Genomic DNA, 57,331 nt, shown 5'->3' on the forward strand with positions numbered 1-57,331 from the left:
AGTGCATTAAAAGAAAAAGTGGCAACTTTACATAAAGAGAAAATGAGAATACCAGAAGCTCGTGACGGGGTAAAAGAATATTTAGAAGAAGCGAAAGAAATGGGATTAAAAATCGCACTAGCTTCTAGTTCTTCTAGAGAATGGGTTATTCATTTTTTAGAAGAGCTACAAATTCGAGAATATTTTGAAGTAATTAAAACGAGAGAAGATGTTGAGAAGGTAAAACCAGATCCAGCTCTTTATCGAGTTGCAATAGAAGAATTAGGAATTAAGCCGTCTGAAGCTGTTGTATTTGAAGATTCATTAAATGGATTGAGAGCAGCAGTTGCAGCGGGATTAACGTGCGTTGTGGTACCTAATGATGTGACACGGAATTTACCATTTGAAAATCATCATCTTCGAATTGAAAGTATGAGAGAGAAAAGTTTAAAAGAAGTGCTTCAAAGTATAAAAAAAGACCGTATTTCCTAAAAGGAAGCACGGTCTTTCTTTTTGCTTTTTTTGCCTTCAATGACAGTTAAATGAGACTGTTTTCTTTTTCGTTTCAAAGTGGAAGAATTCCCTTTTTTACTTTTGTCATTAGAAGTATTTGACTTAAAGAAAGAATTGCCTAGGGGTGCTACATTTTGTTTCCCATGTTTGCGGTTCGATTGTTTTGCCGCACGCTTATATGAGCTTTGTGAATTTGCAGAACCACTGGAATTTGTAAACATCTTGTATAGCAAGTAAAAGATACCAACAACAAGTAACATGTACCCGATATTTCTTAATACACCCATGGGATTTGTAATAACAGATGAAACAAGGCCGAATATTGCCAATCCGATAATAAGCACAAATATAGCGAAAGTAAACGAACGACCGTTCATAAGGGACACCTCCTAAAAACGTATATTAAAATTAGTATATTAACGATGAGGAAAGGAGTTGAACACCATTTTTAAATAATTATTGTTTGTTCTCTAAACGTAATAATTCTTCAAACGATGCAATTGCTACTTCCACTTGATCATCTGTTGGTTCTTTCGTTGTTAATAGTTGTAGCCATAATCCAGGATATCCAAGTACGCGTAATACGGGAATATCTCGTAATCGATTTGTAAATTGTAATACTTCAAAAGAAATACCAAGTACAACTGGAATTAATAAAATTCGGTTTATAACTCGTGCCCAAAGAGGATCTGTAGGGACTAGGAAATAAACGAACATTCCAATAATGACTGTAAATATAATAAAGCTACTGCCACATCTATAATGGAGACGAGTTTGCTTTTGAACGTTTTCTACAGTCAGAGGAAGGTTATTCTCGTAAGCATTGATTACCTTATGCTCTGCACCGTGATACTGAAATACCCGCTTAATAAGTGGGGTTAAAGAAATAAAGTATATATAGCTCAATAATAGCATGAGCTTAATGACACTTTCGACAATGATTTGCCCAGTATGAGACGGGAAAATCGGTCTTGTTAATTCAGCTAATAGTGCAGGAACTGCTGTGAAAATGACTTTACCGAATATAAAAGATAAAACGCCAACAGCTGCAACTCCTAATACCATCGTTAATTTTGATTGTTCTTCTTTTTTATTTGCAATTTGTTCATCATCTTCTGGGTGGACGTCAAATCGTTCTGAAGCGAAGTTTAAATGCTTTGCTCCATTCGCACTTGCATCCACAATAGCGGCAATCCCTCGTAAAAATGGAATTTTTTTTAGGGTAGATAGTACTTTATTACGAACGCGTGGTAATCGATAAAATTCAATCGATTTATCTTTACGACGAACCGCTGTAACAGTATATTCTCTACCGCCAAACATAACTCCTTCTATGACCGCTTGCCCGCCATATATTTGTTTTGACTCTTCTGCCATGTTAACACCAACCTGTATTTGTTTCTCTCTTATGTAGAAAAAGAGGCAATTGTCATACTGGGTTCTGTCGTTTTGAAATAAGACAATCACCGAGTTTCCTTTATTTTATCGGCAAATACAAGTAGATGACAAGGGAAAATGTTATGAGAGTCGGACATTTCTTATTCTTTTTATAGACAAATTTCGCAGGATTTAAACATGCTTCAAAATAGTTTCGGGCATACTATTGAGCGGAGGTGTCGATGTGAGTCAAGAACAATTAGGAACAAGGAATTTTGTGCAGATTGGTTTGTTTGGTGGAATCTTTTGGGGCGGGGTATGGTATTTCCTTCATATATTTTCATTCACGGAGGCGGGCCCGAATTATTTCCTTTTACCATTTGCGTTTGGAAGTTGGAAAGAGGGTGTATGGGGCAATGTGTTCGGAATAGTGTGTATGGGACTTCTTTCAATTTTGATTGCCTTTTTGTATAAAGCATTTTTTGCAAAGTTTGAAGGGATTATAGCGGGAATTATTTATGGGCTATTTTGGTGGACACTACTGTTTTTGGGGATGGGTTTAATGGCTCCTGTTATTAAAAGTGCGCTCCATTTACCAAAAGAGACAATTGTGACGACAATATGTATTTTTATATTGTATGGTGTGTTTATAGCATATTCTGTTTCTTACGCAGTAAATAGCAATAAAGCAGAACAAGAAGGGTAAGAGAAGACGAACTATTCAAATAAGTAACTCCTATGTTAAAATATTGTATAGATATTTAATATTAAGGAGTTTTAAGAATATGAAAAAGTTACTCCTCGTAAACGGTCCTAACCTAAATCGCCTCGGTGTTCGTGAGGTAAATGTATATGGAAAGGGCACGCTAACGACACTTGAAGCAGATATGAAGCAAGAAGCAGAAACAATGGGAGTGGAGTTAGAATGTTTCCAATCGAATCATGAAGGTGCCATTATCGACATTATTCATGAAGCGGAAGATATATATGAAGGGATCATTTTAAATCCGGGAGCATTTACGCATTATAGCTATGCGATTCGTGATGCCATTGCGAGCATTTCGATTCCTGTTATTGAAGTACATATTTCTAACATTCATCAGCGTGAATCGTTCCGTCATGAATCTGTGACGGCAGCTGTTTGTGCAGGTCAAATTGTAGGATTTGGTTTTTATGGCTATAAGTTAGCGTTATTTGCATTAATGGAGAAATTGAGGGAGGCATAAAGTAATGGAGAAAATTGAAAGATTACGAAGTGCATTTGATGAGGCTGGTATTGACGGTATTTTGTTAACAAATGAACATAGTCGTAGATATATGGCTAACTTCACAGGAACAGCAGGCGTTGTTCTTATTTCAAAAGATCGTGCTCAATTTATTACAGATTTCCGTTACGTCGAGCAGGCAAGTAAACAAGCGGTTGGATATGAGGTTGTACAGCACGCAGGATTGATCATTGATGAAGTGGCAAAGCAAGTGAAAGAGCTTGGAATTCAAAAGCTTGGTTTTGAGCAAGATACTCTTACATATAGTTCTTATTCAGTGCATAAGGAAGCGATTGATGCTGAATTTATCCCGACTTCTGGACTTGTAGAAAAGTTACGCTTGATAAAGACTGATTCAGAGATTAAGATATTAAAGGAAGCTGCACAGATTGCAGATGCTGCCTTTGAGCATATTCTATCATTCATTCGCCCGGGAGTATCTGAAATTGAAGTGTCAAATGAACTTGAATTTTTCATGAGAAAACAAGGAGCAACATCTTCTTCGTTTGATATTATCGTTGCTTCAGGTCTTCGTTCGGCATTACCGCACGGCGTGGCATCTGAAAAAGTGATAGAAACAGGAGATTTCGTTACATTAGACTTCGGCGCTTATTACAAAGGATATTGCTCTGATATTACTCGTACGATTGCAGTCGGTGAACCATCTGATAAATTAAAAGAAATTTATAATATCGTTTTAGAAGCACAACTACGTGGTGTGAACGGTATTAAAGCTGGTTTAACAGGTCGCGAGGCTGATGCGCTAACGCGTGACTACATAACGGAAAAAGGATATGGTGAATACTTTGGACACTCTACTGGTCATGGAATAGGTCTTGAAATCCATGAAGCACCAGGTTTAGCGTTCCGTTCTCATACAGTACTTGAACCAGGTATGGCTGTAACAGTAGAACCAGGTATTTATATTCCAGGTATTGGCGGCGTACGTATTGAAGATGATATCATTGTGACAAGTGAAGGTAATGAAGTAATTACGAAATCACCAAAAGAACTTATTATTTTGTAATACACAGGAGGATTTTTTTACATGATTTCAGTAAACGATTTTCGTACAGGTTTAACAATTTCAGTGGACAATGCCCTTTGGCAAGTACTTGATTTCCAACACGTAAAGCCAGGTAAAGGTGCTGCATTCGTTCGTTCTAAACTACGTAATCTTCGCACAGGTTCTGTTCAAGAGAAAACATTCCGTGCAGGTGAGAAAGTAGAAAAAGCACACATCGAAAACCGTCGTATGCAATACTTATACGCAAGCGGTGAGGCTCACGTATTTATGGATAACGGAACTTATGAGCAAATCGAACTTGGTGAAAAACAAATCGAGCGCGAGCTTAAATTCCTAAAAGAAAACATGGAAGTAGCAATCATGACTTACCAAGGCGAAGTACTTGGTGTTGAACTTCCAAACACAGTTGAATTACAAGTTACAGAAACAGAGCCTGGTATTAAAGGTGATACTGCTTCTAACGTAACAAAACCAGCTACATTAGAAACTGGTCTTGTTGTACAAGTACCAATCTTCATTAACGAAGGCGAAATGCTTATCATCAACACTGGTGAAGGTAAATACGTTTCTCGTGCATAGTAGAAAAGCACTCGTGATAATTCACGAGTGCTTTTTTTATAGGAAATAGGGTAGATAGTAAATAGCTGTTATTATAAAACTGACTAAAACAAGTGAAAGAGTACCCATAATAGATGGAGTCAAAACAATTTGAAATGGTTTTATTTCGCCAGTCTCAACGCCAGTTAATGTTTTACTTATTGCGTGATCTGTAATGTTATTTCTATGGTTACTCATAATAATTAACCACATAATTGCAAATATTGCTAAACTACCAAGGAAAAAGGTCTCTATAAATGACCAACCGACCAATAATGAAAAAAGATAAATAAGAGCTAATTCTACTACAACGGTTAAACTAACTTTCAATGCCTTCATATTTTTCCCCCTCATTCTGTAATTTCAACCAGTTTAAAAAATTTTCACGTGACACGACATGCAGAGAGCAAGGTGACTTTACTTCTTTCTCTAGTGCAGCGTGTTCGTCTGGAAACTTGTTTTCCACATGCAATGAAATATAAGGTAGTTTTTCTTGTGCTTTTAAAGAGCGGATATTATTCGTTTTAGCACCAGCAAATACGTAGGAAAGTTGTAAGTCTAAAAAGGCGATTTTAAAGATTTCTTTTTTAGCAGCCTCGTTATAGCCTTTTCCCCAGTACGGATAGCCGAGCCAACTACCAATGTGAGATTGCTTTTTCTCATTATTAATATGTTTAAGTGTGGTGAGGCCAATTATTTCATTTTCTTCATTCACAATCATTCTCGATAAGGATTTCTTTTGACGCTCTTCTTCTATTGCGAAAAGAAGAAATGTTTTCGTGTCTTCGATATTTTCTACCGTTATCCCCAATGCATTTTTTATATGTGGATCACTTGATAGCTCGAAAATCACATTTGTATAGCATAAATCTAGTGGTAATAAAGTGACGTGCTGCATGGTTTAAACCTCTTTTAAACTAAATGTACCATAATATACCATGAAATAACATGAATATTCAGATTGTAATTCAGACTTTAGAGAAAAATTATGTTTTTACTTCTGAAATAGACAACCTCTGCATATGGTTGTACAAATATATTCTTTTTTAGAATACGAAGTTAGTAACTGTTACGGGAGAAGGTGGAAGAATGAAACAGTGGCTAGCGGCAATGGAAACATCCGTGCTTGTTATGGGGGCACTTCGATTATTTTCAGGTAGTGCGGAGATATTTGCTGCTTTGCTTATGCTTTATGTGAATGATGCGAAGAAAGCGTTGTTTATAAATGGTATGTTGGCGTTTGTTGGACCTACCGTATTAATTTTAACAATGACAATTGGGATAGCGAGTGTAGCAAGTGAAATTTCTTTCTTGAAGCTCTTTTTTCTAGCGCTTGGAATTTGCTGTATTTTTATCGCATTACTGAAATAGTAAGTCGAGTATAGTGGGGAGAAGCCGATGAAAGAGGTATTAGAAGTTTTACCAAAAACGATGAAGTACTTAATTGAAGAATGTAAGCAATACGATGCTTTAGAGGAAATTCGCGTTCGAATTGGAAGGCCGCTAGAGTGTATTGCACACGGAAAGGTGTTTTTTTATGACTATATCACTACTGCAGAGGATGCTATTTACTTATTGAATAAGTTAAGTCAATTCTCAATTTATACGATGGAAGAGGAATTAAAACGTGGGTATGTGACGCTTCGCGGAGGGCATAGAATCGGGTTAGCAGGAAAAGTCATTACAGAAAAAAGCGCAGTGAAAATGATTCGTGATGTCTCTTCCTTTAATATTCGTATTGCTCGTCAAAAAATAGGGATTGCTGAACCGCTTTTGCCATATTTGTATGAAAAAAGGTGGTTAAACACGATGGTAATTGGCCCTCCCCAAACGGGAAAAACGACACTCTTAAGAGATGTAGCACGTTGCATGAGTCAAGGGGTAAGTGCTTCGGAAATTCCTTCCTGTAAAGTGGGGATCGTTGATGAACGGTCAGAAATTGCTGGTTGTGTGAAAGGGATCCCGCAATATGATTTTGGTACCCGAGTCGATGTGTTAGACGCATGTCCAAAGGCAGAAGGAATGATGATGATGATTCGTTCTATGAGTCCTGATATTTTGATCGTAGATGAAATTGGCCGTAAAGAAGATAGTGAAGCAATTATGGAGGCAGTGCATGCAGGTGTCCAGCTTTTTATAAGCGCACACGGATTTTCCTATGAGGATGTTGTGAGACGTCCATCGCTCAAGGCAGTGCTAGAGCTTGGTATATTTGATAGGTTTGTGGAGTTGTCAAAAGCGAGGGGTCCAGGAACGGTTATGCAGGTGAAAGATAAATATGGAAAACCAGTGTTATCAAATAGAAAGGCTGAGGGCGTATGGTGAAAATATTTGGTGCAGTGTTAATCGTTGCGGTCAGCACCTTTTTCGGGTTTTCGTACGCTAAAAGATACAGTGAGAGACCGAGGCAACTTAGGTTATTAAAATCAGCACTTCAATCATTAGAGGCAGAAATTATGTATGGACACACACCTTTATCTGAGGCTGCCGAGCGATTAGTTAAACAAATGCCAAAGCCATTAAATTGGATATTTCAAAGTTTCGCTAAAAAACTAGAAAGTGGAGAACAAACAGTAAGGGAAGCTTGGATAGATAGTTTGAAAGAGAATTGGAAGTTGACGGCTTTTCAACAAACCGAGTATGAAATACTGCAGCAATTTGGTGAAACGCTCGGGCAACATGATCGTGAATCACAACAAAAACATATTCGCTTATGTATTACACATTTGGAGAGAGAAGAAGAGGAAGCGAAAGCTTTACAACTGCAATACGAAAAAATGATTAAGAGCTTAGGGGTACTAGCAGGGCTACTTATTGTAATTTTACTGCTATAGGGGGGAGAAAGGCGATGTCCATTGATGTTGGATTAATATTTCAAATCGCCGGAATCGGCATTGTTTTAGCTTTCATTCATACTGTACTAAAAGAATTGAAGCGTGAGGATATTGCAAATTGGGTTATCCTTGTCGGTTTTGTCGTCATTTTATTTCATGTTGCATTTTTAATTAATACGCTATTCGACAAGATTAAAAGTGTCTTTCTCTTCCAGTAAAGGAGGCGGTTCGAATCGAAATTATACAAATTGTCGGATTAGGCCTCGTTGCTACGTTTTTAGCTGCTGTTTTGAACCAGCATAAATCTAGTATTACATCTTTATTTATTGTGTTCGTAGGTAGCGTGATGTTTCTTATTTTAATCGATCAAATTCATTCTATTTTACAAATGATTGAGAGAGTAGCGAGTGAAGCGAAAGTTAGCAACGTCTACGTGGAAACGTTACTAAAAATTATTGGAATTGCTTATATTGCCGAGTTTGGAGCTCAAATTACAAAAGATGCTGGTCAAGGTGCCATCGCTTCGAAAATTGAACTTGCTGGGAAAATCTTAATTCTCGTTATGGCAATTCCTATTTTGACGGTTGTAATTGAAACTATTCTCGGATTTTTACCGACGGGATAAGGGGGAGTGAATGTTGAGGAGGTTTGGAGCTAAGCTGCTATTTGCTTGCTTCCTTTTCTTTTCTTTACCGGTTGTTGTACAAGCTTCTCCTGTAGAAACAAACGTCGTTGATCAACAATTGGATAAGCTCGGAATTGAAGATGTGAAGCAATTTTGGGACGGGCTTGTTACAAAATATGGTGGCTATTTGCCAGAGAGTCAAAAAGGGAGTTTTATGGAGTTTGTAAAGGGAGAAAAAGAATTCTCTCTAAAAGAGTGGATGATAGGGTTATTAAAATATTTATTTCATGAGCTTGCAGCTAATGGAAAACTGCTTGGCACACTCATTATGCTCACAATCTTTAGTGCATTGTTGCAATCACTGCAATCCGCTTTTTCAAAAAGTAGTGTAAGTAAAATTGCTGATGCTGTTGTATATATGGTACTTATTATTTTTGCTTTAAATAGTTTTTATGTCGTTATGACATATGCAAGAGAAACGATACAAACAATGGTAGATTTCATATTAGCGCTATTGCCAATTTTATTGGCGCTTATAGCGACTGGTGGCGGGGTTGTATCTGTATCTTTCTTTCATCCGATTATCATTTTCTTAATGAATACAAGCGGGCTTCTTATGAATTATATCGTTCTACCGCTTTTATTACTGGCAACGATATTAAGTATTGTAAGTACAATGAGTGATCAATATAAAGTTACAAAATTGTCCAAGCTTCTGCAAAACGTTAGCGTTGGGATTATCGGTATCTTCTTAACGATTTTTTTAGGGGTATTATCTGTACAAGGAACAGCGACAGCCGTTGCTGATGGCATAGCTGTGAAAACTGCTAAATTTGTAACAGGAAACTTCATTCCAGTAGTTGGAAGGATGTTTACGGAAGCGGCAGATACTGTTATTAGCGCATCAGGATTATTGAAAAACACAGTCGGAATTATTGGGCTCGTCATTTTATGCTTAATTGTTGCTTTTCCTGCGATTCAAATTTTCTGTATTGCATTTATTTATAAATTCGCAGCAGCAGTATTACAACCGGTTGGCGGCGGAGCAATTATTCAATGTTTAGACATTATTGGAAGAAGCATCATTTACGTATTTGCTTGCTTAGCTATCGTATCATTTATGTTCTTTTTAAGTATTACAATTATTATTGCTGCGGGGAATATTACACTTATGATGCGGTAGGAGGTGAAGAGTATGCAATTTGTTACAGAGTGGATCAGAAATATTATCGTTTTTTTGCTCTTAGCGACAATGCTTCATCTTATTCTTCCAAATTCGAATTTGCAAAAATACGTTAAATTTGTTGTAAGTCTTTTGTTAGTCGTATTAATTTTAACACCCCTTTTTAAACTATTGCAGACAGATGTAAATGAAGTAATTGCAAATTTTAATGAAGAAAAGTACGTAGCAGAAGGATCTGTAAAAAATTCAATAGATTCGAAGAAAAAAGAAATACAAGCTCTAACACGTGCATATAGTTTAGAAGAGATGGCTACCAAAATGAAAAAAGAAGTAGGAAAAGAGTTTGAGAAAAAGTATGGTATGGCTGTCTCTGAAATACAAATAGTCGCAGCAGAAAATATAGAAGAAGTAAAGTCAGCGAAAGATATTCAATCTGTTGTTGTGACGTTGAAAGAAAAAGAACGTAGTAAAAATGATGCAATCGAAACAGTAAAGCCAATTGAAATTAACACGAAAGAGCCTCCAAAAAAAGTGGAAGAAACGAATGTAGAAATGAAAGATTTCTTTTCAAGCAGGTGGCAACTAGAGGGTAAACAAATCCAAGTTCAAATGGAAGGGAGGACAGGTAGAGTAAATGGACAATAAAGATAAAAATTCGAAGTTCTCATTTTTTCGAAACTTATTGAATGGGGATCAAAAAGAAAGCAACGAGAAGGGTAAAAAGGTAACACCTAAGTTTTTACTTGTCCTACTCATACTTGGAATTTTGCTTATGTTTTCTAGTAGTCTCTTTTCAAGTAAAAAAGAAGAAGTACCTGTATTTAAAGAACAAAAAACTCAAAACCAAGAAAAAGACGTACCAACTTTCGGACAAAAAAGTAATGATAGTATGTCAAATGTAGAAAAATATGAAAAAGCGTATGAACAAGAATTAAAAACTGCTTTAGAAGAAATAGCAGGAGTAAAAGACGTAACGATTAAAGTGAATTTAGATTCATCTGAAGAAAAAATTTTAGAAAAAAATACAGTGAAACGCTCACAAACAACAGGTGAAACAGATAAAACAGGCGGTAAGAGAGAAGTAGAGGACGAGTCTCTTGATGAAAAGACTGTCATTATACGTGAAGGGGATAAAGAAACTCCTGTTGTTTTACGAACAGAGAAGCCGAAAGTACGTGGTGTTCTTGTCGTAGCAAAGGGAGTGGATAATATACAAGTTAAAGCAATGGTAAAAGAAGCTGTGATAAGGCTGCTAGATGTACCGGCCCATCGCGTTTCAGTTTCACCGAAAAATTGATAGGGAGGAAATAAAGTGTTAAAAAAACAAACAGTTTGGTTATTAACGATGTTAAGTTTAGTTGTTGTACTATCTGTGTATTACGTGACAACTCCTGACAAAATGAATACAGCATCGCCAGCAACAGGTGAAAAGATTGGACAAGAAAAACAAGGTACTGATAAAGCAGTAACAAACGAAGCGCCTAAAGAAACTCCGAAAAAAGAAAATACAAGCAAAGAAACAACAAATAAAGAAACAGACAAAAAAGAAAATGCAAAAAAAGAAACAAGTAAAAAAGAGGGCAATGTATCAGTTCAATCAAGTGATGAGAATTTCACAGCTTTACGTATGCAAATGGAAGATCAGCGTAGTGAACAAAAAGCAAAATTACAAGAAGTGATGAGTTCAACAAAAGCTTCAGCAACAGAAAAGAATAAAGCGAAAGAAAATTTTGATGCCATTACGACAATGGAAACGAAGCAAGAATTACTTGAGACAGTAATTAAATCTCAAGGAGGATATCCAGATGCTCTTGTAAGAGCTGATGGTACTGATATTAGAGTAACGGTTAAAGCGGCAAAACATTCACAGAAAGAAGCAAATAAAATTATTCAACTTGTAAGAAGTGAAGGCGGATCAAAAGATGTAGGTGTGAAATTTGATCCACCAGCGAAATAAGTGAAACTTTAATCCGTAGGGATTTCCCTACGGATTATTATCTTTTACTAAGCAAAGGGTATGCAAATAGTAAAAAGAGTATGTAAGTACGTGTGAATAGAAAAAAGCTATCATTTTCGATAGCTTTTTTCTATTGCGTCTTTGTAATTATTTTTACTATGTTCAGCTCGGAATGGAGAAACACGTTGTGAGTAAAAGATTAATGGTTCATGGTACTGATGATTACTTTTTCCGGATTTGACGTGGATGCAAAGAACGCATGCCCAAACGATTACAGCAGGTAAAAAGAGAATGAGCCATATCATATTTCCACACCTCGACACAATATATTTTCTACACTTTGAACATACTATTCTTATATGAAGGAATGATGAACGGTGTGTAAACAAAAAAAAATATTTGGTAAAAATATGTTATTGACTATAGGTGTGGTGAAGAGTGAAGAGGGAATGGCATGTTTGCTGTGTAACGTTTTGAAAAAGTAGTGAATGTTTTTTAAGAAGTGGTCTTGCCAATTTCGTGTGAAACTTGGTATTATTACTAGGTATTAAATTTTTATTGGAATAATATTTTTACAGGAGTTTCGATTTATTATAAAGAAATATAAATTGGAATGTTTAAAAAATTTATCGTAAGATGGAAATAGTAAATATTTCTATTAGTTAATGAAATATATTTTCTAATAGAATACATCGTATTTTTACAGTCAATCTAGTTTTCGTGACGAGAATCTGTAAAAACGGGACAAACAAGAGTATGGGAGTGGATTTTACATGTTTAAAATTCAAGAAGTTCGCGAATTAATTAAATTAATTGATAGCTCTAATATTGATGAATTTGAATACAAAAAAGACGGTACAACAATCAAAATGAAAAAGCGTGGTAATGAAGTTGTTGCTGTGCAAGCACCTGCAGCAAAACAAGCTATGCAACCAGTAGCGCCTGTTGAAGTTGAAACGAAAGTAGCGGCAGCACAAGCAGAAGCGCCAAAACAAGAAGAGAAGAAGGCTGTTCAAAATGAAAACCTACATAAAATCACATCACCGATGGTAGGTACATTCTATTCTTCTTCTTCGCCTGATACACCTCCATATGTAAGTGTTGGGGATAGAGTATCGAAAGATTCTATCGTGTGTATTGTCGAGGCTATGAAGTTATTTAACGAAATTGATGCTGATGTAGAGGGCGAAATTGTTGAAATTCTTGTTAATAACGGACAGCTTGTTGAGTATGGGCAACCGCTATTTCTTGTAAAAGCGTAATAAGGGAGTCTTTGTGATGATAAAAAAAGTATTAATAGCCAATCGTGGGGAAATTGCTGTACGAATTATTCGTGCTTGTAAAGAAATGGATATTGAAACAGTTGCAATTTATTCAGAAGCAGATAAAGAGTCACTTCACGTACAGATTGCAGACGAGGCGTATTGTGTAGGACCAACGATTTCGAAAGAAAGCTATTTAAATTTGACGAACATTATTAGCGTTGCGAAGTTAACAGGCTGCGATGCTATTCATCCGGGATACGGATTTTTAGCAGAGAATGCAGATTTCGCAGAATTATGCCGTGAATGTAACTTGATTTTTATCGGTCCAAGTCCAGAAGCTATTTCAAAGATGGGCACAAAAGACGTTGCTCGTGATACAATGAAAGAAGCAGGGGTTCCGATTGTACCAGGTTCACAAGGGATTATTAAAAATACCGAAGAAGCGATCGAGCTTGCTAATCAAATTGGATATCCAGTTATTATTAAAGCGACTGCAGGTGGCGGCGGAAAAGGTATTCGTGTTGCACGCCATGAAGAAGAGCTTATAAAAGGAATTCAAATTACACAGCAAGAAGCTAGTACCGCTTTTGGGAACCCTGGTGTATACTTAGAAAAGTACGTTGAAGATTTCCGCCATGTTGAGATTCAAATAATGGCAGATACACACGGAAATGCCATTCATTTAGGAGAGCGTGATTGTACAATTCAGCGCCGTTTGCAAAAACTACTAGAAGAAAGTCCATCACCTGCACTTGATGAAGATATTCGCAAGCAGATGGGTGAAGCGGCAGTTAAAGCGGCGGTAGCGGTTGATTATACAGGTGCTGGTACGGTTGAGTTTATTTATGAATATAAAACGAAAACCTTTTATTTCATGGAGATGAATACGAGAATTCAGGTTGAGCATCCGGTTACTGAAATGGTAACGGGAATGGACTTAATTAAAGAGCAAATTCTTGTTGCTTCAGGAGAAAAGTTATCGTTACAGCAAGAAGAAGTACAATTTAATGGTTGGGCAATTGAATGTCGAATTAATGCGGAAAACCCTGCCAAAAAATTTATGCCATCTCCAGGTAAAGTAGAAATGTACTTACCACCAGGAGGATTTGGTATTCGCGTCGATTCAGCTGTATATCCGGGATATTCAATCCCACCTTTCTATGATTCGATGGTTGCTAAATTAATTGTTCACGGAAAAACACGTGAAGAGGCAATTGCAAAAATGAAGCGCGCACTTAGTGAATTTGTCATTGAAGGCGTACATACAACAATCCCGTTCCATTTGCAATTGCTAGATCATCCTGATTTTGTAAAAGGTGAGTTTAATACGAAATTTTTGGAAGAGCATGAACTTGTGACGCAGTGATACATTAAAGGAGGTTTTTTTCATGGCTGAACATATGTTAGATATGGGTCAAGATACAACTCTTGGTAAAGTAGAAATTGCACCAGAAGTAATTGAAGTAATTGCAGGTATTGCAGCTGCTGAAGTAGAAGGTGTAGCGGCAATGCGCGGTAATTTTGCTACAGATGTTGTTGAGAAGTTAGGTAAGAAAAATCATGGTAAAGGTGTAAAGGTTGAATTAGCAAACGAAGATATTATCGTTGACCTTTATGTTGTAATGTATTTTGGTGTAGCAATTCCAGTTGTTGCACAAAAGATTCAAGACAATATTCGCCAAGCACTCTTTACAATGACAGGACTTGAGCCAAAAGAAGTGAATGTTCACATCGTTGGCGTAACATTCGAAACACAAAAAACAGAAATCGAACCAGTGTAAGAATGAAAAGGTGCCTAGTAACATAGGCATCTTTTTTATCGTTTCATTTCTTCACAAATTACAACCCTCTAATTATTATACTATTTCAAAAAATAAGAAATAAACAAGGAAATGTGTCGTTTTTCCAAAAAACGTACATTGTGATAAGATATGGAACTTGAAGTTAATCTTTTTATTATTTTTCAGCCTTGTAACCCGTGTGTGAAACGATAAATTGTGTTATTATCATTGTATTATAAGGTTGGAAAATCAATGAAAACTGTAAGAGTAAGTGAATTGACGGCTTATAAATTATAATAATATAACAAAGTATAAGGAAAGACTTGAAGCATAAAGGAGAGTTACAATGAAACGTAGGACGGCTAGAGAAAGAGCAATGCAAGCATTATACCAAATGGATATTACAGGTGAATTAGAACCGAAAGTAGCAGTGGAAAACACGCTGGATGAAGGCGAAGAAACAAATGAGTTTCTAGAGTCACTTGTAGTAGGTTTTGTAGAAAATAAAGAAGCAATCGATGAAGCGATTCGTCAAAACTTAAAAAAGTGGAAGCTTGAGCGTATTAGTATTGTTGATCGCAGTATTTTACGTGTAGCTGTGTATGAAATGAAGTACATGGAAGAAATTCCACACAACGTAACAATTAACGAAGCAATTGAAATTGCAAAAACATTTGGGGATGAGGAATCTCGTCGTTTTATTAACGGCGTTTTATCTAATATAAAAGATACACTGTAAATTCTTTAAGGGGGAATCTTAAAATGGTAGCAGTAATCATCAAAGGAAATGAAGTTGCGGAGAAAAAACGAGCACAATTAACAGAAGAAGTTGTGAAGTTGAAAGAGCAAGGTATTGTACCAGGATTAGCAGTTATTTTAGTTGGAGAAGATCCAGCATCTCGTTCTTATGTGAAAGGAAAAGAAAAAGGCTGTGAACAAGTAGGGATTTACTCAGAGCTAATTGAACTTCCTGAAACGATTACTGAGGAACGTTTGCTTGCTGAAATCGATCGCTTAAATGGAGATGACCGTATTAATGGCATATTAGTGCAATTACCTTTACCAAAACATATTGAAGAAAAAGCTATCATTGAAAGAATTTCACCAGAAAAGGATGTAGACGGATTTCACCCAATCAGCGTGGGACGTATGATGACGGGACAAGATACATTCCTTCCATGTACACCGCATGGTATTGTAGAATTAGTAAAAGAAACAAATCTTGATATTTCTGGAAAACATGTAGTAGTAATTGGAAGAAGTAATATTGTCGGTAAACCAGTGGGACAATTGTTTTTAAATGAAAATGCCACTGTAACATATTGTCATTCTAAGACGCAAAATATGAAAGAGTTATCGAAGTTAGCTGATATTTTAATCGTAGCTGTTGGACGACCTAAAATGATAACAGCGGATTATATTAAAGAAGGAGCGGTTGTAATTGATGTTGGTGTTAACCGTTTAGAAACAGGAAAACTTTGTGGTGATGTTGACTTTGACAACGTGTTAGATGTTGCGGGTTACATTACACCTGTGCCAAAGGGTGTTGGTCCAATGACAATCACAATGCTTCTTCATAATACTGTTGAATCTGCCAAACGTGCAGGTGTCGTTTGTAAATAATTTGAGTCGGCTATGAGGAGAGAGAAATGGAGAAGCAATATTTAACCGTTACAGCGTTAACACGCTATATAAAAACAAAAATAGAATATGATCCGCATTTGCAGTCTGTTTGGTTAAAAGGTGAAATTTCCAACTTTAAAAATCATAGCCGTGGCCACATGTATTTTACATTGAAAGATGAAAATGCAAGAATCGCAGCGGTTATGTTTGCGGGCCATAATCGTAATATTAAATTCAAACCTGAAAATGGGATGAAGGTACTCGTGAAAGGGAAAATCTCTGTTTACGAGGCGAGTGGTTCTTATCAAATTTATATTCAAGACATGCAGCCTGACGGAGTCGGGAATTTACATTTAGCGTACGAACAGTTAAAAGTTCGTTTAGAAGAAGAAGGACTTTTTTCTCAAGTTTATAAAAAAGCGATTCCTCCTTACGCTAAAACAATAGGTGTGATTACGTCGCCAACAGGAGCAGCGATTCGTGATATTATAACAACGATTAAACGTCGTTATCCAATTGGGAATGTTATTGTATTTCCGGTACTTGTACAAGGGGAGTCAGCGGCTCCCTCGATTGTACAAGCGATTCGTACAGCGAATGAAATGGGAGAGATAGATGTACTAATCGTTGGTCGTGGTGGAGGTTCTATTGAGGAATTATGGGCTTTCAATGAGGAAATGGTTGCAAGAGCAATCTTTAAGAGTGAAATTCCTATTATTTCGGCAGTAGGCCATGAAACGGATTTTACAATCGCAGATTTTGTTGCAGATTTACGCGCGCCAACACCGACTGCAGCAGCTGAGCTGGCAGCACCTAACATTATAGAGTTACAAGAAAAGGTATTACAAAGAACTCTGAGATTGCAAAGAGCAATGAGAGAGTTAGTACATAAAAAAGAAGAAAAACTACAAGTGTTGCAAAAATCGTATGCGTTCCGTTATCCAAGACAAGTATATGAGCAAAAGGAAGAGCAATTAGATAGAGCGCTAGAACAGCTTGTTTTAGCGAAAGAGCGCTATATTGATAAAAAGGTGAATCAGTTAAAGCAACTTTCATTTTATTTAGAGAAGCACCACCCATCTCAAAAAATTATGCAAACGAAGGTAGCTGTTGAAACGTTGCAAAAGCAATTACAACGTGAAATGCAAACGTTACTTCAAACGAAAGAATTTGCCTTTGTAAGAGCTGCTCAAAAACTTGAAGCGTTAAGTCCGCTTAAAGTAATGATGAGAGGGTACGGGCTTGTATATGATGAAGAGAAGCAAGTGTTAAAAAGTGTGAAAGATGTAAGCCTTGGAGATGCTGTTTCAGTTCAATTACAAGATGGAATACTAGATTGTAGCGTATCAGGCATAGAGGAGCGTGAATTGAATAATGGAAAATAAATTAAGCTTTGAAGAGGCAATTTCGCAACTTGAGCATCTTGTTTCTAAGCTAGAACAAGGTGACGTACCTTTAGAAGAAGCGATTTCTTATTTTAAAGAAGGTATGGAATTATCTAAGCTTTGTGATGAGAAGCTGAAGAATGTACAAGAACAAATGGCAGTTATTCTTGGGGAAGATGGAGAGCTTGAACCGTTTACTGCTTTAGGAGATGAAGCATAGTGACGATTGCTTTTGATACTTTTTTGAAAGAAAGTAAAACTTTCGTAGAAGAAAAACTTGTAAGCTATGCAAATGAATTACAATGTCCAAATGTACTTCGTGAAGCGATGGCATATTCTTTGGAAGCGGGTGGAAAACGTCTCCGCCCGTTACTTTTGTTTGCAACATTACAAGCGTTTGGGAAAGAAAGAAATCTTGGAGTAGGTGCAGCTTGTGCTCTTGAAATGATTCATACATATTCATTAGTTCATGATGATTTACCTTGTATGGATGATGATGATTTAAGAAGAGGAAAGCCCACAAATCACAAAGTATTTGGTGAAGCGATGGCAGTTTTAGCAGGAGATGGCTTATTGACGTATGCTTTTCAAGTTATTATGGCATATGAGCAAAAAGAAATTTCTGCCGAAAAAAAAGTAAGACTTGTACTTGAACTTGCAAAAGCAGCAGGACCAGAAGGAATGGTTGGCGGACAAGTGGCAGATATGGAAGCTGAAGGGAAACGCCTTACGATTGATGAATTGGAGTACATCCATAAACATAAGACCGGAAAACTGCTTGAATTTGCTGTACTTGCGGGTGCGATACTTTCTGATGCGACAGAAGAGCAAGAAGAAAAGTTGCTTACGTTTGCCAAATATATCGGTCTAGCTTTCCAAATTCGAGATGATATTTTAGATGTCGAAGGAACTGAAGAAGAGATTGGAAAACCGATTGGTAGCGATCTTTCTAATGAAAAGAGCACATATACAACGTTGTTTACTGTAGATAGAGCAAAGGATATTTTAGAAGAAACAATTGCAGAAGCAAAAGGTGCGATTAGTTCCTTGCAATTACAAGATGAATATTTACTATCTATTTGTGATTTGATTGCAAAACGTAATAACTAATATAACAGCGTTTTCATTTGTTGAGTCATTCATCATTTTATGATATAAATGTAGGAAAAGGTTTTTCTTTTCTTGTTATTGGCAAAAATATATGTAGATTACATTGCCGTTATCACTTCGTGTTAGCGGCTATTTTTTTCATCGCCTAAAGAAATATGGTTTATAATAGGATTAGGGCGCAATAGACTGGTTAATAGCGGGACAAGACGAAAAATAGAAAAGAGAATTTCTTGTTTTGTGTAAATGTTTTTTATAATATTTGACATGTTGACAGATTATGAAATGAAAGTGAGTGATCCATGTGGATCTAACGCAAATTCAAAACCCTAGTTTTTTGAAAGATATGTCTATCAGTGAACTAGAGGGATTGAGTGAGGATATTCGTAAGTTTTTAATTGAAGAGCTCTCTCAAACAGGTGGACATATTGCACCTAATTTAGGTGTAGTAGAACTCACAATTGCTCTGCACAAATTATTTGATAGCCCGCAAGATAAATTTTTATGGGATGTAGGACATCAATCCTATGTACATAAAATTTTAACTGGACGTGCGAAAGAGTTTGGTACATTAAGGCAATATCAAGGTCTATGTGGTTTCCCGAAACGTTGCGAGAGTGAGCACGATGTATGGGAAACTGGTCATAGCTCGACTTCGTTATCGGCTGCAATGGGAATGGCTCTGGCACGTGATTTAAAGAAAACGAAAGAATATGTTATACCAATTATTGGAGATGGTGCTTTAACAGGCGGAATGGCTTTAGAGGCATTGAACCATATTGGACATGAAAAAACAGACATGATTGTTATTTTGAATGATAATGAAATGTCAATTGCACCAAACGTTGGTGCGCTTCATAATGTGCTCGGTCGTTTACGTACCGCAGGAAAATATCACTGGGTAAAAGATGAATTAGAGTATATATTAAAGAAAATCCCAGCAGTTGGCGGGAAAGTGGCTGCGACAGCAGAGAAAATAAAAGATAGTCTTAAATATTTACTAGTATCTGGTGTCTTTTTCGAAGAGTTAGGCTTTACATATTTAGGTCCAGTCGATGGGCATGATTATGAAAAGTTATTCGAAACGTTGCAATATGCAAAGAAAACAAAAGGCCCAGTGCTTGTTCACGTTATTACGAAAAAAGGAAAAGGTTATAAACCGGCTGAGAGTGACGTTATTGGAACTTGGCATGGAACAGGACCTTATAAAATTGAATCAGGTGACTTCGTTAAGCCGAAAGAAGTTGCACCAGCATGGAGTGCTGTCGTTAGTGAAACAGTACTTAAGCTAGCGAGAGCGGATGAGCGTATCGTAGCAATTACACCTGCAATGCCTGTTGGATCAAAACTTGAGAAATTCCAAAAAGAATTCCCAGATCGTATGATTGATGTAGGTATTGCAGAACAGCATGCTACAACAATGGCAGCAGGTATGGCAACGCAAGGAATGAAGCCATTCTTAGCGATTTATTCAACATTTTTACAAAGAGCATATGACCAAGTTGTTCATGATATATGCCGCCAAAATTTAAATGTTTTCATCGGAATAGATCGCTCGGGATTAGTAGGAGCAGATGGTGAAACGCATCAAGGCGTATTTGATATCTCATTCTTACGTCACTTGCCGAATATGGTGCTTATGATGCCGAAAGATGAAAATGAAGGGCAACATTTAGTTTATACGGCGATGCAATATGAAGATGGACCAATCGCATTGCGTTATGCTCGCGGTAATGGACTTGGCGTTCATATGGATAAAGAATTAAAGGCGATTCCAATCGGTACGTGGGAGACGTTAAAAGAGGGGACACAAGCAGCTATTTTAACGTTTGGTACGACAATACCAATGGCAATGGAAGCAGCTGAGCGTCTTGAAAAAGCTGGGGTTTCAGTGAAAGTAGTGAATGCTCGCTTTATTAAACCAATGGATGAAGCATATTTACATGATCTTCTAGGAAAGAATATACCGATTTTAACGATTGAAGAAGCTTGTTTAATCGGTGGTTTTGGAACAGGAGTAGTTGAATTTGCATCTGAAAATGGTTACCATAGTGCATTAGTTGAACGAATGGGTATTCCAGACCGCTTCATAGAGCACGGAAGTGTAACAAAATTATTAGAAGAAATTGGTTTAACGACAGATGCTGTTGTAGACCGTATTCATACAATGATTCCATCAAAACAAAAAAGGGCGTAACAAATGAGCGTAAAAAAAGAAAGAGTAGATGTACTATTAGTAGAGCGAGGACTTATAGAAACGCGTGAGAAAGCAAAGCGCGCCATTATGGCCGGACTCGTATATGCAAATGAGATGAGACTTGATAAGCCAGGAGAGAAAATCTCGCAAGATACTGAGATTACGGTGAAGGGACAAGTTATGCCGTATGTAAGTCGTGGTGGTTATAAACTTGAAAAGGCATTAGAGACATTTCATCTTGATTTACAAGATAAAGTTATGATAGATATTGGTTCATCAACTGGTGGCTTTACAGATTGCGCGCTTCAAAATGGAGCGAAATTATCTTATGCATTAGATGTAGGATACAATCAACTAGCGTGGAAATTACGTCAAGATGAGCGTGTTGTTGTAATGGAACGAACAAACTTCCGTTACGTGACACCAGCAGACTTAGAACGTGGTTTACCTCAATTTGCAAGTATTGATGTTTCATTTATATCATTAAAGCTTATACTGCCAGTTTTAAAAACAATGCTTATGCCTAACGGAGATGTAGCAGCGTTAATTAAACCGCAGTTTGAAGCTGGAAGAGAGCAAGTTGGGAAAAAAGGTATCGTTCGTGATAGAAAAGTACATGAAGCTGTTGTAGAAATGATTGTCGAGTTTGCTTTAAAAGAAGGCTATGATGTGGAAGGTTTAACATTCTCACCAATTACGGGTGGGGATGGTAATATTGAATTTTTAATTCATCTGAAATGGCATGGTGAACGTGAGAATGGCGAAAATCATTCTCCGATTTCTATAGAGCAAGTTGTTACAGAAGCGCATGACGTTCTAAAACAAAAAGGGAAAGGGGAATAACATATGTTGTTCCTCTTTTTGCTGTAATTGTATAATGATTGTAAAAACAATTGTGTACAAGAAACGAATTATAAGTTAACATAAATAAGTGAAGTATACCAATGTTTAAACTATGGTAAGAGATAGTGTGAGGTGCAAATGTATGAATAAAGGTCAGCGCCATATTAAAATCAGGGAAATTATTGCAAACAAAGAAATTGAAACACAAGATGAATTAGTTGATATTTTACGTAATGAGGGATTTAATGTAACGCAAGCAACAGTATCGCGCGATATTAAAGAACTGCACTTAGTGAAGGTGCCATTACATGATGGGCGCTATAAATATAGCTTGCCAGCAGATCAACGATTTAACCCGTTACAAAAATTAAAACGAAATCTAGTGGATTCATTTGTAAAATTAGACACGGCAGGACATATGCTTGTGCTAAAAACATTGCCTGGTAACGCTCATTCACTTGGAGCACTTATTGATCATTTAGAGTGGGATGAGATCATCGGAACCATCTGTGGTGATGATACTTGCTTAATTATTTGCCGTACACCTGACGATACAGGTGTTGTCTCTGATCGTTTCTTAAATATGTTGTAACAAAAAATCTTGTTTGCTTTCCATCGTAAAGTGGAAAGTGAACAAGATATTTTTATTGGTTAAAAATATGAATTTTCAATTGTAATATAATATTTTGTTTGCATAAAGTTAAAAAATAGATGGATTGACCCGTAAAACAAATGTTTGGTACAATGAAGCGGGTTAGAAGAGTATATACATACAAATATATAGCATGATTATTTGAATGAAGAACTGAGAAAATCCTTTAGTAAGGGATTATTTTATAACGAGGTGAATGGGGCATTGTTATCGGAATTATCGATTAGAAACTTTGCTATTATTGAAGCATTAAATATTTCTTTTCAAAAAGGTTTAACGGTTTTAAGCGGTGAAACAGGGGCCGGAAAATCGATTATTATTGATGCAATTAGTTTACTTGTAGGTGGCCGTGGGTCAGCAGAATTTGTTCGATATGGAACAGAAAAGGCTGAGATTGAAGGGCTATTTTATGTTGAAGATGAGAAGCATCCATGTATTGAAAAGGCAGAAGAGTTAGATATAGAAATAGAAGATGGTATGATTATTTTAAAGCGTGATATTGCTGCGAACGGGAAGAGTGTATGTCGTGTAAATGGGAAGCTTGTTACACTTAGCATATTAAAAGAAATTGGGAAAACACTTGTTGATATTCATGGACAGCACGAAACGCAAGATTTAATGAATGAAGAACGACATCTGTTTATGCTTGATCACTTTGATGGGGATCGAATCGTTAAACAATTAGACATATATCAAAACGTATACGCTGACTATGAAAAATTAAAAAAACAATTGAAATCGTTAAGTGAAAATGAGCAACAAATGGCACATCGCTTAGATTTAATTCAATTTCAGCACGAGGAAATTCGCAAGGCGGATTTAAAGATGGATGAAGAAAATGAATTAACTGAGGAACGATTGCAAATTTCTAATTTTGAAAAGATTTATAAAGCGTTAGGTGATGCATATCGTTCTTTAAGTGCCGACGGACAAGGATTAGATAATGTAAGAAGTGCAATGGGGCAAATGGAAAGTATTACACATTTAGATGAAGTGTATCAAGAGAATCATGATTCAATTGCAAATAGCTATTACTTATTAGAAGAGGTTGCCTATCAACTGAGGGAAAAGCTCGATATGATGGAATATGATCCAAATCGTTTAGATGAAATTGAAACACGTTTGAATGAAATTCGTATGCTAAAGAGAAAATATGGAAATAATGTAGAAGAGATTTTAGCGTATGCTGATAAAATTGAACAGGAAATTTTTACGATTGAAAATAAAGACGTTCATATTGAAACGACGAAGAAACAGTTGAAGGAATTAGAAAGTGTTATTATGAAAGAAGCAACGTTGTTAAGTAATATGCGTCATGAGCTTGCAGAACACCTTACAAATGCAATTCATCAGGAATTAAAAGAATTATATATGGAAAAAACGAAATTTGAAGTGAGAATTATGAAGAGAGAAGGAAATGCAGAAGAGCCCCTTGTGGAAGGTGCGCCGGTAAGACTTACGGCGGATGGTTACGATCATGTGGAATTTTATATTTCAACGAACCCAGGAGAGCCGCTAAAACCACTTTCAAAGGTTGCTTCTGGCGGAGAGTTATCTCGTATCATTTTAGCTTTAAAAAGCATTTTTTCTAAGCATCAAGGGGTTGCATCTGTTATTTTTGATGAAGTGGATACGGGTGTAAGTGGCCGGGTCGCACAGGCTATTGCGGAAAAAATTTATCGAGTATCAGTAAACTCGCAAGTACTTTGTATTACGCACTTACCTCAAGTAGCTTCAATGGCAGATTCACATTTATTTATTCGAAAACAAGTAGCGAATGATCGGACAATTACATCAGTTACTGTTTTAACTATGGAGGATAAAGTAACAGAAATAGCTCGAATGATTTCTGGTGTGGAAATCACAGATTTAACGACAGAGCATGCGAAAGAATTACTTACGCAAGCGCATCATTTTAAACAGACAGCAGAGGCTATCCAGTAATGGATAGCTTTTTTTCTCAAATGACGATTTCTTAATTCTTCCGGTTATAAATAAAGCACTGCAAGGAGAGATTAAAAAGTGAAGCCAAGAGGCTGAATGTGGGGTAGGAGCGAGGAGAGTGAACAAGTTGAAATTAGAAAAATTTCGAAAAATAATAGGTCTTTGTCTCCTTGTTTCTTTAGTTTTTATTGGATGTTTTAAACCGCTTCGAACGTTTATTTCATCACCGAAACAACTTGTTGTTTTTGAAGGGCAACAATCAGAAATATCATCATTACCAGTTTTCAAAGCTTCATCCACAAATCGTCATGTATTTACAGTGAGTTCGAATGAACAAAAACAAGGACTTATGGTAAATTCTCATCAAAATGGTGAAGCTGATATGGTATTTCAGCTTGCTGGTTTTCCAGTGAAAAAAGTAAATGTGAAAGTGTTAAAAGATTTTAAAGTGATTCCAGGTGGACAATCAATTGGTGTGAAATTAAATACAAAAGGTGTACTTGTTGTAGGCCATCATTTAATTCAAACTGAAAAAGGTAAAATATCTCCTGGTGAAACAGCAGGTGTACAAATTGGAGATATGATTACTGAAATTAATGGTAAAACAATTGAAAGAATGAGTGATGTAGCACCGTTTATTCATAATAGTGGAGAAACAGGTGAACCGCTTAATCTTGTATTGTTAAGAGATGGAAAATATATTCGTACGAAGCTAACTCCACAAAAAGACAACGGTGAATCGTCTTATCGAATTGGCTTGTATATCCGTGATTCGGCAGCTGGAATTGGAACGATGACATTTGTTCATCCAGATTCTATGAAATATGGGGCACTTGGTCATGTTATTTCTGATAATGATACGAAAAAGCCGATTCAAGTCGAAGATGGACAAATTATGCGCTCGACAGTTACATCAATTGAAAGAGGTAGTCATGGGAATCCAGGGGAGAAATTAGCAAGATTCTCACCAGACCGTGAAGTGATTGGCAATATTACAATTAATAGTCCATATGGTATTTTTGGAAAATTAAATACGAATATGAAAAACGGTATAATGGATAAAGCAATGCCTATCGCATTATCTCATCAAGTAAAAGAAGGACCGGCAAAAATATTAACAGTTATTGATCAAGATAAAGTAGAAGCGTTTGATATTGAAGTTGTTAGTACAGTGCAACAAAAATTCCCAGCCACAAAGGGTATGGTAATAAAAGTAACAGATAAACGTCTATTAGCGAAAACGGGCGGTATCGTACAAGGAATGAGCGGAAGTCCAATTGTACAAAATGGAAAAGTAATTGGTGCTGTTACACATGTATTTGTAAATGATCCAACATCAGGATATGGTGTTCATATTGAATGGATGTTACATCAAGCTGGAATTAATATTTATGATCAAGAGAAAAAAGCGAGCTAATATATATTATTAGCTCGCTTTTTCTGTTGAAAAATTCGTTGAAATTTTGTAAAAGCTCCGCAAGAGGTGTTTTTTGTTGTAAAATAAAAGGAAAGGGTTGAACGTTTCGTTGTATTTCTATGATGGAATGTGTTGCGAAAGGGAATAAATGAACGATAAACATATTTTTTTGTGATTTTATCGGAAAGTAAGAAACTTTAAAAGGGAATTTTCACACAATTGTCGAACAATTCATGTAGCCTAGAAGGATACACATGTCGGAGAATCGATTCGGTAAGGGAGGAAAAGCTGTGGAGAAAATTAAAGTATGTCTTGTGGATGATAATAAAGAACTAGTATCAATGTTAGAGAGCTATGTAGCCGCTCAAGATGATATGGAAGTAATCGGTACTGCTTATAATGGTCAAGAGTGTTTAAACTTATTAACAGATAAGCAACCTGATGTACTCGTTTTAGACATTATTATGCCACACTTAGATGGTTTAGCTGTATTGGAGAAAATGCGACATATTGAAAGGTTAAAACAGCCTAGCGTAATTATGTTGACAGCATTTGGCCAAGAAGATGTGACGAAAAAAGCAGTTGACTTAGGTGCCTCATATTTCATATTAAAACCATTTGATATGGAGAATTTAACGAGTCATATTCGTCAAGTGAGTGGTAAAGCAAACACTATGATTAAGCGTCCACTACCATCATTCCGATCAGCCACAACAGTAGATGGAAAACCGAAAAACTTAGATGCGAGTATTACGAGTATCATTCATGAAATTGGTGTACCCGCTCATATTAAAGGATATATGTATTTACGAGAAGCAATCTCCATGGTATACAATGATATCGAATTATTAGGATCGATTACGAAAGTATTGTATCCAGATATCGCAAAGAAATATAATACAACAGCAAGCCGTGTGGAGCGCGCAATTCGTCACGCAATTGAAGTAGCTTGGAGCCGTGGGAATATTGATTCTATTTCGTCCTTATTCGGTTATACAGTATCCATGTCAAAAGCAAAACCTACGAATTCTGAGTTTATCGCAATGGTTGCGGATAAGCTGAGACTTGAACATAAAGCTAGTTGAGAGTAAAAGTAGTAAGGGATTTAAGCTTTAGTAAAGCTTAATAATTCTTGAAATTGATACTCGATATCAAATTTAAAACCAATGAACTTTTTATTTAAAGACCAATGAATGTTATAATTCGTTGGTCTTTTTATTTTGTTGAGAAAAAGAGATTATTTGATAGTATGGAAAATAAAACCTATTTTTAGTAATATTACATGTAAGTGAGTTTTTTATAAGGCAATAAAATAGATATAGATAGGGAGAAGGGGAATGGAAAATAAAATTTCAACTTGGCTAGGAATAGTAGCAGCTATGGGAGTTCTTGCTATTGCAGTTACATTTGGAATGTTAGAACTTGCAGATAATCCCGTAGATAAAGAAGTGAGTGCTCAAATAGATAAAAAAGAAGACCAAACAATAGTAGGTAGAGAGGTAGATGGGGTCTTTGTTGATGTGTATGTTACTGAAAATTCTACTGAAAGCGAAGTCATTACAGCGATGCATCGCATGACTCATCAAAAAGTGGTGGCAGAACGAAAATCGGGCTCTATCCCAATGATTCAAAGTAATACTAAAAAATTAAAAGAAATTATAAATAAGAGTAGCTTTGCGAAGAAAAATGAACTTTTAGCAATTGCTGATAGATGGGCGAAAAAAGATTTTAGTAAAATTGTAGAAGATCACAATTATTTCTCAGATGCTCAAGAAGATAGCGTTTGTAAAGCAACTAGAGCAATGAATGCGTTAGAAGAGCAACATTATATTTTAACTACATTCGGGGAGGAAAAAGCGAAAGAACTATACGAATCAGGGGATGCTCCGCACGTTCAATAAAAAACAATATAAAGGGCTTCTAGTTTTTTATGATCGTGTTTTTAGGACGCAATGGGGACTTATAAATAAATGGTCTGCTTTCTTTATAACGTGTAACAAAAAAGAAAAGATGTGATTCATTATTAAATGATGAAGGAACGGCATCCGTGATATAATAGAAAATAATAAAAAGTCCTGCAAAAAACAGGACTGTATTATTCTTCGTCTTTATTTTGTTTTTCTAATTCAACTAGTTTTTGAATTAAAATGTGCTGCGGCATATGCATGAGTTGTTCAAGTGGAACACCTAGTGCTTTTGATAAGCGGACTGCAGTATCTGGAGAGATTTGTAATGGTCTCATAGAAGTACCTCCTTTTTCGTATAGTATAGCATAAGATTGGGGGAGTGAGGATGACTCTTATATTTGCACATCGTGGTGCGGCTGGAACGTACCCAGAAAATACAATGATTTCATTTGAAGCAGCTGAGTCTTTTAGAGCGGATGGAATTGAACTTGATGTTCAATTAACGAAAGATGGAAAAGTTGTCGTCATTCACGATGAAACGGTGGACCGGACAACAAATGGAAAAGGTGCGGTTCGGAATTATGTATATGAGGACTTATGCAAGTTAGATGCAAGTTATAAATTTGGTGATAAAGTAGGTTTTTGTAAAATACCACTTTTAGAAGAGGTATTAGAATGGCTTGAACAAACGAGTTTGCTACTTAATATTGAACTTAAAAATAATAAAATTCCATACAGAGGTTTAGAGGAAGAAGTTATAACGCTTGTACGGAAATTTAGTCTAGAGGATCGTGTTATATTTTCTTCGTTTAATCACTACAGTATGAAACGGTGCCATATGATGGCTCCTGATATTCAAACAGCAATTTTATATCGCGAAGGTTTGCATAGTCCGTGGGCATACGCGAAAAAAATGGGGGCTACAGCAGTACATCCGAATTATCGTTATCTTCAAGATGCTATTGCCGAACTAACGATGGAAAGTGGTGTAGAAGTTCGCCCTTATACAATTAATGAAGAAACGCTTATGCGTAAATATTTTGATATGAATATATCGGCGATTATTACTGATTACCCTGAAACGGCAAGAACGTTATTGCCAATAAAAAAATGAGACCGCGTGTAACGGTCTCATTTTTTTATTTATAAATAGTGGGGCATTCCTATCTTCTAAAGCGAGCTTGTACTTTATTTCGTTTGCGATCTCGGTGCAAGACGAAGCCACCAAAGATATAAAACCCGAGCGCGAAGCAGAGAGCGCCGATTAAAAATTGTAACCACAGTATGGAAATTGGTGGAAATAGAATCCCGAATACAGTATCTCTCATTAACTTTATACCAAACACAGCTAATGAAATAGGGATGAGTGCTAATAGTAGAGCAACGTAACGCTGCATACATAACGCTCCTTTTCAGATTATTTCGTATATTTTAATGATGTTATACGGAAAGGGGGTTTGTCAAGAGGGTGCTGAACGAGTAAGATAAGGGTGTGAAAAAATTTGCAGAGTTACTTCGAGAGGAAGTGTAATATATGAAACAAAAAGTATTAATTGTTGGTGCAGGTGAAGGCGGGAGCGCGCTGCTGAATCTGTTACAAAGTTCGAATATATTTCAAATTATAGGGATTATTGATATAAATCCGTTGGCAAAAGGACTACAAATTGCTAAGGAATACGGGATTGCAATTGGAGAAAGTGTAACTCCATTTCTTTCTATGCATATCGATGTAATATTTGATATGACAGGTGAAGATGATGTACATAAAGTTTTATCAGAAAAAAAGAAAAAAGACACTCTTCTTATACCAGGTGATATTGCAAAAATTGTTACAGGATTAGCGCATGAGAAGGAAGGGCTAATTGGGCGGTTAGAGGAACAGACGCAACAAGGAGAATTAATTTTAAATTCTACACATGACGGCATGATTGTAATTGATCGAGAGGGACAAGTTCGTCTTTTTAATAAAAGTGCAGAGCGTATTATCGGATATAAAAAAGAAGAGGCGATAGGAAAGTATATTTTAGAAGTCATTCCAACTAGTAAATTACTTCGCATTATACGTACGAAACAAATAGAAGTAAATTATGAACTGACATTAGAGAATGGAAAGAAAATTATTACAACGCGTATTCCAATATTAAAAGAAGGAGGAGAGGTACAAGGGGCATTTGCAATTTTTAAAGATATAACAGAAGTTGTAGATCTTGCGGAAGAAGTTACAGACTTAAAAGAAATTCAAACACTATTAGAGGCAATTATTAACTCATCTGAAGAAGCGATTTCGGTTGTGGATGAAAAAGGAAGAGGTTTAGTCATTAACCCAGCATATACGAAATTAACGGGTTTAACAGAAGAAGATATTATTGGGAAGCCTGCTACAACTGATATTGTAGAAGGCGAAAGTATGCATATGAAAGTACTTCGAACGCGTCGTGCGGTGCGCGGAATACATATGAAGATTGGGCAAAAAAAGCGAGATGTAATTGTAAACGTAGCACCAGTTATTGTGGATGGAATATTGAAAGGAAGCGTCGGTGTTATCCGTGACGTGTCGGAAATTCAAAAATTAACAAATGAATTGAATAGAGCAAGGCAAATTATTCGTACATTAGAAGCAAAATATTCATTTGATGATATTGTCGGAAATTCAGATGAAACAACGGCAGCTATCGAACAGGCGAAGCTAGGAGCGAATACACCAGCAACAGTACTGTTACGCGGGGAATCTGGGACTGGTAAAGAATTGTTTGCACATGCAATCCATAATGGAAGTAATCGAAAATACAATAAGTTCGTCCGTGTAAACTGTGCGGCCATTTCGGAGACGTTGTTAGAAAGTGAATTATTTGGTTATGAGGAAGGGGCGTTTTCTGGAGCGAAAAGAGGCGGGAAACGTGGGTTCTTTGAGGAAGCGAATAACGGTAGTATTTTTTTAGATGAAATAGGGGAGTTGTCTGCAAATACACAAGCGAAACTCCTTCGTGTATTGCAGGAAAAAGAAATTGTAAAAGTTGGTGGAACGAAAGCGATACCTATTAATGTTCGAGTAATTGCAGCGACACATGTGAATTTAGAAAAGGCTATTCTAGAAGGGAAGTTTAGGGAGGATTTATATTATCGATTAAATAAAATTCCAATTCAAATTCCATCTCTTCGTCAACGTAAAGGAGATATACCGACAATTGCGGACAGATTGATTCAAAAAATTAATCAAGATTACGGTCGTAATGTAGAAGGGCTCACTGATTCAGCCGTTTTATATTTACAATCATACGAATGGCCAGGAAATGTGAGGGAACTTGAAAATATTTTGGGGAGAGCTATTATCTTTATGAATTATAACGAGACCTATATTGATGTACACCATTTACCGCCATTACATAACGAAGAGCAGGTGGAGTCAAAGCAATCTCATTTATTACCTGAATTAGAAGAAAAGCCACTTGAACATTTAGTGACAGAGTTTGAAGGGAATATTATTTATGAATATTTGGAGAGATTTGATGGGAATAAAACACAAACTGCAAAAGCGTTAGGAATTTCCGTTCGAAATTTATATTACAAGCTAGAAAAGTATGACCATGCAAAAAATAGCATGCAATAAATTGCGTACCGTGCAATTTATTGCATGGTATACAAAAAGCGACAAAATAAGACAGAATCTTTCGTTATTTTCCAAAGCATTGATTTTACTGCATTTTGAATGCGTTTTCATTATTGGTAAGACCACTTTTAAAAGTTGGCACGGTATTTGCTTTATAAATAGACGAGGGACGACGGAAAGGGTTGATTACAAAATATGAAGTTAGAATACTTAATTGATCAAGCAGCAGGAAAGCCTAAAAAAACTGTGGCTGTAGCAGTAGCTGAAGATCATGAAGTAATTGAAGCTGTAGCGAAAGCAATTAAATTACAGCTAGCTCAATTTCGTCTATATGGAAATCAAGAAAAAATAATGGGGATGCTACAAGAACATGGTTTACAAACTTCAGAACATGTTGAAGTGATTGCAGCAATGTCTAGTGCTGAAGCTGCAGAACTTTCTGTTAAAGCTGTGAGAAATGGTGAAGCAGATGTGCTTATGAAGGGGAACATCCCAACAGCGAATATTTTGAAGGCTGTGTTAAACAAAGAGTGGGGCCTACGTAAAGGTAGCGTACTTTCACATGTAGCAGCATTTGAAGTTCAAAATTACGACCGTCTTATTTTCGTTACAGATGCAGCGATGAACATCGCACCTGACGTAACACAAAAAGCTGCTATTATACAAAATACTGTAGAAGTTGCCCAGGCAATAGGAATCGACTTGCCCAAAGTGGCACCAATCGCAGCAGTAGAAGTTGTGAATCCAGCGATGCAGGCGACAATTGATGCAGCGATGTTAACACAAATGAATCGCCGTGGACAAATTAAAGATTGTATCGTTGATGGACCACTTGCTTTAGATAATGCAGTATCACAAATTGCAGCAGAGCATAAAGGCATAGTAAGTGATGTAGCAGGTAAGGCAGATATTTTACTCGTCCCAACGATTGAAGCTGGAAATGTGCTATATAAATCACTCGTATACTTTGCGGATGCAAAAGTAGGAGCAATGATTGCTGGCGCAAAAGCACCGATTGTTTTAACATCTCGTGCTGATTCAGCAGAAACAAAAGTATATTCATTAGCATTGGCAGTTGCGACTGCTTCAAAATAAACCAAAAAGGGTAAAACATTAGGGGGAAACGACAATGACATTAGAAATCTTCGAATACTTAGAAAAATATGATTATGAGCAAGTAGTATTTTGTCAAGATAAAGAATCTGGTTTAAAAGCAATTATTGCAATTCATGATACAACACTTGGACCGGCTCTTGGTGGAACAAGAATGTGGACATATGATTCTGAAGAAGCGGCGATTGAAGATGCATTGCGTCTTGCAAAAGGGATGACATACAAAAACGCAGCAGCTGGTTTAAACTTAGGTGGTGCGAAAACAGTAATTATCGGTGATCCTCGTAAAGATAAGAGCGAAGCAATGTTCCGTGCACTAGGACGTTATATCCAAGGACTAAACGGACGTTACATTACAGCTGAAGATGTTGGTACAACAGTAGATGATATGGATATTATCCATGAAGAAACTGACTTTGTAACAGGTATCTCACCATCATTCGGTTCTTCTGGTAACCCATCTCCAGTAACTGCATACGGTGTTTACCGTGGTATGAAAGCAGCTGCAAAAGAAGCTTTCGGTACTGACAATTTAGAAGGAAAAGTAATTGCTGTTCAAGGCGTTGGTAACGTAGCATATCACCTATGCAAACATTTACACGCTGAAGGAGCAAAATTAATCGTTACAGATATTAATAAAGAAGCTGTACAACGTGCTGTAGAAGAATTCGGTGCATCAGCAGTTGAACCAAATGAAATTTACGGTGTTGAATGCGATATTTACGCACCATGTGCATTAGGCGCAACAGTTAATGATGAAACTATTCCACAACTTAAAGCAAAAGTAATCGCAGGTTCTGCAAATAACCAATTAAAAGAAAATCGTCACGGTGACATCATTCATGAAATGGGTATTGTATACGCACCAGATTATGTAATTAATGCAGGTGGCGTAATTAACGTAGCAGACGAATTATATGGATACAATAGAGAACGTGCACTAAAACGTGTTGAGTCTATTTATGACACAATTGCAAAAGTAATCGAAATTTCAAAACGCGATGGCATAGCAACTTATGTAGCGGCAGATCGTCTAGCTGAAGAGCGCATTGCAAGCTTGAAAAATTCTCGTAGCACTTACTTACGCAACGGTCACGATATTATTAGCCGTCGCTAATCATTCATATATAACTTTTACAAAAGGCGTGGTTACCTCTTATGAGGTTTCCACTTCCTTTTGAATTTATTAGTGGAGGTAGCAACATTGTCTGTAAATCGAATTCTTGTTATTAACCCAGGTAGTACATCCACAAAAATTGGTGTTTTTGATAATGAAAGACCCGTTTTAGAAGAAACGATTCGTCATGACGTAGAACAGATTGGGAAATACAAGCGAATTATCGACCAATATGAGTTTCGAAAAGAAACGATTTTAGAAGTTCTACATTCTCATGGTATTAACATTTCAAAATTAAACGCTGTTTGTGGACGTGGTGGATTACTTCGTCCAATCGAAGGCGGTACGTATACAGTAAACGATGCAATGTTAGAAGATTTAAAAAATGGGTTTAGCGGTCATCACGCTTCAAACCTTGGAGGCATTTTAGCATATGAAATTGCTTCTGGATTAAACATTCCTGCATTTATTGTGGATCCTGTCGTTGTAGATGAGATGGAGCCAGTTGCTCGTATAAGTGGTATTGCTGGTATGGAACGTAAAAGTATCTTCCATGCATTAAATCAAAAAGCAGTTGCTCGTAAAGTAGCCGAACAGTTAAACCACAAATATGAGGATTTAAATTTATTAGTTACACATATGGGCGGTGGTATTACAGTTGGTGCTCATAAAAAAGGAAGAGTAATCGATGTGAATAACGGTTTAAACGGAGAAGGACCATTTAGTCCAGAGCGTGCTGGTACAGTACCAGTAGGGCAACTAGTAGAAATGTGTTTCTCTGGTGAGTATTACCGAGATGAAATGATTAAAAAGCTTGTCGGACAAGGTGGACTTGTAAGTTTAATCGGTACAAATGATGCGATTAAAGTAGAGAAAATGGTTGAAAAAGGTGATCCTGAAGCAACTCTTATTTATAAAGCAATGGCATATCAAGTTGCAAAAGAGATTGGCGGAGCTAGCGCTGTACTTCACGGGAAAATCGATGCAATCGTATTAACTGGTGGACTGGCATACAGTAAAATTCTTGTCGATGAAATAAAAGAGCGAGTGGACTGGATTGCAGATGTTATCGTACATCCAGGCGAAGATGAGTTAGAAGCGTTAGCAGAAGGAGCACTTCGTGTATTACGTGAAGAAGAAGCTCCAAAAGAATATGTTGTACGTGAAAAAGAAACGGTAGCTAGGGGTTGAGATAATGGCAAAAGAATATGATTTAGTCATCGTTGGCGGCGGTACTGGTGGATATGTTGCTGCAATTCGTGCATCACAACTAGGGTTAAAAACTGCACTAGTCGAAAAAGAAAATCTTGGTGGTACTTGTTTACACAAAGGATGTATCCCTAGTAAAGCTCTTTTACGTAGTGCGGAAGTATATGCAACTGCTAAAAAAAGCGAAGAGTTCGGAGTTATTGCAAGCAATGTAGAACTAAACTTTGCGAAAGTACAAGAGCGTAAAGAGAAGATTGTAACGCAGCTTCATAAAGGCGTTCAACACTTAATGAAACAAGGTAAAATTGATGTGTTTGAAGGTATTGGCCGTATTCTTGGCCCATCTATTTTCTCTCCGATGCCAGGGACAATTTCAGTTGAACTTGCAAGTGGAGAAGAGAATGAAATGTTAATTCCAAAAAATGTACTTATTGCAACAGGTTCTCGTCCAAATTCATTACCAGGTTTAGAATTAGACGGAGAGTACGTAATGTCTTCAGATCATGCCCTAAAAATGGAAACGCTTCCTAGTTCGATTATTATCGTTGGTGGCGGTGTAATCGGTATTGAGTGGGCATCTATGCTTGCTGACTTCGGTGTAGAAGTTACAGTATTAGAGTATGCAAAAACAATATTACCACTAGAAGATCAAGACGTTTCAAAAGAAATGCAACGTCTATTCAAGAAAAAAGGTATTAAAGTGGTAACTGGTGCAAAAGTATTACCAGAAACATTGGTAAAAGATAATGGAGTAACAATCCAAGCTGAACACAACGGTGAAAATAAAGAATTTAAAGCAGAAAAAATGCTTGTATCTGTAGGAAGACAAGCGAATACGCAAAATATTGGCTTAGAGAACACAGATATCGTTGTGGAAAAAGGATACATTCAAACAAATGAGTTTTATCAAACGAAAGAATCGCATATTTACGCAATTGGAGATGTAATCGGTGGCCTGCAACTTGCTCACGTTGCTTCTCATGAAGGAATTGCTGCAGTAGAACATATTGCAGGGAAAGAAGTTACACCAATTGATTACTCTATGGTATCAAAATGCGTATATAGCAGTCCAGAAGTTGCTTCTGTCGGTTTAACAGAACAAGAAGCGAAAGAAAAAGGCTATAAGTTAAAAGTAGGTAAGTTCTCATTCCGCGCAATCGGAAAAGCACTTGTATACGGAGAATCAGATGGTTTCGTAAAACTTGTAGTTGATGAAGAGACAAATGACATTCTTGGTGTTCATATGATTGGACCACATGTAACAGATATGATTTCTGAAGCGGGTCTTGCAAGAGTACTTGATGCAACACCTTGGGAAGTAGCACATACAATTCATCCGCATCCATCATTATCTGAGGCGATTGGTGAAGCAGCACTTGCTGTAGATGGAAGAGCGTTACACGCATAAAAATGTGGATTTAGGAGGTTATGAAAAATGGCAGAAGTAAAAGAAAAGCGCCATGAAGAGCTTGGCTTAAGTGATGAGCAAGTATTAGAAATGTTCCGTACGATGTTACTTGCACGTAAAATTGACGAACGTATGTGGTTATTAAACCGCGCTGGTAAAATTCCATTCGTAATTTCTTGTCAAGGACAAGAGGCTGCACAAGTTGGAGCGGCGTTCGCTCTTGATAGAGAGAAAGATTATGCATTACCATACTACCGTGATATGGGTGTTGTACTAGCATTTGGTATGACAGCTAAAGAGCTTATGTTGTCTGCTTTTGCGAAAGCTGGAGATCCAAACTCTGGTGGTCGTCAAATGCCTGGTCACTTCGGTCAAAAGAAAAATCGTATTGTTACAGGTTCATCTCCAGTAACAACACAAGTACCACATGCAGTTGGTATTGCACTAGCTGGAAAAATGGAGAAGAAAGATTTAGTAACGTTCGTTACATTTGGAGAAGGTTCTTCAAACCAAGGTGACTTCCATGAAGGGGCAAACTTTGCTGGTGTACACAAACTACCTGTTATTTTTATGTGTGAAAATAACAAATATGCAATCTCTATTCCAGTTGAAAAACAATTAGCATGTAAAAACGTATCAGATCGTGCGATTGGTTACGGTATGCCTGGATATACAATAGACGGAAACGATCCACTTGCAGTATATAAAGCTGTAAAAGAAGCAGCAGATCGCGGTCGTCGTGGTGAAGGACCAACTTTAATTGAAACAGTATCATATCGTTTAACAGCACATTCTAGTGACGATGATGATCGTGTTTATCGTGATAAAGAAGAAGTAGAAGAAGCAAAGAAAAAAGATTCAATTATAACATTCGCAGCTTATTTAAAAGAAGCTGGTGTGTTAACTGAGGAATCCGAAAAACAAATGTTAGACGAAATTATGCATATCGTAAATGAAGCAACAGAATATGCAGAAAATGCTCCGTATGCAGCACCTGAAGATGCATTGAAGCACGTATACGCAGAATAGGGGGGAACGTTTCATGGCTGTAATGTCTTATATTGATGCTATTACATTAGCAATGCGCGAAGAAATGGAACGCGATGAGAAAGTATTCGTTTTAGGAGAAGATGTTGGTAAAAAAGGTGGCGTGTTTAAAGCGACACACGGTTTGTATGATCAATTTGGTGAAGATCGTGCGCTTGATGCACCGCTTGCAGAATCTGCAATTGCTGGGGTAGCAATTGGTGCAGCAATGTATGGTATGCGTCCAATCGCTGAAATGCAGTTTGCTGATTTCATCATGCCAGCAGTAAACCAAATTGTTTCTGAGGCAGCAAAAATTCGTTATCGTTCTAATAATGATTGGACTTGTCCAGTTACAATCCGTGCACCATTTGGCGGGGGGGTTCACGGTGCATTGTATCATTCACAATCTGTAGAAGCGATGTTTGCAAACCAACCAGGTTTAAAAATCGTTATCCCTTCTACACCATATGATGCAAAAGGCTTATTAAAAGCAGCCATTCGTGATGAAGATCCAGTATTATTCTTCGAACATAAACGTGCATATCGTTTAATTAAAGGTGAAGTACCAGAGGATGACTACGTATTACCAATCGGAAAAGCAGATGTAAAACGTGAAGGTGATGATATTACAGTTATCACGTACGGATTATGTGTTCATTTTGCTCTTCAAGCGGCTGAAAAGTTAGCACAAGATGGCATCTCTGCACACATTCTTGATTTACGTACTGTATATCCATTAGATAAAGAAGCAATCATTGAAGCAGCTTCTAAAACAGGTAAAGTTCTTCTTGTAACAGAAGACAATAAAGAAGGAAGCATTATGAGTGAAGTGGCAGCAATTATCGCTGAAAACTGTCTATTTGATTTAGATGCGCCAATCGCACGTCTTGCAGGTCCAGACGTTCCAGCAATGCCATATGCACCAACAATGGAAAAATTCTTTATGGTAAATCCAGATAAAGTTGAAAAAGCAATGCGTGAACTTGCGGAATTTTAATCGGGGGGACTATACATGGCTGTAGAAAATATTACAATGCCTCAGCTCGGGGAGAGCGTTACAGAGGGCACAATTAGTAAATGGCTCGTTAATGTTGGCGATCACGTAAATAAGTATGATCCGCTTGCAGAAGTAATGACTGATAAAGTAAATGCTGAAGTACCATCTTCTTTCACGGGTGTTGTGAAAGAGTTAATCGCTGGTGAAGGTGATACGTTAGCTGTAGGTGAAGTAGTTTGTGTTATTCAAGTAGAAGGCGCAGATGAAGTAGCAGCAACAGCTGTTGAGGAAAAAACTAAAGAAGAATCAAAGGCAGAAGTAGCTACGTCTGAAAAAGCACCGAAAGTAAAACAACCAACTGATGGAAAACCACGTTTTTCACCAGCTGTGTTAAAGCTTGCGGGTGAGCATAACGTTGATTTAGATCTAGTAGAAGGTACGGGAGCAAACGGCCGTATCACTCGTAAAGATATTTTAAAGCTAGTGGAATCTGGAAATATCCCACAAGCAGGTGCGGCGAAGAAAGAGGAAGCTGTAGCGGCAGTAGTAGAAGCTCGCCCAGAAGCACCAAAAGCAGCACCAGTAGCGCAAAAAGTAGAAGCTGCGAAACCAGTTTCTGTACCTACAATGCCTGGAGATATCGAAATTCCAGTAACAGGTGTGCGTAAAGCAATCGCAGCAAACATGTTACGTAGTAAACACGAAGCACCACATGCTTGGATGATGATTGAAGTAGATGTGACAAACCTTGTGTCATACCGTAACTCAATTAAAGGTGACTTTAAGAAGCGTGAAGGCTTTAACTTAACGTTCTTTGCTTTCTTCGTAAAAGCAGTAGCACAAGCGTTAAAAGAGTATCCTCAAATTAATTCAATGTGGGCTGGCGATAAAATTGTTCAGAAGAAAGATATTAACCTTTCTATCGCTGTTGCAACAGAGGAAGAACTATTTGTACCAGTAATTAAGCAAGCGGACGAGAAAACAATTAAAGGTATCGCTCGTGAAATTACAGAACTTGCAGGAAAAGTACGTACGAAATCGTTAAAAGCAGACGAAATGCAAGGTGGAACATTTACAATTAATAACACAGGATCATTCGGTTCTGTTCAATCTATGGGTATTATTAATTACCCACAAGCGGCTATTTTACAAGTTGAATCAATTGTAAAACGCCCAGTAATTATGGATAACGGTATGTTCGGTGCTCGTGATATGGTTAACTTATGTTTATCACTTGATCACCGAGTACTTGATGGTTTAATTTGTGGTAAGTTCTTAGGACGTGTTAAAGAAATTTTAGAAAACATGTCAGAAAATAATACATCTGTATATTAATAAAAAGCTCGCTTATGCGAGCTTTTTATTATCTTATTTCTTCATCTACATCCTACTATATGTATAAATATCTTTCCCAGTAATCTTACAATAAACGATTATGTATTAGGAATTTACGAAAATACATTGCTGATATATGGTATATGGATATAAAATAAGAAAAGAATAATTTTTTTGGCAAATCTTACTGATGAAACTGTAGTATAATATATTGTATTGTATGAAAAAGAGAGTTATTCTATATAAGTGTTTTATAGATAATGTGTAATCAGTCGTCAAAACATGAAGAATGTTGACTCCTGGTTTTTTATTTTTGCCGTAACAATGTTTCAGGAGGATGTCATGAAAAGAAGTACCGAGTTTCTAAAAAGTTTAGATGTAAAATTAATTTTAATTTTGTGTGCACTATGTGTGACGAGTATAGCTGCTATATATAGCAGTCAGCAAACGGGACAGTATGGAGCTGCAAACTTTGCTATGAAACAAGGTGTTAACTACATAATTGGGGTTGTATTGTTACTTCTTGTTGCAAGCATCGACTTAGATCAATTGCAAAAATTATCTTGGCCGCTTTATATTGCTGGATTTGCTTCACTTATTCTTTTGAAAGTATTACCACCATCAGGTTTTACACCTGAAAAATTAGGTGCAAAAAGATGGTTTGTTTTCCCAGTATTTGGGCAAATTCAGCCGTCTGAGTTTTTCAAAATTGCATTGCTACTTGTAGTAGCGAGTATAGCAGTGAAACATAATGCACAGTATATGGCAAGGACATTCCAAACAGATTTAAAGCTAGTAGGTAAAATTATGCTAGTGTCACTTCCACCTATGGCGGTTGTATATAGTCAACCTGATACAGGTATGGTGTTCTTATATGCTGCTGCTATTGCATGTATTTTATTTATGTCAGGTATTCAAAAGAAATTGATAGCATTATGTACAGTTATTCCGTTGACCATATTATCTGCTTTAATATTTATTTTCTTTAAGTATCAAGACTTTTTCTATAATAATTTAGTTACTTTACTAAAGCCTCACCAACAGTCGCGTATTGTAGGTTGGTTAAATCCATTTGAAAATGCAGATCAAGGTTATCAAACACAGCAATCGATTTTAGCTGTAGGTAGTGGAGGAATGGAAGGTAAAGGGTTTGGGGGAGGAAGCGTCTATATTCCAGAGAAGCATACTGACTTTATTTTCGCTACAATTGCCGAAGAAGGTGGATTTATCGTAGCAGCCTTAGTTGTCTTCTTGTTCCTATTACTACTATATCGAACAATTATTATTGGTTATTCCGCTGATAATTTATTTGGTACATTATTATGCGCTGGATCAATCGGTATATTAACAGTTCAAATATTCCAAAACATCGGTATGATCGTTGGATTAATGCCTGTAAAAGGTATTGCATTACCTTTCTTATCGTATGGGGGAAGTTCCTTATTCTCAAATATGATTATGATGGGGCTCATATTATCGGTACGGAAAACGTATAAAAAATATATGTTTTCAGTTAAGTAAAAAAAGCTGGTTCGTTTTTAAACGAACCAGCTTTTTTACATATATGCTCATAAACGTTGCAAACTAAAACAGGATAGCAGTTTGAGACGGGTAAGGAGTGCAAAGTGATGCATATGCATATTTTTGAAGGAGCACGACATCTTTCTAATAGTGAATGGGTTATTCGGGCTATTATAGCATACATATTTTTAATATTAGTTGCGAAAGCGATGGGGCAAAGGTCTATCGCACAACTTCGTTTTTTAGATGTTGTATTAGTGTTATTGCTTGGTGGGAATATTTCTAACGCATTGTCTGATGAAAAAGTAGGGTTACTGGGATCGATGATTACAACGTTCATACTTGTTGTACTTCATATTATAAGCTCAGTTTTAATGCTGAAATGGGATAGATGGAGACGTTTTTTAGAGCCTGCACCTATTATTCTTATACACAATGGTTCCATTAATTTTAGCAATTTGAAAAAGGCGAGAATTACCTTGGAATATTTGTTTTCGGAACTTCGTATGCGAAATGTGAGCGATATTCAAACGATTAAATTAGCATTATGGGAAGCAAACGGTGTCGTTTCTATATTTCGGTATCCAGAATATGAAGCAGTTTCGCGGCTTGATCTTAAAGTGGCGGGAAAAAAATCTCCAGTTTCTTTTGTATTAGTAAAGGATGGGAGGATACAGAAAGATGTTCTTGCATTATTAGGAAAAACAGAAGCGTGGGCGAGAGAATTTCTAGAGGAGAGTACAGAAGTCGAATCTATTATGTTAGCTACAGTAGATGAATCACATAAAATAAATATTTTGTTAAAAAAATGAAAAATATACGCATTTTGTCGTTTCGTACATATGATACAATAGTGTGGACAACGAAAAAGGAGGCGATACGGTGGGATATGTAGAAGAATTACGAAAAATAGTTGGTCATCGCCCTTTAATTTTAGTTGGTGCTGTTGTACTCGTTATAAATGAAAATGGATATGTTTTATTGCAGCAGCGGACAGAGCCGTACGGAAAATGGGGGCTACCTGGCGGGCTAATGGAGCTTAGTGAATCACCAGAAGAAACAGCTTATCGTGAAGTATATGAAGAGACAGGAATAAAAGTGAAGAACTTGCGACTAATCAATGTATTTTCTGGAGCGAACTACTTTACAAAATTAGAAAACGGTGATGAATTTCAATCTGTAACAACCGCCTATTATACGGATGAATACGAAGGGGATTTTGTTATGAATAAAGAAGAAGCAGTTCAGCTTAAATTCTTTTCAGTAACAGAACTACCTGACTATATTGTAGGATCGCATAAAAAAATGATTGCTGAATATATGAAGATTATGGAAAAGAAGATATAATAATAGTGAAAGAAATACAAAAACACAGCTCTGGTTGGTAGTCCAGACGCATGATTTCATGTCAGTAACCTTCCCCTCCGGGATGTCCCGTATTTCTAATCTTTTAAAGGAGGGGCTGTCAATGGATTTGACAGTATATCACGATGGCCAATTTTTTGTTGGAATTATTACATGTAAAGAAAAAGGGAAATTGTATGGGGCGAGGTATATTTTTGGGGCGGAACCGTCAGATGAAGAAGTGCTTATGTTTGTGAATGGTTCACTTTTAGAGCATTTTCAGCACTTTGCAAAATGTGGTGTAGAAGTTAAAGAAAAACAGCGTCCTAAAAACATAAAGCGTATCATACGACAAGCAGCAAAAGAAACAACTATTAAACGTTTTACTAAGGCGCAAGAGGCGATTAGTTTATCTTATGAATTGCATAAACAAGAAAAGAAACTGCAGTCTAAAGAGAAGCGAGAAGCTGAAAAAGAAAGAAGACGTTTAATGAAAGTACAAAAAGCAAAGCAAAAACATCGTGGTCATTAAAGAAAAGGTGTTAGAGCAAGAGCTCTAACACCTTTTCTATACTTAAATACAAGTAAACTTACTTGTATTTCATAAACATTAACTGGTAAGATACAAATAGGTAGTTTTAGAGGAGGGAAAAGAGTGATTAATTTTAACTTTTTTATGAATGATGTTGTCCGCCAAGCGCGTGAAGAGATTGTCTCTGCTGGATATACAGAATTGACGACGCCGGAAGCGGTAGAAGAAGCGTTTAAAAGAAATGGAACAACACTTGTAATGGTAAACTCTGTATGTGGTTGTGCAGGTGGTATTGCTCGTCCTGCTGCTGCGCATTCCGTACATTATGATAAACGTCCTAACCACCTTGTAACGGTGTTTGCAGGTCAAGATAAAGAAGCAACAGCAAGAGCGCGTGAATATTTCGAAGGGTACCCACCTTCTTCTCCATCATTTGCTTTATTAAAAGATGGAAAAATTGTAACGATGGTAGAGCGTCATGAAATTGAAGGTCATGAACCGATGCAAGTTATTGCGAAACTACAATCATATTTCGAAGAGAATTGTGAAGAACTATAAAAAATAAGAGAAAAGGCGGCACGTCCACAATCAAGTGGATGTGCCGCCTTTTTTATTTATTATTAAAATTTCTGAGATATGCATAGTTATGTTGTTTTATGCATCATTTTATACATAACAAACAGCGTTTATATTGTTTCGTTATTTATTTTTACTTTATATATTGCATAAAAATAAAAGTGCTGATACAATACAAACATCGAATAAATATTCTATTAAACTTTTAAATATACATTATTAGGGGGAAGAAAGATGAAGAAGTTAGTATCAATATCGTTTGCACTTATTTTAATTGTAAGTATATTCAGCGCTTGTAGTAATGAGGAATCGAAAGAAACAAAAGGAAATAAAAAAGTACTCGTAATGGGAACTTCAGCAGATTATAAACCTTATGAATATGTAGATGCGTCAAAGAGCGATGAAATTATTGGCTTTGATGTTGATGTTGCTAAATATATCGGAAAAGAACTTGGGTATGAAGTGAAAGTGAAAGATATGGATTTTGGTGGTTTATTAGCATCTCTTAGTTCAGGAAAAGTTGATTTCGTAATGGCAGGTATGACGCCAACTGCAGAGCGTAAAAATAATGTTGATTTTACAGATATTTATTTTGTTGCGAAAAATATGGTCGTTTCTAAAAAGGATTCTAACATTAAATCTGTAGAGGATTTAAAAGGGAAAAAAGTAGGGGTACAAACAGGGTCTATTCAAGAAGAGAAAGCTTCAGAATTTAAAAAACAAGTAGATTTCCAAGTTGAGGGACGTGACCGTATACCAGAAATCGTACAAGAAATTAAAGCTGGTCGTTTTGAAGCTGCAATTATAGAAGATACAGTTGCTAAAAATTATTTAGAGAAAATGAAAGATTTACAAGGAATTGAAATTAAAGAAGCACCAGAAGAAGTTGGAGCAGCAATTGCCCTTCCGAAAAACAGTGATAAAACAGCTGAATTTAATAAAGTAATTAAAAAAATGCAAGAAAATGGAGAAATGGATAAATTAGTGAAGAAATGGTTTGGCAGCGGAAAATAAGCTGCCTTTCACTTTTCTGTGAGGGGAATGAAAAGAATGAACTTAGATTTTTCGGCGATTACGCCTTCGATACCATATATACTAAAAGGTTTAGAAGTTACTTTGAAAATTGTAGCAGTATCAGCTTTAGCAGGATTTATTTTAGGAACGCTATTAGCACTTTGTAAAATTGCTAGAATACGAGCATTAAATATAGCAGCAGATTTTTATACATCAATTTTTCGTGGTACACCCCTTGTATTGCAATTAATGATTATTTATTTCGGCGTCCCACAAATAATTGGTTATGAAATACCAGCATTCTTAGCTGCTGTACTTGCATTTAGCTTGAATTCAGGTGCATACATGTCAGAAGTAATTCGTGCTGGTATTCAAGCGGTTGATAAAGGACAAACAGAAGCAGCAATGGCTTTAGGGATACCGTACGGAAAAATGATGAGAAATATTATTTTCCCTCAAGCATTAAAAAATATATTACCAGCGCTTGTGAACGAATTTGCGACACTTACGAAAGAATCGGCTGTAGTAACAGTAATAGGCGCGACTGATTTAATGCGTCGTGCTTACATTGTAGGCGGTGAGACATTTAAATATCTTGAACCATTACTTTTTGTTGGACTGATTTATTATATGTTAGTCATTATTCTTACATTAGTCGGGAAGGCAATTGAAGGGAGAATGAAGAAAAGTGATTAAAATTGAAAACCTTCATAAATCATTTGGTAAAAACGAAGTATTAAAAGGAATTACAACAACAATTGAAAAAGGGGAAGTAGTCGCAATTATAGGGCCTTCTGGATCAGGAAAATCAACATTTTTACGTTGTATGAATATGTTAGAAGCACCAACGGATGGTCACATTTGGATTGGGACGGAAGAAGTAACGAATCCGAAAACGAATGTTATGCATGTTCGTGAAAATGTCGGTATGGTATTTCAACATTTTCACTTATTTCCTCATATGACTGTATTAGAAAATATTACGTATGCTCCTATCAATGTAAAAGGGGTAACGAAGCAAGAAGCTGAAAAGAAAGCTGAGAAACTTTTAGAAAAGGTTGGATTAGTAGATAAAAAAGATACGTATCCAAATCGTCTTTCGGGAGGACAAAAGCAACGTGTAGCAATTGCAAGAGCGTTAGCGATGGAACCGGAAGTTATGTTATTTGATGAACCGACATCGGCGCTAGATCCAGAGATGGTGAAAGAAGTGTTAGAAGTTATGAAATCGTTAGTTACGACAGGAATGACGATGGCTATCGTTACACATGAAATGGGCTTTGCAAAAGAAGTGGCAGATCGTGTTCTTTTCTTGGACGGAGGAAAGCTTGTAGAAGATAGTGCGCCAGAAGAATTTTTTGCAGCGCCGAAAAGTGAACGTGCGCAACAATTTTTACAAAAAATATTGTAATATGAAAAGGTTATGTGAATAATAAGTAGAAAAGGATGACATTGTGTCATCCTTTTTTTATACTAGCTGTAAATACGTTTATACATATAGGAGTAATGATATGTTTAAAATTGGATATCGTACAGTAAAAACAGCAATAGGGACAGGTGCGGCAGTTTTTATTGCTCAGTTATTAGGGTTAGAATTTTATAGTTCAGCAGGCATTTTAGTTATTTTATGTGTACAAAATACGAAGCGCAAATCACTTCAAGTGTCGTTACATCGTTTTCTAGCGTGTGTATTATCAATGGCATTCGCGTTTTGTATTTTTGAAACGATTGGCTATACACCACTTGCAATTAGCATATTGTTACTTACATTTATTCCGACTGCAGTAATGCTTAAAATTCAAGAAGGTATTGTCACGAGTTCAGTTATTGTTATGCATCTATATTCATTGAAGCAAATTACATGGCTTATAGTTGGAAATGAAATTGCTATATTAACGATAGGGATTAGCGTGGCGTTATTAGTAAATATGTATATGCCGAGTAGTGAAAATAAGCTAAAAGAGTATCAGGATAAAATAGAGAATAATTTTAAAACGATTTTGTTTGAAATGGTTGTGTATTTACGAAATCGAGAAAGTAGTTGGAGTGGAGCAGAACTCATTGAAACCGAGAATATGTTAAATGAAGCAAGAGATTTATCGTTTAAAAAACTTGAGAATGCATTTATGCGAGAAGATGATTATTACTATCGTTATTTTAATATGCGTATGCAACAATTCGAAATTTTAGAGCGAATGATACCACTAGCAGCTTCTTTATCGTGGACATATGAACAAGCTGACATGATTGCAGATGTTGTTGAAAACATTGGTAATGCTATTAGCCCTGAAAGTACTGGCGTTATTTCCTTAAGGCAGCTTCAAGAAATGAGGGAATTATTTAGAGACATGCCATTGCCAGCTACACGCGAAGAATTTGAGATACGTGCGAAACTTGTTCAACTTGTGTATGAAATGGAACAATATTTACTCATTAAAAGTCGCTTTAAGGGAAAGGATAATATAAAAGAACTTATATAGAAGGTAGGAATTATCTATGCCGTATCTTCTCTCTATCATATTATGTCTTTCTTTATCACCGATTTGGCCTCTTGGGGATAATCCACGTGCCGGAGATCCTTTTATTATTGTAAATAAAGCAACGAATAAATTAGCTTACATTGACGATGGAAAGATTCAAAAGGTTTTTCCAGTAGCGACAGGGAAAACGAATGAATTAACTCCAGAAGGAACTTTTGATGTTGTAATGAAAGCAAAGGATCCGTATTACATTGCGAAGGATATTCCAGGTGGATCGCCAAAAAATCCACTTGGGTCAAGGTGGATTGGATTTAATGCAAGAGGAACTGATGGAAGTAAATATGGAATACATGGAACAAACCAACCGAGTTCAATTGGAAAGTATATTTCACAAGGGTGTATAAGAATGAAGAAAAACGATGTGGAATATTTGTTTGATCGCATTCCAATTGGAACGAAAGTATGGATTGTGAAATCGAAAAAATCATTTCAGCAATTGGCAAAAGAAAAAGGAGCCGTTGCATATGAAAAAGCCAACGAAAAGGTTGGCTTTTTCTATTATAATAAGTTGTCTTGACATGTGTACATAACCGTGCGTTAATGAGAGTATAGAAAGATAAAATTAGATAAAGGGGTTGCTCATATGTACTTGAATCCAAAACTTTCGTATATGCAGTTTTTTATGGGATTTCTATTTGTTATTACATTCATATTGGCAACTTTTAATATATGTTCTTATCTTGTAGCGATTGTATGTATGGCATTACTTAATCTCACTTTTGTTATTGGGGCATTTCAGCAGAAACAATATACAAGTTTTGTAATAGCGCTTGTAATGTCATTTTCCTTTAGTATTGTAGCGGTTGTGTTTTATATAAAATAAACCATCTCGATGTCGAGATGGTTTATTTTGTTATGTGTAAAAAGTAAAAAAAGGACGAACACATCGCCCTTTTTACCAAAACATACTCGCGCCAGCAAGTAATGTTGTTACAAGCATAGAAATTAGCATCACATAAACCATAACTTTTTGAGCTTTTTTATGCATCGTTATACCTCCTTGCAAATCAGTACAATTTCATTGTAACGAGAAATGAAATTATGGACAAGGGGAGAGTGAGGACAAAATTCGGGAGGGGATTGCAAAATATAACAGGAAATTTGAGAGTGTGTAGAGAATATAGTAAAAGGGTATATTGTTAATTTTTAGTTGGGCAAGCTGAAGAATGGAGATACGATGATGAAAATATACGAAACAGATCGTTTATACTTAAGGGAAATTGATGAGTCGTATGCTGAAACAGTTCTTCAATATTACGACAGAAATCGTGAATTTTTAAAAGCTTGGGAAGAGTATAGACCGGATGATTTTTTTACGCTAGATTATCAAAAGAAAAAGTTGCAAAAGGATAGAAAAGAGTTCGAAGAAGGGAAAATCATCAGACTATGGATTTTTAAAAAGGGTGATGATACGAAAATAATTGGGTGTATTTCATTTAATTTAATCGTTCGTGGCATTTATCAATCTTGTGTACTCAGTTATAAATTAGATAAAGCAGAGTTAAACAAAGGGTATACGACAGAAGCGCTTAGAAAAGCAATTCAAGTTGCTTTTGGGGAATTTCAGTTACATCGTATAGAAGCTCCGATTATGCCTCGTAATTTAGCATCTATACAAGTAGTAACGAAGATAGGTTTTCAATATGAAGGCGTATCTAGGAAGATGTTAATGGTAAATGGCGTGTGGGAAGATCATATGCGCTGGGTATTGTTAAATGAGTAATAGAAAGCAGATGGTTATCTAGACATGTAAACCATCTGTTTTTTGTCTTGTATTTCGAAACTTTTGCGAAATTCTGTTATAATTAATAGTGTTACATACATAATGGTAGTGCAGGAGGCGCAGTCTTATGATTAATCAAGAACGTTTAGTAAATGAATTTATGGAATTAGTACAAGTAGATTCTGAAACGAAATTTGAAGCAGAAATTTGCAAAGTATTAACGAAGAAATTTACAGATTTAGGTGTAGAAGTATTTGAAGATGACACAATGGCTGTAACTGGTCATGGTGCAGGTAACTTAATTTGTACTTTACCAGCAACAAAAGATGGTGTTGATACAATTTACTTTACTTCTCATATGGATACAGTAGTTCCTGGTAATGGAATTAAGCCTTCTATTAAAGATGGATATATCGTATCAGATGGTACAACAATTTTAGGTGCGGATGATAAAGCTGGATTAGCATCAATGTTCGAAGCAATCCGTGTTTTAAAAGAGAAAAATATCCCTCATGGTAAAATTGAATTTATTATTACAGTCGGAGAAGAATCAGGTCTTGTTGGTGCAAAAGCATTAGACCGTGAGCGTATTACAGCGAAATATGGCTACGCATTAGATAGCGATGGAAAAGTTGGTGAAATCGTTGTTGCAGCTCCAACACAAGCGAAAGTGAACGCAATTATTCGCGGGAAAACAGCTCACGCTGGTGTAGCGCCGGAGAAAGGTGTATCTGCAATTACTATCGCAGCGAAAGCAATTGCGAAGATGCCACTTGGTCGCATTGACTCTGAAACGACTGCAAATATTGGACGTTTTGAAGGTGGTACACAAACGAATATCGTTTGCGATCATGTACAAATCTTTGCAGAAGCTCGTTCTTTAATCAATGAGAAAATGGAAGCACAAGTTGCGAAAATGAAAGAAGCATTTGAAACAACTGCAAAAGAAATGGGCGGGCATGCAGACGTTGAAGTAAACGTTATGTACCCAGGATTTAAATTTGCTGATGGTGATCATGTTGTAGAAGTTGCAAAACGTGCAGCTGAAAAAATTGGTCGTACACCTTCTCTTCACCAAAGTGGTGGCGGAAGTGATGCAAACGTAATTGCAGGACATGGTATCCCAACAGTTAACTTAGCAGTTGGTTATGAAGAAATTCATACAACAAACGAGAAGATTCCTGTTGAAGAATTAGCAAAAACAGCAGAATTAGTTGTTGCAATTATTGAAGAAGTAGCGAAGTAATGGAATAGAAAAAGCGTGTAAATCAATTGTGATTTACACGCTTTTTATTTTGATTCGATTGCTTTGACAAGACGTATAAGCCAATATAAGAAAACCTATGGAAGTATATACGTTGTTGCTACATGTACTAGACGAAGGAATAATCCTAACGTATTCATATTGAAAATCGGAAGTAGTAAATAATTAATTGCAATGATTAATATAACTACAAGGAATGTATAATTGAGTTTATCCCGCTATTTGCCGGACAGTAAGCCCCCCCACCTCAAAATTCAGCGAAAGTAAAGAATTTAGGTGAGGGCTGATTAAAGTTTCACTTTATTAGTTGATCTCATCATAATCAGACCCTTTCACATATATATCCTCTTTATATCGATTATAAAAAAGAACAAGTAATTATTATAACTATTGTGCAAAATTTGATATAATGAAAGAACGAACGTTCTGATTAGGGAGTGAGTACTATGCGAGAAATGTATCCGAAAAATGGTCGTGTTATTTTACATGTAGATATGAATTGCTTTTTCGCATCTGTTGAAATTGCTCATGATCCATCATTACAAGGAAAGCCATTAGCGGTTGCTGGAAATGAAAAAGAGAGAAAAGGAATTATTATAACATGTAGTTATGAGGCGAGAGAATACGGAATACGTACGACGATGCCCCTTTGGGAAGCGAAAAGGTTATGCCCGCAATTAGTTGTAAGGCGTCCTAATTTCACATTATATCGCGAAGCTTCATTTCAAATGTTTCAAGTCCTTTCCCGTTTTACAGAAAAGATACAACCAGTCTCAATAGATGAAGGATATTTAGATATTACAGATTGCTACGCACTTGGTTCGCCTCTTGAAATAGCAAAGATGATTCAACAAGCACTATTAACAGAGTTGCAGCTTCCGTGTAGTATCGGAATTGCTCCAAATCTTTTCCTAGCAAAAACAGCTTCTGATATGAAAAAACCTCTCGGTATTACCGTACTTCGAAAACGTGATATTCCAGAAATGATTTGGCCACTTCCAGTTGAAGCAATGCATGGGATTGGAGAAAAAACAGCTGAAAAATTAAATGAAATTCATATACATACAATTGAACAGTTAGCGAAGGGAGACGAGCATATCATTCGCGCTAAAATTGGGAAGCACGGTATTGATTTGCAAAAGCGTGCAAAAGGTACGGATGATAGGGAAGTGGATCCGAGTCAAATGGGCCAACATAAAAGTGTCGGTAACTCGATGACTTTTTCAAAGGATATGGATGAAGAGAAAGAATTGCTTGATATGTTAGAACGTTTATCAAAATCAGTGAGTAAAAGATTACAAAAGCGAACCCTTGTCAGCTATAATATTCAAATTATGATTAAATACCATGATAGGCGAACAGTAACACGGAGTAAGCAATTGAAAAATGCAATTTGGGAAGAACGCGATATTTTTCAAGCAGCATCCCGTTTATGGAAGCAACATTGGGATGGTGATTCCGTTCGTTTACTAGGTGTTACAGCTACTGAAATAGAGTGGAAGACAGAATCGGTGAAACAATTAGATTTGTTTTCATTTGAAGAGGATGCGAAAAAAGAGCCACTACTTGCTGTCATTGATCAAATTAATGATAAGTATGGAACACCGATTTTACAACGAGGTAGTCAACTACTACGTAAGCAAGAGAAGTCGTTTCAACAAAAGTTAGAAAATAAGTTTATGTAGAAGGTGTCATGAAGTAGTAAAATCATGACACCTTTCCTATTTAACTCGCTTCTAAATTTAAAGAAGTCTTCCATCCAGCTCCAGTAACGCCAGACTCTAATAGCATTCTACTTACTATTTTTTCAATTAAGATAGCCGCATTTGTCTTGCAATGTAATGTAGCCTGTATACAAACTTTTTGATTAGAATCTACATCTTCACTATACAATTCTTTTAAACGGAGCCCTTCTGTACTTACCATATGCATAAGTAAAAAACGAATATGTGCTTCATGTTCTTCTGAACAAGTAAGGGAAAGTAAGTAGTTCGTTTGTTCTGGTGATTCTTCTTTTGATTTTTTATTCATAAAAAGAGCAATTGGGCGAAGAAGTATATTTGCTAGTAACACGCCGGCTGCACCTAATATAGCTGCAACGAGGAAACCGGCGCCTGTAAGAGTACCGACAGCAGCTGCACACCATAAAGTAGCTGCCGTATTTAGCCCTCTAATACTAAAACCATCGCGGATAATAACGCCACCCCCTAAAAAGCCAATGCCACTAACGACTTGAGCAGCAATGCGGGATGGGCTAGCATCATGATCAAGCATGACGGATAATAAAACAAATATACAGGCACCAAGTGATACGAGAGCATTTGTCCGTAACCCAGCCATTCGGTGTCTCCATTGTCTTTCCATTCCAATGCAAGCTCCTACAATAATTGCGATAACTAATCTGAATACAATGTCGTACCATACCATCATGGTCACCTCCATATATAAATATGTGTTATGTTTTTTAGAATGAGCGGGGAATACCCACTCATTCTTATTTTTACAACCAGCTATGAAACTTTTTAATATAAAGCTTTTTTAGGAACTGTGTTAAAAAAGCGTAGCCTAATAGTATTCCTACTAACCAAGGGAAGTAGTTAAGTGGCAATGCTTGCAAACCAACGGCTGCACCAAGTGGTGAGAATGGAATATAAATCCCGATTGCCATAATAAGAGCGGTTAATAAAACGACTGGTGTTGATGCAGTGCTTTGAATAAATGGAATCTTTTGTGTTCTTATCATGTGAACAATTAAAGTTTGTGTTAACAATCCAACGACAAACCAACCGGACTGGAATAATGATTGCTCGCTCGGTGTATTTGCACCAAATACATTCCACATGACTACGTATGTGATAATATCAAATACGGAACTAATTGGGCCGATACAAATAATGAAGCTTCGTAAGTTTGCAGTATCCCATTTTCGTGGTTTTTCTAGAAACTCTTTATCCATTTTGTCCCATGGAATAGAAAGTTGTGAAATATCATAAAGTAAGTTTTGAATTAAAAGATGAATGGCAAGCATCGGTAAAAAAGGAATGAAAGCACTTGCTACTAACACGCTAAACACATTACCGAAGTTAGAGCTAGCTGTCATCTTAATATATTTTAAAATATTTCCGAATGTAGTACGTCCTTCTAAAATACCTGCTTCTAATATAGTTAAACTTTTTTCGAGTAGAATAATATCGGAAGCTTCTTTCGCAATATCAGTAGCAGTATTAACAGATATTCCGACATCAGCTTCACGTAATGCTACAGCATCGTTAATGCCGTCTCCCATGTAACCTACAGTGTGTCCATTTCCTTGTAATGCGTGTATAATACGAGATTTTTGCATTGGATTAAGCTTCGCAAATACAGTCGTTTCTTCAGCAAGTTTTGCTAATGCTTTATCTGGTAAAGAATCAATCTCGTAACCGAGGATTGGTTCGCCGATATCTAATCCAACTTCTTTACAAACCTTTCTTGTAACAATTTCGTTATCGCCAGTTAAAATTTTCACTTGTACACCATGTTTTTGTAATGCTTGAATTGCAGCTGCTGCAGATGGTTTCGGTGGATCTAAAAAGCCGATATATCCACTGAGAATCATATCAGTTTCGTCTTTTACTGCGTACTCTGTATCATTTATTCTTCTATCTTTTTTATAAGCCACAGCAATAACCCGCATACCTTCACTATTTAGTGTCTCACTTAGTTTTTTGACATTTGAACGTATTTCCTCGGTGAGTGAAACGATTTTTTCATCCACTTCAGTGTAGTTACAAATTGATAAAATTTCTTCTACGGCACCTTTACAAACCATTGTATGTTCACCTGAAATATCCTTTACGATAACTGACATACGCCGGCGGGCGAAATCGAATGGAATTTCATCTAGCTTTTGAAAAGCTGATGGATTAAATTTATTGTTTTCCTCTGTATGCTTAATAACAGCTTTATCTATTAAATTTTTCAATCCAGTTTGATAGAAACTATTTAAATAGGCAAATTGCAAGACGCGATTGCATTCATTTCCCTTGGGATCTAAGTGACGAACAAGGACCACTTTATCTTCTGTTAAAGTTCCGGTTTTATCTGTACAAAGAATGTTCATAGCACCTAAGTTTTGAATAGAATTTAGCTGTTTTACAATTACTTTTTGTTTAGACATGTTAACGGCACCTTTAGCTAAATTAGCAGTTACAATCATTGGTAACATTTCAGGTGTAAGGCCAACAGCAACGGCAATAGCGAAGAAGAAAGCTTCTTGCCAATCTCCTTTTGTGAATCCATTAATGAGAAGGACAATAGGTGCCATAATAAGCATGAATGTAATTAAGAGCCAGCTTACTTTGTTTACACCTTTATCAAAGCTTGTTTCTACACGCTTTCCAATTACCTTATTTGCTAAAGAGCCGAAATACGTATCGGTACTTGTTGAGATGACAACAGCTTTTGCGCTGCCACTTACAATATTTGTTCCCATGAAGCAAAGGTTTTCCATATCGAGTGGATTGTAATTTTTTTTCATGTTTTTCGGTAAGATATGCTTATTTTCTGTATGGTAGCAGTGTTCGTATTTTTCTACAGGAAGTGCTTCCCCTGTCAAAGAAGATTGATTAACAAATAAATCTTTAGCGGATACAACACGCACATCAGCTGGAACGATATCACCAGCTGAAAGGGAAATAATATCGCCAGGTACAAGTTCCTCAATTGGAATTTCTGTTGTGTAATTTCGGTTTAAATTCTTTACATTTTTTGTTTCATGTACAAATCCATTTATTCTAAATACGCTCGCAGTTGTTCGAACCATAGCTTTTAACTTATCGGCAGCTTTTTGAGAACGAAATTCTTGGGAAAACCGAATCGTTGCACTAAGTAGGACCATTACAGATACGACAATCGTTCCTTGCATATCATCTGTGAAAAAGGAGAGTGCTCCAAGAGCTAATAAAACGAAAATAAATGGATTTTTAAATGCCAATAGAAATTGAATGTACCACGGCGCCATTTTATTATGAGCTATTTCATTCGGACCATATAAAGAAAGTCTACGAGACGCTTCTTGTTTAGATAATCCATCTTGTGTTGTTTCTAAAAGTTTTAACGCAGAGCTTACATCTTGTGTTGCAACCTCCACTAATAATTCGTTATTTGTTTTCATGCTATCTTGCTCATAAGCATGCTTTGTTTCTTGTCTTTGTAAATTAAACATCGGTAGTTCCTCCTCTGTCATGAAGGAGGAAACAATCTGTTACCTAACTATTTGAAATGGTGAGGAACAGTTTCTTTCCTACCTACATGATGAAATATGAATGTAAAACGTATGGGTATCTGGGCCGAATCATCAATTGCCAACTGTTCCTCACCTCCGTACAATTTAGTAGTTTCTGAATATGCTATGTTTGTTTCATAGTAAGGTGCATATAGACGTAAAAAGACCTTTACTCAAAACGAGTAAAGGTCTGAATTCGCAGTTAAAAGAGTCCACAACAAAGACTGTTAGTAGACATAAATAAAAACAGTTTTTGTGTATGACAAAATACATGCACCTCTCCCTCGTTGAGTTTTAGCACTGTATAGCATAGGTACTGAAACCAGCTACGTTAAAAAAGGCCTTCATTCCGACCTTTCCTGTTGACCCATTGGCGTCTCTCGACATTTTTGGGCAGCAGCGTTTCTCTATACAGGAGCCTCACCTAACAGAGACCATATTCAATTACATGTTGATGTTAGCACTGTAAAATCGTAGTGTCAATATCTTTTTTATCTGTGTTTTTAAAATATTAAATGGATTTATAATAGATATATGGGATGAAATGCATGATATTGATTATAAATAATATGGAAAATAAATATTTTTATAAAAGGGGAATTTGTAATGGTACCACAAAATTTTATTATAAATATTGAGAATCAAAAATGGTTGTTTAATGAGCAGGAAGATTTATGTTCTCATGGAGAAATATATTTAAATATGGCTGGAACGATTATTACGCAGGCAGGTATGGATGAGGAATGGGGAATAAGTGAATCAGCTTTAGCTTTGTTACGAACTTTAGATAAAGAATATATTTGTGATATTGAAAATGAAGAGGGGCTTATTTTGCACGGATGTGGCACTATGCTAATGTTAGGATGCCCAATTTCAATTCATTGGACTATAAACCATATAGGTAAAAACGTGATTTTAAAGGACTTTGTCAAAGTTATTTCTACTGATCAAAAGGCTATATACTATGAAGGGCTTCATATAGAATTGAATGAAAATGAATATAGAAGACAAATTGTTTCTTTTGCATTACAAGCAAAAGAATTATTTAATAAATCAAGTGACAAGATAATTTTAGATGAGTTTGATCAAAGGATGTATACAAACTTTTGGACGGAATATGACGATTTACTAAATAAGTATAAATAAAAAAGCACTGTAACCAGTGCTTTTTTATTTATAGATTACGAGATTGTAGGGTTTTCAAAAATAACAATCTCTGAACTGTTTGTAGTTGAAACACGTTGGGCGTAATATGTTAAAGCTGAAGAAATATATGCTGGTAACGTATCATTTGTATGTGATGTTGTATATTCATGGATTAATTCCTTTAAAGTTGTCCATTCTAATTGTGCTGGGTGATCAGACACGAAAGAACTTACCCAGCGATCAAATGAAGATGAAAAATCAGTTTGTAAACGAAATACTTCTTTCATAATAAAACGCTCCCTTAAAATGTAGTATAATCATTTTACCATAAAACACGAACTATAGCTAAATTTTTTAAGTGTAATGTTCGTGTTATATAGTTGTCTAGATGATTGGTTATGTAAATTCAATTTGCCATTTGAAATAACATTCCGTAAGATGAGAGATAGAGTATATTTAGAGCTGGAGGAAAGAAAGTGGAATTTGTATTTTTAGGAACTGGTGCAGGTGTTCCTTCAAAAGGAAGGAACGTTTCAGCAATTGCTTTACAATTGTTAGAAGAACGAGGACAAACTTGGTTATTTGATTGTGGCGAGGCCACGCAACATCAAATATTACATACATCTGTACGTCCGCGCCGCATTGAAAAAATATTTATTACGCATTTACATGGCGATCATATTTTTGGATTGCCTGGTTTATTAGGTAGCCGTTCATTTCAAGGAGGAACTACGCCTTTAACGGTGTATGGACCGAAAGGAATTAAACAATTTATTGAAGTGGCATTATCGGTAAGTACGACACATGTGAAATATCCACTTGAAGTTGTGGAGATAACAGAAGAAGGTACCGTATTTGAAGATAATGAATTTTATGTAGAAACGAAAAGATTGTCACACGGTATAGAATGTTTTGGATATCGTATTGTAGAGAAAGATATACAAGGTGCTCTTTTAGTTGATAAGTTACTTGAGATGGGTGTGAAACCAGGTCCAATCTTTAAACGTTTAAAAGATGGTGAAGCAGTTGAATTAGAGGATGGCACGATATTAAATGGAAATGAGTTTATCGGCCCACCTCAAAAAGGAAGAATTATTACTATCTTAGGTGAT

Annotated in this window: 65 protein-coding genes and 1 riboswitch (2 of these 66 cut by a window edge); of the genes, 54 read left to right on the plus strand and 11 right to left on the minus strand. The window is 36.4% G+C overall.

All coding sequences use genetic code 11. The features are described 5' to 3' along the window. On the plus strand, positions 1-471 hold the 3' portion of the coding sequence (locus AB6801_RS09380) for an HAD family hydrolase (protein ID WP_025966333.1). 192 nt of this gene lie to the left of the window's left edge; only the last 471 of its 663 coding nucleotides appear in the window; the start codon falls outside the window, past its left edge; its stop codon occupies positions 469-471. Here the strand turns inward: AB6801_RS09380 and AB6801_RS09385 are convergent. After that, positions 468-869, minus strand: a complete 402-nt coding sequence (locus AB6801_RS09385; RefSeq protein WP_001014463.1) for an SA1362 family protein — start codon at positions 867-869, stop codon at positions 468-470. The two genes, AB6801_RS09380 and AB6801_RS09385, sit on opposite strands and share 4 nt — an antisense overlap. A 79-nt stretch (positions 870-948) precedes the next feature. Beyond that, positions 949-1,869, minus strand: a complete 921-nt coding sequence (locus AB6801_RS09390; protein WP_000807121.1) for a DUF1385 domain-containing protein — start codon at positions 1,867-1,869, stop codon at positions 949-951. A gap of 244 nt (positions 1,870-2,113) precedes the next feature. On the opposite strand from AB6801_RS09390, the gene AB6801_RS09395 reads away from it, so the two are divergent. The 4 genes from AB6801_RS09395 to efp all read left to right on the plus strand — a co-directional run bounded on the left by AB6801_RS09395 (position 2,114) and on the right by efp (position 4,740). Continuing rightward, positions 2,114-2,575, plus strand: a complete 462-nt coding sequence (locus tag AB6801_RS09395) for a YqhR family membrane protein (protein ID WP_141530623.1) — start codon at positions 2,114-2,116, stop codon at positions 2,573-2,575. A gap of 79 nt (positions 2,576-2,654) precedes the next feature. Continuing rightward, positions 2,655-3,095: a type II 3-dehydroquinate dehydratase gene (gene aroQ / locus AB6801_RS09400; protein ID WP_000735147.1), complete on the plus strand. Its 441-nt coding sequence runs from the start codon at positions 2,655-2,657 to the stop codon at positions 3,093-3,095. 4 nt (positions 3,096-3,099) lie between these two features. Beyond that, positions 3,100-4,161: a Xaa-Pro dipeptidase gene (gene pepQ, locus AB6801_RS09405; RefSeq protein WP_000411041.1), complete on the plus strand. Its 1,062-nt coding sequence runs from the start codon at positions 3,100-3,102 to the stop codon at positions 4,159-4,161. Positions 4,162-4,182: 21 nt separating this feature from the next. Beyond that, positions 4,183-4,740: an elongation factor P gene (gene efp, locus AB6801_RS09410; RefSeq protein WP_000626516.1), complete on the plus strand. Its 558-nt coding sequence runs from the start codon at positions 4,183-4,185 to the stop codon at positions 4,738-4,740. Positions 4,741-4,776: 36 nt separating this feature from the next. Here the strand turns inward: efp and AB6801_RS09415 are convergent, their stop codons facing one another. Continuing rightward, positions 4,777-5,097, minus strand: coding sequence for a hypothetical protein (locus AB6801_RS09415; RefSeq protein ID WP_000645695.1), 321 nt, complete (start codon positions 5,095-5,097; stop codon positions 4,777-4,779). Then, entirely contained in the window at positions 5,078-5,656 is a 579-nt protein-coding gene (locus AB6801_RS09420) for a GNAT family N-acetyltransferase (protein ID WP_001164991.1), read from the minus strand. The genes AB6801_RS09415 and AB6801_RS09420 overlap by 20 nt, the downstream gene beginning before the upstream one ends. A gap of 191 nt (positions 5,657-5,847) precedes the next feature. On the opposite strand from AB6801_RS09420, the gene AB6801_RS09425 reads away from it, so the two are divergent. Genes AB6801_RS09425 through AB6801_RS09465 form a run of 9 tightly spaced genes read left to right on the plus strand, consistent with a single transcriptional unit; the run spans position 5,848 to position 11,357 of the window. After that, positions 5,848-6,129 carry a YqhV family protein gene (locus tag AB6801_RS09425; protein WP_000816050.1) on the plus strand — a complete coding sequence of 94 codons (282 nt, stop codon included), beginning with the start codon at positions 5,848-5,850 and terminating at the stop codon, positions 6,127-6,129. A gap of 27 nt (positions 6,130-6,156) precedes the next feature. Next, a complete protein-coding gene (gene spoIIIAA, locus AB6801_RS09430; protein ID WP_000665905.1) occupies positions 6,157-7,083 on the plus strand; it encodes a stage III sporulation protein AA in 927 nt (308 codons plus the stop codon). Continuing rightward, positions 7,077-7,592: a stage III sporulation protein SpoIIIAB gene (gene spoIIIAB / locus AB6801_RS09435; RefSeq protein WP_000238702.1), complete on the plus strand. Its 516-nt coding sequence runs from the start codon at positions 7,077-7,079 to the stop codon at positions 7,590-7,592. The genes spoIIIAA and spoIIIAB overlap by 7 nt, the downstream gene beginning before the upstream one ends. A gap of 14 nt (positions 7,593-7,606) precedes the next feature. Then, positions 7,607-7,810 (plus strand): stage III sporulation protein AC, encoded by a 204-nt coding sequence (gene spoIIIAC / locus AB6801_RS09440; protein WP_000020914.1) that lies wholly within the window; start codon positions 7,607-7,609, stop codon positions 7,808-7,810. A 23-nt stretch (positions 7,811-7,833) separates the two neighbouring features. Beyond that, positions 7,834-8,217 (plus strand): stage III sporulation protein AD, encoded by a 384-nt coding sequence (spoIIIAD, locus tag AB6801_RS09445; RefSeq protein ID WP_077393170.1) that lies wholly within the window; start codon positions 7,834-7,836, stop codon positions 8,215-8,217. A gap of 10 nt (positions 8,218-8,227) precedes the next feature. Then, positions 8,228-9,400: a stage III sporulation protein AE gene (gene spoIIIAE, locus AB6801_RS09450; RefSeq protein WP_000946110.1), complete on the plus strand. Its 1,173-nt coding sequence runs from the start codon at positions 8,228-8,230 to the stop codon at positions 9,398-9,400. A 12-nt stretch (positions 9,401-9,412) separates the two neighbouring features. Continuing rightward, positions 9,413-10,045: a stage III sporulation protein AF gene (gene spoIIIAF, locus AB6801_RS09455; RefSeq protein ID WP_001161033.1), complete on the plus strand. Its 633-nt coding sequence runs from the start codon at positions 9,413-9,415 to the stop codon at positions 10,043-10,045. Beyond that, a complete protein-coding gene (gene spoIIIAG / locus AB6801_RS09460) occupies positions 10,035-10,697 on the plus strand; it encodes a stage III sporulation protein AG (RefSeq protein ID WP_000368890.1) in 663 nt (220 codons plus the stop codon). The genes spoIIIAF and spoIIIAG overlap by 11 nt, the downstream gene beginning before the upstream one ends. 15 nt (positions 10,698-10,712) lie before the next feature. Beyond that, entirely contained in the window at positions 10,713-11,357 is a 645-nt protein-coding gene (locus tag AB6801_RS09465; RefSeq protein ID WP_000914710.1) for a SpoIIIAH-like family protein, read from the plus strand. Positions 11,358-11,467: 110 nt separating this feature from the next. Here the strand turns inward: AB6801_RS09465 and AB6801_RS09470 are convergent, their stop codons facing one another. Further along, a complete protein-coding gene (locus AB6801_RS09470; RefSeq protein WP_002101315.1) occupies positions 11,468-11,662 on the minus strand; it encodes a hypothetical protein in 195 nt (64 codons plus the stop codon). 468 nt (positions 11,663-12,130) lie between these two features. Between AB6801_RS09470 and accB the strand changes: the two genes are divergently transcribed. The 15 genes from accB to AB6801_RS09545 all read left to right on the plus strand — a co-directional run bounded on the left by accB (position 12,131) and on the right by AB6801_RS09545 (position 27,472). Beyond that, on the plus strand, positions 12,131-12,619 hold the full coding sequence (gene accB / locus AB6801_RS09475) for an acetyl-CoA carboxylase biotin carboxyl carrier protein (RefSeq protein WP_000472859.1): 489 nt from the start codon (positions 12,131-12,133) through the stop codon (positions 12,617-12,619). A gap of 16 nt (positions 12,620-12,635) precedes the next feature. Continuing rightward, on the plus strand, positions 12,636-13,988 hold the full coding sequence (accC, locus tag AB6801_RS09480) for an acetyl-CoA carboxylase biotin carboxylase subunit (protein WP_000592870.1): 1,353 nt from the start codon (positions 12,636-12,638) through the stop codon (positions 13,986-13,988). Positions 13,989-14,010: 22 nt separating this feature from the next. Further along, positions 14,011-14,403: an Asp23/Gls24 family envelope stress response protein gene (locus tag AB6801_RS09485; RefSeq protein WP_000807630.1), complete on the plus strand. Its 393-nt coding sequence runs from the start codon at positions 14,011-14,013 to the stop codon at positions 14,401-14,403. 346 nt (positions 14,404-14,749) lie between these two features. Further along, positions 14,750-15,142 (plus strand): N utilization substance protein NusB, encoded by a 393-nt coding sequence (gene nusB, locus AB6801_RS09490; protein ID WP_000830247.1) that lies wholly within the window; start codon positions 14,750-14,752, stop codon positions 15,140-15,142. Between the two features lie 23 nt (positions 15,143-15,165). Beyond that, positions 15,166-16,026 (plus strand): bifunctional methylenetetrahydrofolate dehydrogenase/methenyltetrahydrofolate cyclohydrolase FolD, encoded by an 861-nt coding sequence (gene folD, locus AB6801_RS09495; RefSeq protein WP_000226732.1) that lies wholly within the window; start codon positions 15,166-15,168, stop codon positions 16,024-16,026. 26 nt (positions 16,027-16,052) lie between these two features. After that, a complete protein-coding gene (gene xseA / locus AB6801_RS09500; protein WP_000415249.1) occupies positions 16,053-17,411 on the plus strand; it encodes an exodeoxyribonuclease VII large subunit in 1,359 nt (452 codons plus the stop codon). Beyond that, complete coding sequence (gene xseB, locus AB6801_RS09505; RefSeq protein ID WP_000428423.1) at positions 17,401-17,631, plus strand: exodeoxyribonuclease VII small subunit; 231 nt, start codon at positions 17,401-17,403, stop codon at positions 17,629-17,631. Before xseA ends, xseB begins: the two co-directional genes overlap by 11 nt. Continuing rightward, positions 17,631-18,521 (plus strand): (2E,6E)-farnesyl diphosphate synthase, encoded by an 891-nt coding sequence (gene ispA, locus AB6801_RS09510; protein ID WP_000150374.1) that lies wholly within the window; start codon positions 17,631-17,633, stop codon positions 18,519-18,521. Before xseB ends, ispA begins: the two co-directional genes overlap by 1 nt. A gap of 301 nt (positions 18,522-18,822) precedes the next feature. Further along, positions 18,823-20,715 (plus strand): 1-deoxy-D-xylulose-5-phosphate synthase, encoded by a 1,893-nt coding sequence (gene dxs, locus AB6801_RS09515; protein ID WP_000366454.1) that lies wholly within the window; start codon positions 18,823-18,825, stop codon positions 20,713-20,715. Positions 20,716-20,718: 3 nt separating this feature from the next. Continuing rightward, positions 20,719-21,558, plus strand: a complete 840-nt coding sequence (locus tag AB6801_RS09520; RefSeq protein WP_000111874.1) for a TlyA family RNA methyltransferase — start codon at positions 20,719-20,721, stop codon at positions 21,556-21,558. A 142-nt stretch (positions 21,559-21,700) separates the two neighbouring features. Next, a complete protein-coding gene (argR, locus tag AB6801_RS09525; protein ID WP_001032580.1) occupies positions 21,701-22,150 on the plus strand; it encodes an arginine repressor ArgR in 450 nt (149 codons plus the stop codon). A gap of 264 nt (positions 22,151-22,414) precedes the next feature. Further along, positions 22,415-24,154 carry a DNA repair protein RecN gene (recN, locus tag AB6801_RS09530; protein ID WP_000947765.1) on the plus strand — a complete coding sequence of 580 codons (1,740 nt, stop codon included), beginning with the start codon at positions 22,415-22,417 and terminating at the stop codon, positions 24,152-24,154. Between the two features lie 118 nt (positions 24,155-24,272). Beyond that, positions 24,273-25,571, plus strand: coding sequence for a SpoIVB peptidase (gene spoIVB / locus AB6801_RS09535; protein ID WP_002000940.1), 1,299 nt, complete (start codon positions 24,273-24,275; stop codon positions 25,569-25,571). A 290-nt stretch (positions 25,572-25,861) separates the two neighbouring features. Further along, positions 25,862-26,656 carry a sporulation transcription factor Spo0A gene (gene spo0A, locus AB6801_RS09540; protein ID WP_021727703.1) on the plus strand — a complete coding sequence of 265 codons (795 nt, stop codon included), beginning with the start codon at positions 25,862-25,864 and terminating at the stop codon, positions 26,654-26,656. Positions 26,657-26,908: 252 nt separating this feature from the next. Beyond that, positions 26,909-27,472 (plus strand): PRK06770 family protein, encoded by a 564-nt coding sequence (locus AB6801_RS09545; protein WP_098340814.1) that lies wholly within the window; start codon positions 26,909-26,911, stop codon positions 27,470-27,472. Between the two features lie 194 nt (positions 27,473-27,666). Here AB6801_RS09545 and AB6801_RS09550 read toward each other — a convergent pair whose 3' ends face one another. Continuing rightward, positions 27,667-27,813, minus strand: coding sequence for a YycC family protein (locus AB6801_RS09550; protein ID WP_001247671.1), 147 nt, complete (start codon positions 27,811-27,813; stop codon positions 27,667-27,669). Positions 27,814-27,863: 50 nt separating this feature from the next. On the opposite strand from AB6801_RS09550, the gene AB6801_RS09555 reads away from it, so the two are divergent. Then, positions 27,864-28,592, plus strand: a complete 729-nt coding sequence (locus AB6801_RS09555) for a glycerophosphodiester phosphodiesterase (RefSeq protein WP_000172580.1) — start codon at positions 27,864-27,866, stop codon at positions 28,590-28,592. Positions 28,593-28,641: 49 nt separating this feature from the next. On the opposite strand, the gene AB6801_RS09560 is transcribed toward AB6801_RS09555, so the two are convergent. Further along, positions 28,642-28,875: a DUF2627 domain-containing protein gene (locus AB6801_RS09560; protein ID WP_001190210.1), complete on the minus strand. Its 234-nt coding sequence runs from the start codon at positions 28,873-28,875 to the stop codon at positions 28,642-28,644. 137 nt (positions 28,876-29,012) lie between these two features. Here AB6801_RS09560 and AB6801_RS09565 point away from each other — a divergent pair, with 137 nt between their 5' ends. From AB6801_RS09565 to AB6801_RS09655, 19 genes are all read left to right on the plus strand, one after another. After that, entirely contained in the window at positions 29,013-31,085 is a 2,073-nt protein-coding gene (locus tag AB6801_RS09565; protein WP_098291376.1) for a sigma-54 interaction domain-containing protein, read from the plus strand. A gap of 195 nt (positions 31,086-31,280) precedes the next feature. Then, entirely contained in the window at positions 31,281-32,180 is a 900-nt protein-coding gene (gene yqiS / locus AB6801_RS09570) for a phosphate butyryltransferase (protein ID WP_000764670.1), read from the plus strand. A gap of 34 nt (positions 32,181-32,214) precedes the next feature. Further along, positions 32,215-33,315 carry a leucine dehydrogenase gene (locus tag AB6801_RS09575; protein ID WP_000171357.1) on the plus strand — a complete coding sequence of 367 codons (1,101 nt, stop codon included), beginning with the start codon at positions 32,215-32,217 and terminating at the stop codon, positions 33,313-33,315. 87 nt (positions 33,316-33,402) lie between these two features. Then, a complete protein-coding gene (gene buk, locus AB6801_RS09580; RefSeq protein WP_000115780.1) occupies positions 33,403-34,506 on the plus strand; it encodes a butyrate kinase in 1,104 nt (367 codons plus the stop codon). A gap of 4 nt (positions 34,507-34,510) precedes the next feature. Next, the gene (gene lpdA / locus AB6801_RS09585) at positions 34,511-35,932 is read left to right on the plus strand and encodes a dihydrolipoyl dehydrogenase (RefSeq protein ID WP_001051289.1); all 1,422 of its coding nucleotides are present in this window, start codon (positions 34,511-34,513) and stop codon (positions 35,930-35,932) included. Positions 35,933-35,959: 27 nt separating this feature from the next. Next, on the plus strand, positions 35,960-36,961 hold the full coding sequence (gene bfmBAA / locus AB6801_RS09590; protein WP_000852551.1) for a 3-methyl-2-oxobutanoate dehydrogenase subunit alpha: 1,002 nt from the start codon (positions 35,960-35,962) through the stop codon (positions 36,959-36,961). A gap of 13 nt (positions 36,962-36,974) precedes the next feature. Beyond that, complete coding sequence (gene bfmBAB / locus AB6801_RS09595) at positions 36,975-37,958, plus strand: 3-methyl-2-oxobutanoate dehydrogenase subunit beta (protein ID WP_000290071.1); 984 nt, start codon at positions 36,975-36,977, stop codon at positions 37,956-37,958. Positions 37,959-37,973: 15 nt separating this feature from the next. After that, positions 37,974-39,293 (plus strand): dihydrolipoamide acetyltransferase family protein, encoded by a 1,320-nt coding sequence (locus AB6801_RS09600; protein ID WP_000257681.1) that lies wholly within the window; start codon positions 37,974-37,976, stop codon positions 39,291-39,293. Between the two features lie 342 nt (positions 39,294-39,635). Further along, a complete protein-coding gene (locus AB6801_RS09605; RefSeq protein ID WP_000831181.1) occupies positions 39,636-40,814 on the plus strand; it encodes an FtsW/RodA/SpoVE family cell cycle protein in 1,179 nt (392 codons plus the stop codon). 107 nt (positions 40,815-40,921) lie between these two features. Further along, the gene (locus AB6801_RS09610) at positions 40,922-41,626 is read left to right on the plus strand and encodes a DUF421 domain-containing protein (RefSeq protein WP_000550964.1); all 705 of its coding nucleotides are present in this window, start codon (positions 40,922-40,924) and stop codon (positions 41,624-41,626) included. A gap of 70 nt (positions 41,627-41,696) precedes the next feature. Next, positions 41,697-42,161, plus strand: a complete 465-nt coding sequence (locus AB6801_RS09615; RefSeq protein WP_000542555.1) for an NUDIX hydrolase — start codon at positions 41,697-41,699, stop codon at positions 42,159-42,161. 121 nt (positions 42,162-42,282) lie between these two features. Then, positions 42,283-42,690, plus strand: coding sequence for a YjdF family protein (locus AB6801_RS09620; protein ID WP_000366585.1), 408 nt, complete (start codon positions 42,283-42,285; stop codon positions 42,688-42,690). A 144-nt stretch (positions 42,691-42,834) separates the two neighbouring features. Beyond that, on the plus strand, positions 42,835-43,248 hold the full coding sequence (locus AB6801_RS09625) for a BrxA/BrxB family bacilliredoxin (RefSeq protein ID WP_001979317.1): 414 nt from the start codon (positions 42,835-42,837) through the stop codon (positions 43,246-43,248). 252 nt (positions 43,249-43,500) lie between these two features. After that, complete coding sequence (locus AB6801_RS09630) at positions 43,501-44,280, plus strand: transporter substrate-binding domain-containing protein (protein ID WP_098340816.1); 780 nt, start codon at positions 43,501-43,503, stop codon at positions 44,278-44,280. A gap of 36 nt (positions 44,281-44,316) precedes the next feature. After that, a complete protein-coding gene (locus tag AB6801_RS09635; RefSeq protein ID WP_001046915.1) occupies positions 44,317-44,976 on the plus strand; it encodes an amino acid ABC transporter permease in 660 nt (219 codons plus the stop codon). After that, the gene (locus tag AB6801_RS09640; protein WP_000590202.1) at positions 44,969-45,691 is read left to right on the plus strand and encodes an amino acid ABC transporter ATP-binding protein; all 723 of its coding nucleotides are present in this window, start codon (positions 44,969-44,971) and stop codon (positions 45,689-45,691) included. Before AB6801_RS09635 ends, AB6801_RS09640 begins: the two co-directional genes overlap by 8 nt. 100 nt (positions 45,692-45,791) lie before the next feature. Beyond that, entirely contained in the window at positions 45,792-46,760 is a 969-nt protein-coding gene (locus tag AB6801_RS09645) for an aromatic acid exporter family protein (RefSeq protein ID WP_000472665.1), read from the plus strand. Between the two features lie 16 nt (positions 46,761-46,776). Then, positions 46,777-47,337 carry a L,D-transpeptidase gene (locus tag AB6801_RS09650; protein WP_001146566.1) on the plus strand — a complete coding sequence of 187 codons (561 nt, stop codon included), beginning with the start codon at positions 46,777-46,779 and terminating at the stop codon, positions 47,335-47,337. Between the two features lie 66 nt (positions 47,338-47,403). Beyond that, entirely contained in the window at positions 47,404-47,643 is a 240-nt protein-coding gene (locus tag AB6801_RS09655) for a DUF3894 domain-containing protein (RefSeq protein WP_000281169.1), read from the plus strand. A 72-nt stretch (positions 47,644-47,715) separates the two neighbouring features. Here AB6801_RS09655 and prli42 read toward each other — a convergent pair whose 3' ends face one another. After that, on the minus strand, positions 47,716-47,808 hold the full coding sequence (gene prli42, locus AB6801_RS09660) for a stressosome-associated protein Prli42 (RefSeq protein WP_000549040.1): 93 nt from the start codon (positions 47,806-47,808) through the stop codon (positions 47,716-47,718). Positions 47,809-47,997: 189 nt separating this feature from the next. Between prli42 and AB6801_RS09665 the strand changes: the two genes are divergently transcribed. From AB6801_RS09665 to AB6801_RS09675, 3 genes are all read left to right on the plus strand, one after another. Further along, positions 47,998-48,543 carry a GNAT family N-acetyltransferase gene (locus tag AB6801_RS09665; protein ID WP_001987197.1) on the plus strand — a complete coding sequence of 182 codons (546 nt, stop codon included), beginning with the start codon at positions 47,998-48,000 and terminating at the stop codon, positions 48,541-48,543. 127 nt (positions 48,544-48,670) lie between these two features. Further along, the gene (locus AB6801_RS09670; protein WP_000609803.1) at positions 48,671-49,789 is read left to right on the plus strand and encodes a tripeptidase T; all 1,119 of its coding nucleotides are present in this window, start codon (positions 48,671-48,673) and stop codon (positions 49,787-49,789) included. Positions 49,790-50,253: 464 nt separating this feature from the next. Next, positions 50,254-51,492 carry a DNA polymerase IV gene (locus AB6801_RS09675; RefSeq protein ID WP_001208856.1) on the plus strand — a complete coding sequence of 413 codons (1,239 nt, stop codon included), beginning with the start codon at positions 50,254-50,256 and terminating at the stop codon, positions 51,490-51,492. A 40-nt stretch (positions 51,493-51,532) separates the two neighbouring features. Here the strand turns inward: AB6801_RS09675 and AB6801_RS09680 are convergent, their stop codons facing one another. Continuing rightward, the gene (locus AB6801_RS09680; RefSeq protein WP_000262341.1) at positions 51,533-52,234 is read right to left on the minus strand and encodes an MgtC/SapB family protein; all 702 of its coding nucleotides are present in this window, start codon (positions 52,232-52,234) and stop codon (positions 51,533-51,535) included. Between the two features lie 73 nt (positions 52,235-52,307). Beyond that, positions 52,308-55,013 (minus strand): magnesium-translocating P-type ATPase, encoded by a 2,706-nt coding sequence (gene mgtA / locus AB6801_RS09685; protein WP_141524844.1) that lies wholly within the window; start codon positions 55,011-55,013, stop codon positions 52,308-52,310. A 331-nt stretch (positions 55,014-55,344) separates the two neighbouring features. Then, positions 55,345-55,512, minus strand: a riboswitch (M-box (ykoK) riboswitch). A gap of 167 nt (positions 55,513-55,679) precedes the next feature. Here mgtA and AB6801_RS09690 point away from each other — a divergent pair. Beyond that, positions 55,680-56,219 carry a hypothetical protein gene (locus tag AB6801_RS09690; protein ID WP_000249056.1) on the plus strand — a complete coding sequence of 180 codons (540 nt, stop codon included), beginning with the start codon at positions 55,680-55,682 and terminating at the stop codon, positions 56,217-56,219. A gap of 35 nt (positions 56,220-56,254) precedes the next feature. Here AB6801_RS09690 and AB6801_RS09695 read toward each other — a convergent pair whose 3' ends face one another. Next, positions 56,255-56,506 carry a DUF3932 family protein gene (locus AB6801_RS09695; protein WP_000665709.1) on the minus strand — a complete coding sequence of 84 codons (252 nt, stop codon included), beginning with the start codon at positions 56,504-56,506 and terminating at the stop codon, positions 56,255-56,257. Positions 56,507-56,695: 189 nt separating this feature from the next. Here AB6801_RS09695 and rnz point away from each other — a divergent pair, with 189 nt between their 5' ends. Next, positions 56,696-57,331, plus strand: partial view of a ribonuclease Z gene (rnz, locus tag AB6801_RS09700; protein WP_000397453.1) — the 5' portion only. 288 nt of this gene lie beyond the right edge of the window; the window shows 636 of its 924 coding nt (coding positions 1-636); its start codon is at positions 56,696-56,698; its stop codon lies beyond the right edge, outside the window.

Origin of the sequence: Bacillus sp. RCC_6_1, assembly GCF_041360755.1 — a bacterium.
GTDB lineage: Bacteria > Bacillota > Bacilli > Bacillales > Bacillaceae_G > Bacillus_A > Bacillus_A cereus.

Excerpts from the sequence above, each read along its gene's own strand:
- AB6801_RS09385 (WP_001014463.1), bottom strand. The coding sequence starts at position 869 with ATGAACGGTCGTTCGTTTACTTTCGCTATATTTGTGCTTATTATCGGA.
- AB6801_RS09390 (WP_000807121.1), bottom strand. The coding sequence starts at position 1,869 with ATGGCAGAAGAGTCAAAACAAATATATGGCGGGCAAGCGGTCATAGAA.
- aroQ (WP_000735147.1), top strand. The coding sequence starts at position 2,655 with ATGAAAAAGTTACTCCTCGTAAACGGTCCTAACCTAAATCGCCTCGGT.
- pepQ (WP_000411041.1), top strand. The coding sequence starts at position 3,100 with ATGGAGAAAATTGAAAGATTACGAAGTGCATTTGATGAGGCTGGTATT.
- efp (WP_000626516.1), top strand. The coding sequence starts at position 4,183 with ATGATTTCAGTAAACGATTTTCGTACAGGTTTAACAATTTCAGTGGAC.
- AB6801_RS09415 (WP_000645695.1), bottom strand. The coding sequence starts at position 5,097 with ATGAAGGCATTGAAAGTTAGTTTAACCGTTGTAGTAGAATTAGCTCTT.
- AB6801_RS09420 (WP_001164991.1), bottom strand. The coding sequence starts at position 5,656 with ATGCAGCACGTCACTTTATTACCACTAGATTTATGCTATACAAATGTG.
- AB6801_RS09425 (WP_000816050.1), top strand. The coding sequence starts at position 5,848 with ATGAAACAGTGGCTAGCGGCAATGGAAACATCCGTGCTTGTTATGGGG.
- spoIIIAA (WP_000665905.1), top strand. The coding sequence starts at position 6,157 with ATGAAAGAGGTATTAGAAGTTTTACCAAAAACGATGAAGTACTTAATT.
- spoIIIAB (WP_000238702.1), top strand. The coding sequence starts at position 7,077 with ATGGTGAAAATATTTGGTGCAGTGTTAATCGTTGCGGTCAGCACCTTT.
- spoIIIAC (WP_000020914.1), top strand. The coding sequence starts at position 7,607 with ATGTCCATTGATGTTGGATTAATATTTCAAATCGCCGGAATCGGCATT.
- spoIIIAE (WP_000946110.1), top strand. The coding sequence starts at position 8,228 with ATGTTGAGGAGGTTTGGAGCTAAGCTGCTATTTGCTTGCTTCCTTTTC.
- spoIIIAF (WP_001161033.1), top strand. The coding sequence starts at position 9,413 with ATGCAATTTGTTACAGAGTGGATCAGAAATATTATCGTTTTTTTGCTC.
- spoIIIAG (WP_000368890.1), top strand. The coding sequence starts at position 10,035 with ATGGACAATAAAGATAAAAATTCGAAGTTCTCATTTTTTCGAAACTTA.
- AB6801_RS09470 (WP_002101315.1), bottom strand. The coding sequence starts at position 11,662 with ATGATATGGCTCATTCTCTTTTTACCTGCTGTAATCGTTTGGGCATGC.
- accB (WP_000472859.1), top strand. The coding sequence starts at position 12,131 with ATGTTTAAAATTCAAGAAGTTCGCGAATTAATTAAATTAATTGATAGC.
- accC (WP_000592870.1), top strand. The coding sequence starts at position 12,636 with ATGATAAAAAAAGTATTAATAGCCAATCGTGGGGAAATTGCTGTACGA.
- AB6801_RS09485 (WP_000807630.1), top strand. The coding sequence starts at position 14,011 with ATGGCTGAACATATGTTAGATATGGGTCAAGATACAACTCTTGGTAAA.
- nusB (WP_000830247.1), top strand. The coding sequence starts at position 14,750 with ATGAAACGTAGGACGGCTAGAGAAAGAGCAATGCAAGCATTATACCAA.
- folD (WP_000226732.1), top strand. The coding sequence starts at position 15,166 with ATGGTAGCAGTAATCATCAAAGGAAATGAAGTTGCGGAGAAAAAACGA.
- xseA (WP_000415249.1), top strand. The coding sequence starts at position 16,053 with ATGGAGAAGCAATATTTAACCGTTACAGCGTTAACACGCTATATAAAA.
- xseB (WP_000428423.1), top strand. The coding sequence starts at position 17,401 with ATGGAAAATAAATTAAGCTTTGAAGAGGCAATTTCGCAACTTGAGCAT.
- AB6801_RS09520 (WP_000111874.1), top strand. The coding sequence starts at position 20,719 with ATGAGCGTAAAAAAAGAAAGAGTAGATGTACTATTAGTAGAGCGAGGA.
- argR (WP_001032580.1), top strand. The coding sequence starts at position 21,701 with ATGAATAAAGGTCAGCGCCATATTAAAATCAGGGAAATTATTGCAAAC.
- AB6801_RS09545 (WP_098340814.1), top strand. The coding sequence starts at position 26,909 with ATGGAAAATAAAATTTCAACTTGGCTAGGAATAGTAGCAGCTATGGGA.
- AB6801_RS09550 (WP_001247671.1), bottom strand. The coding sequence starts at position 27,813 with ATGAGACCATTACAAATCTCTCCAGATACTGCAGTCCGCTTATCAAAA.
- AB6801_RS09555 (WP_000172580.1), top strand. The coding sequence starts at position 27,864 with ATGACTCTTATATTTGCACATCGTGGTGCGGCTGGAACGTACCCAGAA.
- AB6801_RS09560 (WP_001190210.1), bottom strand. The coding sequence starts at position 28,875 with ATGCAGCGTTACGTTGCTCTACTATTAGCACTCATCCCTATTTCATTA.
- AB6801_RS09565 (WP_098291376.1), top strand. The coding sequence starts at position 29,013 with ATGAAACAAAAAGTATTAATTGTTGGTGCAGGTGAAGGCGGGAGCGCG.
- yqiS (WP_000764670.1), top strand. The coding sequence starts at position 31,281 with ATGAAGTTAGAATACTTAATTGATCAAGCAGCAGGAAAGCCTAAAAAA.
- AB6801_RS09575 (WP_000171357.1), top strand. The coding sequence starts at position 32,215 with ATGACATTAGAAATCTTCGAATACTTAGAAAAATATGATTATGAGCAA.
- lpdA (WP_001051289.1), top strand. The coding sequence starts at position 34,511 with ATGGCAAAAGAATATGATTTAGTCATCGTTGGCGGCGGTACTGGTGGA.
- bfmBAA (WP_000852551.1), top strand. The coding sequence starts at position 35,960 with ATGGCAGAAGTAAAAGAAAAGCGCCATGAAGAGCTTGGCTTAAGTGAT.
- bfmBAB (WP_000290071.1), top strand. The coding sequence starts at position 36,975 with ATGGCTGTAATGTCTTATATTGATGCTATTACATTAGCAATGCGCGAA.
- AB6801_RS09600 (WP_000257681.1), top strand. The coding sequence starts at position 37,974 with ATGGCTGTAGAAAATATTACAATGCCTCAGCTCGGGGAGAGCGTTACA.
- AB6801_RS09605 (WP_000831181.1), top strand. The coding sequence starts at position 39,636 with ATGAAAAGAAGTACCGAGTTTCTAAAAAGTTTAGATGTAAAATTAATT.
- AB6801_RS09610 (WP_000550964.1), top strand. The coding sequence starts at position 40,922 with ATGCATATGCATATTTTTGAAGGAGCACGACATCTTTCTAATAGTGAA.
- AB6801_RS09620 (WP_000366585.1), top strand. The coding sequence starts at position 42,283 with ATGGATTTGACAGTATATCACGATGGCCAATTTTTTGTTGGAATTATT.
- AB6801_RS09625 (WP_001979317.1), top strand. The coding sequence starts at position 42,835 with ATGAATGATGTTGTCCGCCAAGCGCGTGAAGAGATTGTCTCTGCTGGA.
- AB6801_RS09630 (WP_098340816.1), top strand. The coding sequence starts at position 43,501 with ATGAAGAAGTTAGTATCAATATCGTTTGCACTTATTTTAATTGTAAGT.
- AB6801_RS09635 (WP_001046915.1), top strand. The coding sequence starts at position 44,317 with ATGAACTTAGATTTTTCGGCGATTACGCCTTCGATACCATATATACTA.
- AB6801_RS09645 (WP_000472665.1), top strand. The coding sequence starts at position 45,792 with ATGTTTAAAATTGGATATCGTACAGTAAAAACAGCAATAGGGACAGGT.
- AB6801_RS09650 (WP_001146566.1), top strand. The coding sequence starts at position 46,777 with ATGCCGTATCTTCTCTCTATCATATTATGTCTTTCTTTATCACCGATT.
- AB6801_RS09655 (WP_000281169.1), top strand. The coding sequence starts at position 47,404 with ATGTACTTGAATCCAAAACTTTCGTATATGCAGTTTTTTATGGGATTT.
- prli42 (WP_000549040.1), bottom strand. The coding sequence starts at position 47,808 with ATGCATAAAAAAGCTCAAAAAGTTATGGTTTATGTGATGCTAATTTCT.
- AB6801_RS09665 (WP_001987197.1), top strand. The coding sequence starts at position 47,998 with ATGATGAAAATATACGAAACAGATCGTTTATACTTAAGGGAAATTGAT.
- AB6801_RS09670 (WP_000609803.1), top strand. The coding sequence starts at position 48,671 with ATGATTAATCAAGAACGTTTAGTAAATGAATTTATGGAATTAGTACAA.
- AB6801_RS09675 (WP_001208856.1), top strand. The coding sequence starts at position 50,254 with ATGCGAGAAATGTATCCGAAAAATGGTCGTGTTATTTTACATGTAGAT.
- AB6801_RS09680 (WP_000262341.1), bottom strand. The coding sequence starts at position 52,234 with ATGGTATGGTACGACATTGTATTCAGATTAGTTATCGCAATTATTGTA.
- mgtA (WP_141524844.1), bottom strand. The coding sequence starts at position 55,013 with ATGTTTAATTTACAAAGACAAGAAACAAAGCATGCTTATGAGCAAGAT.
- AB6801_RS09690 (WP_000249056.1), top strand. The coding sequence starts at position 55,680 with ATGGTACCACAAAATTTTATTATAAATATTGAGAATCAAAAATGGTTG.
- AB6801_RS09695 (WP_000665709.1), bottom strand. The coding sequence starts at position 56,506 with ATGAAAGAAGTATTTCGTTTACAAACTGATTTTTCATCTTCATTTGAT.